Here is a 57,671-nt window from a genome sequence, read left to right as displayed (position 1 = left end):
CTTAAAAAACGTATAAATGGGATATACCAAAAATCCAAGAACCACCGCAATAGCTAAAGGTTTAAATACTGTTTGTGCTATTTTTAAAATAGCAATTAACATTATAATCAAAGCTATAATATAAAAAACAGATTGAAGTTTAACAAACTTTAACCTATCAGTTGGTTTTAGCTCTAAAGACATCTCAATCCCCCTTAATATATTTGAATTTTAATTATTACTAAATTTACTTAAAAGCAGCGCCAACACGTAAACTCAAAAATATTTATCAAAATTTGAAAGCAATTCATATACTTAAATGAATTTTTTCCATTATCCAATTATATAACTTAGTTCCCTTATGATAATTGGCTTCAGCCAAATCCCCTACCCTTCTCTCTTTAACCAACCTCTTAGCATTCTCATCATTCCCATAATAAACCGTTAATGTATTTTTATAATGATTTAAATTGTTATTCAAAATTTCAAAGGCTGGAATATCATTAAAACCATCTGCAATATAAAACATATTCTTGAAAGGAATCTCTCTTCTACTTTTTGGAATCCTCTCATTAATTTTATCATAAGATCCCTTATTTAGCTCAAAAATTACCCGGGTTTTTATTGTATGATCCACGAAATAACATACGCTACTTAAAATACTATTTTCTGAAAATTTATTATCTAAATTCTGATAATAAGGCATAAGGTATGTATCTATAAATTCACATGCCCACACTTTAGTAACATAAGGGGCTATGCTACTCCCCAAAATCATCTGCCTAAAACCACTCGACACAATATAAATATTTATTACTGTATCTGATTCCTTTAAACTCCTATTCATTTCATTTATTTCTTTAAACAAATCAATCACACCTTCAAAAAATTTTAATTTCGACCCCAATTCAAACAATACCTTATTATTTAATCCTTTGAAAATACCTTCTCTCACATATGTTAAAAAATGTGACAAATATATCATCTCATTAGCAATGAGATTACAATAATTCTTGTTATACGTAATAAATAAATTCTCAACTTCATCCCAAAATAATCTAGCATCAACATTATACTCATCAAAAAGCACCTGTTGCATATTACCATAAATTAAAGTGTCATCAAAATCAAATATTAAAGCTATAATCTTTTCTTTTTTTACCCATAAACAAAAAATAAATTTAAATTAACATTAACTTGTATTAAAATATATATATAACTATGAATATATTCAATATACTGTGTATAGTAAAACAATATTATAAAAATTAAATAAAAATGCTTATGATAGATATGGGTAGTATAAATCAAATAAAAGATATTTTCTCTAGAGTATTAGATGTAAGTCTAATCAGCATCTTAGTTTATTATATCTATAAAAACGTGATTAATTCTTATTCTGTAAACTTACTCAAAGGAATGATCATCATTACATCCATCGGTATCGTATCTTACTATTTTAACTTATACACAATAAATTGGCTATTAAATTACATCGCAAACATACTGCCTATTGCAATGCTTATACTATTTAATCAAGAAATAAAAAAAATAATTATGGATCACTCTAGCTCTCATTGAGGGTTTTTTGTTATTTAATTCTTCTAAGCTTATAGAAAACAAATCTTTCTGTAGAATTGGGTTGCCATCCGGTCCATTTATCATTTCTAAACAGATAATTTCCTGCATATCTATATATTGGAGCAATAGGGAAGTCTTTCTCTATTATTATTGCTTCGGCTTTTCTTAAAATATCTTGCCTTCTAATTGGATCTTGTTCAAGATCAGATTGAGCAATAAGATCATCATATCCCTCATTAAAGTATTTATACGAACTAAAATGTGAAAATTCTTTTTGCAAAAAACTCAAGAAAGCTAATGGATCTGCATAATGTCCTCCCCAACTGGCTCTTGCGATCTCATACTTTCCTATTCCTTTACTTGCTAAATAGGTTGTCCATTCTTCATTTTCAAGTTCCACATTAATATTTAAAATCTTTGACCACTGATGTTGAATAAATTCACAGATCTTTTTATGACTTTCGCTTGTATTGTATTTTAACTTAAGAATAGGAAAACCCACACCACCAGGATAACCAGCTTCAGCTAGTAATTTTTTTGCCCTATGGGGATCAAAGAATGTTAATTCTTTACCATAAGAATAATTGTTAAAAGTAGGACTGACTTTTCTTGTAGCAATGCTCCCATTGTCTACAACCTTACTTGTTAATGTTTTTCTGTCAATAGCAAGCGTTAAGGATTCTCTGACTTTAACATTATCTAACGGTTTAAGAGTAGTGTTAAATGTCAAGTAATAAAGAGCCATAAGAGGAAATGTATAATAATCGCTTCTAAATTTAATTTCCTTTATTGCTTCAGGTGGAATCGCTCCAGCTGTAAGCATATCAATTTCATCATTTTCATACATGCGATAAGAAGATGAACTATTATTTACTGTATAAAATACTAGTTCATCTAGTTCAACCTGAACAGCATCATAGTACTTATCGTTCTTTACAAGTACTAGTTTATCATTTGGCACTCTTTTATATAATTTAAACGCACCACTGACAACCATGTTTTCAGGACTTGTCCACTTTTGTCCATACTTTTCAATAGTATGCACTGGGACTGGTCTAAATGATTGGTGTACCAACATATCAAGGAAATAAGGTTTTGGATTATTCAAAGTTATCTCTAGCGTCTTATCATCTATAGCTCTAATACCAAGTTCAGTTTCAGATACCTTACCCTCAAAGTAAGCATCCGCATTCTTTATTGTGGACTTAAGCATGCTAACAAAAGGAGCAACCGTTTCTTTATCTAAGATTCTAAGGTAAGATTTTCTAATGCCCTCAGCTGTAATACTAACACCATCGCTCCAAACCAACCCTTCTCTTAAGTGAAATGTGTATACAAGTCCATCTGCAGATATATCCCAAGATTTAGCTAACCCTGCCTTATATCCCCCAGTTTGTGCATCAACATCCATTATGCCACTAAACATCTGAATAACAATGTTAAATCCGAGCACATCTTCAGCAAGTTGAGGATCTATTGATTTAGGTTCTGCACCCCAACAGATTTTAAATGACATAAGTTCTTTGCGACTCTCCTTACTGCATGATAAAGCCATAATAAAAAATATAATAAATATGTGTTTCCCATATACCAACATAAAGAAAACTTTAATCATATAACTTGAAATACTATCTTTCTTCATTTGAAACCCCATTAATACTTAACAAAACATGATGGCACTATTAACAAATAAGCACAATCATAAAGAAATAACATAAATATACTTTTACATCTACTATTAGTAGGTATTTTACTTTGACTCTATTAAATTCAATATCCCAATTACTAATCTATTCTATCTTCTCTATGTCTCTATATAAGTACAAGCACTTCTGATCTAGCTATTATATTCCCTATCCAGTTATCATTGTTCCTTCCATCCCATTAATTCCTTTAATAACTTTACCCAATGATGTAATAATTGCTCCCCTACCTTCTCTGGACTTTACAAATTCAATACTTGCCTCTATTTTAGGCAACATAGATCCTGCTGCAAAATGTCCTTCTCCTATATATCTCGCTAAATCAACAATACTTACCTTCTCAAGTAAAATTTCATCTCTCTTTCCAAAATTTAACGCTACCCGATCAACAGCAGTAATTATCAATAACTTATCTGCCCCTATATCTTGCCCTAATCTAGATGATGCAAAATCCTTATCAATGACTCCACTTACTCCTTTAATAATTCCTTTCTCATCTCTTATAACAGGTATACCCCCTCCTCCACACGCAATAACTATACATCCTCTGTTCATTAACTCACTTATCTCTTCAATTTCTATAATCTCGATTGGCCTTGGTGATGCTACCACCCGCCTATAACCCCTCCCACTATCTTCTCTTAAAGTATATCCCTTATTCTCAAGCTCCTCTGCCCTTACCTTATCATAAAATGGTCCAATAGGTTTGCTAGGTTTTCTAAAACACTCATCTTCCTTATCTACCAAAACTTGCGTCAGCACTACTGCTACTCCCCGTCTAATTCCTCGCTTATACATCTCATTTCTAAGTGCTTGCTCAATATAATACCCTATCATCCCTTGACTCATACCAACACATACATCAAGCGGTGCTAATGGTGTCTCTTGACACATCTCATTCTCTAGCAAAATCCTACCTACTTGCGGGCCATTACCATGAGTGATAATTATTTCATAACCATACTCTATCAGATCTACTATCTCACACACACTACTCTCTATCTTTGTTAACTGATCACAAAATGTACTTTCCCCACCTTCTAACGCATTTCCCCCAAGACTTACTACAATTCTTTTACTCATACATATCTCCTAAATTATAAATACACATTTGCCATTATCACTAAAATACATATTACACATTCAATCACAAATATTGGCATTACAAATTTAAACCAACTACCATAACTGATCCTTGCTATACCCAATACAGCCATTATAACTCCACTTGTTGGGGTCAATAAATTAACTAAACCTGATGCTGTTTGCATACCCAATACAACTGACGACCTTGGCATATCTAGAAAATCAGCCAATGGTGCCATCATTGACATAGTTAAACTTGCATGTCCTGATGATGAGGGCACAACAACCCCTATACACATCTGTACAAGCTCGTTTAATACTACGAACATACCTTTAGGTACGCCATACAAAAATTCTGATGCTGCATTTAACATCGTCCCTGTAATCATTCCCTCATCAGCTACTATCATCACACCCCGAGCCATACCTATAATAAGCGCTGCTGTCATCATATCTTTAGCTCCCTCTACAAATGTTTCCCACATCTGTAACTCGCTCATCTTACATATAAACGCTGATAACATTGCTGTACCAAGATATAACATAGTCATCTCTTGCATCCACCAACCAAGCTCCAAAATACTATATATTAAAAATACAAGCATTACTCCATATAACAGCAACACCATCTTTCGTCTATTCGTAAATTCCGGCATACTATCGCCCTTACCTCCCATCCTACCTTTAACAAATACATTATAATGTTCTTCCCTTTGCCCATACACTATAGATCTCTTAGGATCATCCTTCACCCTAATCGCATATATCAATACATACACTATAGCTACAAATACAGACACTATATATAAAATAAGACGAAAATAAAAACCTTCCTTTATTTCAATACCAGCTATCGCTGCTGCTATCCCCGTAGAAAATGGATTAATAGTAGATGCCATAGTTCCCACACCAGCCCCCAATCCAATAATTGCAACAGCCACAATACTATCATAGCCTAAAGCTATTACTAGTGGGATCATAATAAGATAAAATGGAAGTGTCTCTTCATACATACCTGTTGTAGTTCCTCCTATAGAGAAAATAAACATCATTAATGGTATCAAAAGTTTATCCTTATTTCCCATTTTCTTAATTGCTGCAGCTATCCCTGCATCAACCGCACCGGTTCCTAAAATTACACCATAAGCTCCACCAACAATTAAAACAAATACAATAACCTCAACAGCATGCTCCATCCCTTTAGCCATTGCTGTTAAAACAGTAAAAATACCATCTAAAAATCCCCGAGAAGGTCTTTCTACTGCATGATAAGTTCCAGCCACAACAACTTCTCGTAAATTCCCATTAACTTCTTTCATCTCTTTAGAAAATTCACCTGCAGGAATTACATAAGTCAATATAGTCATAAACACTACTAAAGAAAATATTATTGTAAAACTACTTGGCATTTTATTCTTTTTAACCATCATATCTCTCCTAATACATCCTTCATTTTCTCAATCTAAATTTATAACTAATTATCCCAAAGTCCCAACCATTACAGCCTTAATAGTGTGCAATCTATTCTCAGCCTCATCAAATACAACAGATCGATCACTTTCAAAAACATCATGCGTAACCTCAACACCTTCAAGCCCATACTTATCAAATATTTCCTTACCAAGGACCGTATTTAAATCATGAAAAGCCGGTAAACAATGCATAAATATTGCATCTTCCTTTGCCAATTTCATAAGTTTACTATTAACTTGATATGGTCTTAACAGTTTGATTCTTTCATCCCAATTAGTCTCACCCATGGATACCCAAACATCAGTATAAATCACATCAACATCCCTAACTGCCTCCTCAATAGAACTAGAAATAGTAATACTGCCTCCACTCTTATCAGCTATCGCTTTTACCTTGGTTACCAATTCTGGGTCTGGGAAAAGTTCTCTTGGAGCAAATATTCTAAAATCCATGCCCATAATAGCGCATCCTTCCATTAAAGAATTAGCAACATTATTTCTACCATCTCCACAAAATACCATCTTTATATTTGCCAAACATCCCTTATGCTCTTCAATAGTCATAAAATCGGCAAGTACTTGTGTTGGATGAGCAACATCTGTTAATCCATTATAAACAGGAACATTAGAATACTTAGCCAAATCCTCAACTGCTTCTTGAGAAAATCCTCTAAATTCAATAGCATCATACATTCTTCCTAATACCCTTGCAGTATCAGCTATTGATTCTTTCTTACCTATTTGACTACCCGTTGGTCCCAAATAAGTAACATGAGCTCCTTGATCATAAGCAGCAACCTCAAACGCACATCTTGTTCTTGTTGAGTCCTTCTCAAAAATTATAACTATATTTTTTCTCTTAAGTTTTTGTTCTTCAATTCCTGAATACTTAGCTTTTTTTAAGCTATGAGACAAATCAAGCAAATATCTAATATCCTTTTGGGTAAAATCTAAAAGCCTTAAAAAACTTTTATTTCGTAAATCGTCTTGTAAATTATACATAAATATATCCTCCGTTAAACTAAATATCTTCCCTTATTAAAGGCATGGACATACATCTTGGGCCTCCCCTTCCTCGTGAAAGCTCACTAGAAGGCATTCTATAAACTTTAATTCCAAATTCTTCAAGTAATTTATTAGTTACATGATTTCTAGAATAAACTATGACTTCTCCAGGCGCTATTGCTAAAGTATTAGCACCATCATTCCACTGTTCTCTCGCACCATGAATCAAATCTCCTCCAGCGCACCTTATTATACTAATCTTACATCCAAGGTAGAAACCTAAAATATCCTCCAGTTTAGCTTTTTCACTTTTAACTTTAATACTCCCAGAAGCCAAATCATAAGTTAAAGCATAAATTGTAAATTTCATATCGTCACTGGTAAAACTTGTAAAAGTAGTATGATCTATTTGAGTAAAAACCGTATCTAGATGCATATAAGCCCTACTTTGTGGAATTTGAAAAGCTAAAATAGTACCAAAAGATGTTTTTTGTTCAAAAAGTTTGCGAGCTATTTTTTCAACAGATTCAGCCTCAGTTCTCTCAGAAACACCAATGGCTAAAACATCCCGACTTAAAACTAATTCATCTCCACCTTCCAGCGTAGTATCTTCATCTCTAGTATACCATATGGAAACATTGTCTTTGTAAATAGGATGATATTTAAAAATATATTCTGCAAATATTGTTTCCCTACGTCTAGTCTTAGTTTGCATCCTATTTATTGTTACACCATTACCCACACTCGCAAAAGGATCCCTTGTAAAGAGTATATTGGGCATAGGATCAACAATTAAAGGATATTCACTATTTACTAAATAGTTTAGAGAATCAGATTTATAATTTTTAAGATCATCCCTTGTAACCCCAGCTATCATCTTTAAAATCATGTCCTTAACAGACATATTATAAAAATAATCTTTCAAAGCTTTAGTCTTATTTTCAGTCCTAATCCCTGCTTCAAGAATAAATTGAGATATAAATTTTTCTTTAACACTATCACATTTAGAAATAGTTTCACTAATTAAATCCTCAATATAAACAACCTCAACCCCATTACTTCTTAAAATATCCGCAAAAGCATCATGTTCTTGTATTGCCACCTCAAGATAAGGAATATCATCAAACAATAATCTTTTCATTATTGACGGAGTCAGATTTTCCAATTCTTCCCCTGGCCTATGTAGCAACACTTTTTTTAAACGACCTATTTCTGAAAATACATTTATTGGTTTTAAACACTGCATAACAAACACCCCCTTTTTTTTATAAAAAAGTTTAAAAAATTTCAAATTTAGTTTCAAATTTAGTTAATTCTAATTTAATTCATATTCAATTAATATACTAAAACTTAAATGGCAAAAAATCAACATAATTAAAACCTATTAAAAACAAACGAACATAACACTCATTATAAGTATGATAAAATATTGACATGCAACATCTTACACATATATGCAATCTAATAGGCCTCTACCTAATATGTTCCTGCTCTTTATTTGGTAAGAGCGATCACAAAAGTAATGGTTCCAATACTATTTTTTTAACCCATCATTATCCACCCAATCATGCCCTCGTAACCAATATGACATATATCAAATATCACATACCCTCACATCTAATAAACACAATATTAGAACACACAGGATCTCCCCATTTACTAAAAACACTAGCAATAGATTTAAAAATAAGCCCTCAAAAAATAGAAGAAATAAAAAACTATCTATTAGCTTATCAAAATCATCTAAACGATTTACAAGAATGGCACAAATTTCTTGAACAAAGCAATGTAAATGGATATTTAATCATTAAAGTTGATACAAGTTTTAGAAAAAAATCTGATAAAATTCAACCAAATTCGGTTAATAAAAGTTTTACAGAGTTATCAGAATCACAAATGCATTTAGAAAAAGAAATCTTAGTATCATTAGAACAAATATTTTATGAAAAAAATATGGGATATATACCTTTTGAAAACACTAATTCTTTTTTCCCCCAAGAAAGCATAACCAATCATGCTATCAATAAAGATATAATAAACGGAATAGAATACATATCTCCTCACATAATAGCAAATCAATTATTAAAAATTAAAAATAAACAATACTTCAAAAAATTCATGCTTCATCTACAAATTGAAAATAACAAAATAACAGAAATACTACAAAAACAAACAATTGCTGATGAATACAATGATTTATATTATTCAAGAAATAACTACAGCTTAATTCCCAATATCATAGATCCAGAAACAGGAATAGAAATAACACCGCAAAAACTAAGATCCATCTTATCACATGGAGACATACTATTAATAAAACCAAAAATAGATTGGATTGACTTTTTCTATTTTTGGCAACACACAGGAATATTTGATGCTGAAAAATATGACAATACAAAAAAAATTGTATTTAAAGGAGAAGACAGTTTCGATATAAAATCAGTCATCACAAGTAATCAAATCAAATTTGACACAGCATCTGTTCAAGGCTCAGGCTATGAAAAACTCACAACTTATGTACAATCAAGAATACTAAAAATATTCTCACCCATAACAGATAAAAGAACTATTCAAAAAGCAATAAATTTTGCCAGAAACAGATATGTTGACAATAATTTCGGGTATATAGTGCCTCTGTTATCCTCTAACATGTGGAGTGATTCAATTAATCTTGAAGAGATTCACCATAAAACTTACTGTTCATTAGTAGTTGATCGGGCATACAGAATAGCTGGTCTTGATGTCTCAAGAAACTATGAAGTATCTGGTGTAGTGACTCCTGGAGAGATAAACGCAGCTGCTTACGATTTTTATATGTCATATACAATATCAGGAATATTTCCCAGCATGTTACCAAAAAGAGTTATTAAACCAACTCTTAGAGAAAAATTTATCGGGTATAATAGAGAAATAAAAGATTCAATAGAAATAAAAAGCTCAAACGAAAAAAGATTTGGCAGACCTTGCAATATAATTAATGCGTGGTGCTTAGGGAGTTAATTCAACATGAAAAAATACTATGCATGCATACTAAACAATAAAAATGAAAAATTTATCTTTACATCTTGGGAAGAATGCAAAAATAAAATCATAGGACAAAACAATAAAATAAAAAGCTTTAAAACAAGAGAAGAAGCAAAAAATTGGCTCTCAAGAGATGGAAAGGCGGATATCTATCCAACAGGAATATACTTCGACTCCGGGACTGGAAGGGGCAAAGGAGTAGAAATTAGAGTTGTTAATGAAAAGGGAATATCTATACTAAACAAGATAATAGACCAAAGTCTAATTAATGATTACAGTAATTATTATGTCAAAGACTTTGACGGAATTAGCAACAATTATGGCGAACTTTTGGGATTATATATTGCACTCAAAATAGCATTACAAGAAGACACAAAAAGCATATTTGGAGATAGCAAACTCGTAATTGATTATTGGTCTAAAGGATTTTACAATAAAAAATTAAACAAAAATACTATCAAATTAATTCAAAATGTGACCAAATTAAGACATGTTTTTGAAAAAAAAGGAGGACAAATATCATTAATATCAGGAGACAATAATATTGCGGATCTTGGCTTCCATAAAAGGTAAAATAATACTTATGCAAACAAAACATATGCAGGCCACAAAATATAAATATTCATAATACTGACCATAGTCTTTCATACTACAAAATCTTACACAAGAATACAAAACAAGCTTTAAGATAATAAAATTCCATGCTTAATACATTGTAGACAATATTAAGGCAACAAACGAATACATTTGCATTAAATATACAAATATCAGTAACGAAATCATCAAAATAAACTGGCAACACATTGACATCTTTGATATCAAGAATCCCAAAAACGTAACAAAGTTTAAATCTACCAAGCCATCTTCTTCTAATAGACATTAGCCAGTACCATTAAATCTAGAAAATTTTTTATTATTTCTCAGATTTACGGTTAACTAAAAGTTCATACTTAGTACTTGCATTACTTTCAAATGATGACTTAATAGGTTCGAAGAAATTCCAAGAAATAAAAATTGAAAAATTATTTCTCCAAATAGAAGAATACCTACCACTATTATCCTTTAAAATATCTGGACTTAAACTATACTCTCCGACAAATTTCCAATCATAAAAATTAAATTTAAAGCTCGTACTAATTTTCTTAATTTTAAATAATGAATCCTTTCTATCCTGAATATTAAAGAAATTAAATGATTTAAACAGATCCGCAAAAAAATTAACCGCTTCAAGATCAAGCTGCTCCATGTATCCTCCAAAGTATCTAAAAGTTTTTGTATTAATAGAACGAGTTGAAAAGTTCAATTCAAAAAATTCAGTATATTTAACTTTAAAAATAAATTCAACCCAAAGTTCATTATCGACAAATTTTTGTAAATTCATTCTCCACCCAGAATCTATTCCTAGTCCAATTGAAAATTTTTCATCAGAAAATTTAAATTCATATAAATCTTTTTTATACTGAGCACTTAAAGAATACGGAATAAGCTTGGTTGTAGATCCTACCTTCGCAAAATCGCCAATCAGCTTATCATAGTTATACTCAAAATCGTTTTTCATCGCAAATTCACATTTAAAGTCATAAGCATTAACCTTAAATGAAAGTTCAGACACCCTATTAATTAAAGGATCATAAGCTGCTAGAAATACAAATTTTAAATAATCTAAATATCTAGGCTCTAGCTTATAATACAAAGCAGGATTCATCTCCAGATTTTTATAAGTAGACATGGGTTTTAAAGGTTCTAAATTAATAGCTGTCTTTTCAAAAAAAGACTTCTGCTCTTCTTCCTTAAATTTTTTATCATATTTAATTCCAACACCTACTTCTTGTAATAAATAAGGAAATTCCACTGCAAACTTAAGCTCAGAAGAAGCATATATACTCTCAAAAGTACTCTTCAATATACTTGAAAGACTAGTAGTAAAAAATCTATAGTCATAAGTCAAGCCTAAATTAACTTCTTGATAAAAAGTTTCAGGGCTTTTCCAAAAAACGGTATTACTCTTGCCATTTAACATTTTAGAATCTCTATCATACTTTTTGTCAAATGAATAAAGAGTAATTTTATTTTCAAACTTAATACTACTCCGAGAAAAAGCAGGATACATCATGAAAGGCAACAAATCTAAATTAATTTTATTAATAACTGAATACTCGCTCTTCTTGTCTTTATCGACTAGATTATAATCTTTATCTAAAGGATTATATTCAACAGTATTAAGAGACAAAACATCTTCAAAAGTAATAAGTCGATTATAAAAATCAGCATGCAAGTTTAAATTCATTTTATTTTTAATATCAAACAAATAAGTCTTGACATCATATTTAAACTCTTGAGGAGACTTAAATTTAGAATCATCAAAAAATATACTATTTTTAAAATAAGGATTAATGCCAAATCTTATATAAAAAGAATCTGGCCTATTAAGATCATTAAAGACAATTGGCTTAGGAGATAAATATAAATCTTTAGTCAAATCTTTTTGTTCTTCAAGTTTTTTGGCATTACTTTTATCTTTGCCATCCTCAACATCATCCCCAACATTTTTGATCTTAGGCACCATAATTATTTCTTTATCCTTAGAATCAGAAAATGAAGTCCAACTGTTATTATAAAGATCTCTTTTAAAATTTAAATCAATATAAGGCAGGTAAATTCTCTCCAAATAAAACCATTTCCTAGTTGGATCCTGAATACTTTTAGGAGTTTTGCCAAAAATATTATCATAATTTGCCAATTTAAAAGTAAATCCAAGATTATTTAATCTATAATCAACAAGAAAATTATTATGAAAAGTCCGATTATAAAAAGAAGATAAATTCCAATCAAATGTCTTTATCATCTTTTCTGTTTCTGATAACTCCTTTTGAGGACTCAAAACGGAAAAAAATGTAGCACTCTCTAATCTATCTTTAAAGTCAATAATCACATAAGGATCTGAATAATGCTCAAAAACCACTGAAAAAAGTGCATCACTGATTGAAAATTCAGACTTGTATGTAAACAAATATCTAAAGGGAACCTCAAATCCAAATATGTCACCCTTATTTATATTATCAAAACTAAAAAGAGAGTAATTAATACTATTACTCTTAAAAGGACGGTAGACACCGGAGAGATGTTTATATAAAGTCCTTGTCAAACCTATGCCAAAACTACCTTTAAAAGTTTTAAAAACATCTAAAGTGCTACCTACATCAAAATCAATGCCTGAATAAAATCCCAAATTAGAATAAATATCAAAGATCAATTTAACATAGTCTTTATTAACCCTAGAGACAACATCTTCTGCAAAGAAATAAGTTAAATAGCCATTTCTAATATAAGATTTCTTATCTGCATTGTATATTGAATGAAAGTCAAAATCTAAAAAAGAAACCTTATCAATATCAACAGATTTTTTCCCAAGTAAATAAACAGTATTAAAAAGAGTAAGACCTTTCCTTGAAGAATATCCTAAAGACGGATTAAAAAACAAACTATCACCTGGTTTAAAAAAGAATGGAATATAGAATATAGGAACTCTTCCTATATAAAACACAGCATTTAGAATACCAAAATCCCCAGATGGCAAAATCCATATCTTAGAAGCTCTAATAGAATAATAAGGTTCTGGGATTTTACTACTTGTAATAAAAGCTTTTTCTAATATATTTGCATCATTATCTAATCTTCTTAAAACTTTTCCCCCAAATGAAACAATATGATCAACTAAATTTCTATGCATTTTCTTTTGAACAATTCCATTTTTGAGAAGAAAATTCTGAGAATCGAAATCAATAAATAATTCACTGCCATAAAAATATAATTTTTCACTAGCATTTAAATCAAACTTATAATCGACATTTCCACTAGAAAAAAGTTTCTTAGTCTTTTTATTAAAAATAATTTTATCACCCTTAATGTTATGCTTTTTATTATCTTTAATATCTTCAATAACAAGACTAACCCTACCTTTAAATATGATAGTTTCATCACCAGTAATCTCATAAGTAAAATTCTCAAGATTATCCGTACTCTCAATAATTATTTTATATCTGCCTACATCTTTGCCATCTTTTGAAAAAAGATCAGGAGATATACCAAATTTTTCCAAGAGTAATGCCTTTATCCTAGAGGCATCTTTCTCTTGAATACCTTCTTTTAACGCCCATTTTTGCAAATCTTCATCACTTGAAAGTTCAAGTTCTTTTAAATTAGCTTTTTGCATTAAAGTTAAAGCTTTCTTAACATCAAGATTTTTCTTATCATTAATATCTTGAGCAAATAAAATCAAGTAATTAAAAATACTTACTAAAAATAATATTACAAAAGAGTTTTTAAAAACATTCCCGTATAGGAACTTTTGCATTTTGAAACCTCTTCAGGAGTTCCAGATACAACAATATTTCCTCCAGATACCCCACCCTCAGGACCTAAGTCTATTATATAATCCGCCTGTTTAATCACATCTAAATTATGTTCTATAAGAACTACAGTATTTCCATTTTGAACAAGCAATTGCAATACCTCTAACAATTTTCTTATATCATCGAAATGCAAACCTGTTGTTGGTTCATCAATAATATAAAAAGTCTTTCCTGTACTCCTCTTGCCAAGCTCAAAAGCCAATTTGATCCGCTGAGCCTCTCCTCCTGAAAGGGTTGTCGATGCTTGACCTAATTTAATATATTCAAGTCCCACTTCTTTTAAAATGTTTAAATAATGATTAACCTTTGGAATATTTTCAAAAAAATCTTTAGCTTCAATAACACTCATTTCTAAAACATCATAAATATTTTTCCCCTTATATCTAATCTCCAAGGTTTCTTCATTAAATTTTTTACCCTTACACAAATCACAAGGAACAAAAACATCAGGTAAAAAATGCATCTGAATATTTAAATACCCATCACCCTGACATTTTTCACAACGTCCGCCCTTAACATTAAAAGAAAATCTACCTGCCTTAAATCCCCTTGCTTTAGACTCTGGGAGCTTTGCAAATAGTTCTCTAATCTCTGTAAAAAATCCAACATAAGTTGCAGGATTTGATCTTGGGGTCTTGCCTATCGGTTTTTGGTTTATCTGAATAACCTTATCAATTTGATCATACCCAATGATATCCTCAAAACCATCAAAATAACTTGTATTGGATTTTAACCTACTATCAAGAGCAGGATATAATACCTCATTAAGAAGGGTGCTCTTTCCACTACCAGAAACTCCCGTTATTACAGTAAAAACTCCCAAAGGAATGCGCACATTAATATTCTTTAAATTATTTTTATTAGCATTCAAAAGTACAATTTCAGCTTTTCCTGCCTTACGTCTTGTTTTTGGAACTTCTATTTTAAGTTGGCCGCTTAAATACTTACCAGTCAAACTATTCTCATTACTTAAAATATCAGATAAGGTTCCCTTAGCAACTATCTCTCCACCATAAATCCCAGCTCCAGGCCCAACATCGATAATATAGTCAGCAGTACGTAAAGTTTGCTCATCATGCTCTACAACAATTACCGTATTGCCAAGTTCTTTCAAATTAACAAGTGTACTTATTAATTTCTCATTATCTCTTTGGTGCAATCCAATACTAGGCTCATCAAGTACATAAAGAACCCCAGCAAGAGCTGAACCTATTTGAGTAGCAAGTCTAATTCGTTGAGCCTCTCCTCCTGAAAGGGTTCCAGACATTCTATCTAAATATAAATAAGAAAGTCCAACATCAATTAAAAATTTCAGCCTGCTCTTAATTTCTTTTAAAATTTCTTTAGAAATTTTTGTCCTAAGCTCATCAAGTTCAATCTTCTCAAAAAACGAATAAGAATCTATAACAGAAAGATTACTAAGTTCTTGAATATCTTTGCCGCCCAATTTAACAGATAAAGCTCCAAGGCTTAACCGCTTACCTTTGCAAGAATTACAAATTCTGCGAGACATTAAACCCTCATAAAAGAATCTAGCACTCTCAGATTCAGTTGCAAGATAACGCCTCTTTAAAAGAGGAATAAGACCCTCAAATTCTTTAGAATAATAAAAACCACCATCTATGTCTTTACTCCCCATTTCCTTAGACTTATAGATAAAATCTATCTTTTCATTAGCGCCATATAAAATCTTTCTAAGAATATCTTCAGGAATATCTGCTATAGGAGTATCTAAACTGAAACCATAATGCTTAGCAAGTCCCTTAAAAATAGCTAAAGCCCAAGATGAACTGGGTTTAAAAGTAATAAATGCATCATCATTAAAAGAAAGCTTCAAATTAGGACAAATTTTTTCAAAATCAAAGTCAAGTGTAACACCAAGACCAGAACATTCATTACAAGCTCCAAATGGACTATTAAATGAAAAAAGCCTCGGTTCTATTGCAGGAAGAGAAAACCCACACAAAGGACAACTATTATGCTCTGTAAAGATTTTATCTATTTTTTCTAAATCATTTTCAATCTCAACACGTAAATACCCATTAGAAACCGATAAAGCAGTCTCAATAGATTCTGAAAGCCTAATCCTTACATCACTACTCAATTTTATTCGGTCTACTATAATTTCAATATTATGTTTCTTATTTTTATCTAAACTCAAATTAACAGCATCTTCTATCAAATAATCTTGAAAGTCCACTCTTACTCTATTAAACCCTTGATTCAATATCCTCTCAAGCTCTTTTTTATGAGTACCCTTGGCACCCATAACAATAGGAGCAAATAATATAACCTTAGATCCCTCAGCATAGCTTAAAACAGTATTAATCATATTATCTAAAGATTGCTCCTCAATCAAACTTCCATCTTTTGGACAATATGGCTTACCAATTTTTGCAAATAACAATCTATAATAATCATAAATTTCAGTAATTGTACCAACAGTTGACCTTGGATTACTGCTTATTGTCCTCTGTTCAATTGAAATAGCAGGAGAGAGTCCTCCTATATATTCAACGTTGGGTTTCTTCATTATTCCCAAAAATTGTCTTGCATAAGACGACACAGATTCCATATACCTTCTCTGACCTTCTGCAAAAATTGTATCAAAAGCCAAAGACGACTTACCAGAACCACTCTTCCCAGATATCACTACCAAACTATTTCTTGGAATATCAACATTAACATTTTTTAAATTATGCTCTTTGGCACCCCTAACAGTAATTTTTTCCTTCAAAAATATAAACTCCTTTCAAAAAAATATCATCCCTTTACAAGTTCTTTGATTTTATCTCGTAAAAAGATAGCATCCTCAAATCTCTCATCACTAACTGCTTCTTCAAGTTTAAACTTAAGTTTAATGATAAGATCCTTTTTAGATAATTTGTCATCAGAAATGATTTTTTTAATGTTATAATCAACGGTTTCATTTTTTAATTCTTTTTCTAAAATATTTTGTACTTTTTTAATAATAGTTCTTGGAACAATATTATTTTTTTTATTGTATTCAATCTGAATATTCCGTCTTCTATTAGTTTCCTCAATAGCTTCTTGCATTGCACAACTTACTTGATCATAGTACATTATAACACACCCATTTGAGTTTCTAGCAGCTCTTCCAATCATTTGAATCAGCGAAGCAGTCGATCTTAAAAATCCTACCTTGTCAGCATCTAGTATAATAACAAGAGAAACCTCAGGAATATCTAAACCTTCCCTTAACAAATTAATTCCCACAATAACATCGATTTCTGATCTTCTAAGAGATGTAATAATATCTACTCTCTCAATAGCATTAAACTCTGCATGCAGATATCTAGCCTTTATATCAAGAGTAAGTAAATAATCTGTTAAATCCTCAGCCATTTTTTTAGTCAGGGTCGTAATTAAAACTTTTTCATTTAAAGTTATCCTTTTTTGAACTTCATTATAAAGATCTTCCATCTGCCCGTCTGAAACTCTAATAATAATTTCTGGATCAACAAGACCTGTTGGACGTATTATCTGCTCAACAACAACACTACTCTTTTCACGCTCTTCAAGACCAGGGGTTGCTGAAACAAAAACAGCCTGATTAATTAAAGCTTCAAACTCATGATATTTAAGGGGCCTATTCTCAAGTGCTGATGGAAGTCTAAATCCAAAATTTACAAGATTTAATTTTCTTGAATAATCGCCATTATACATTCCTCTAAACTGAGGCAAAGTAACATGAGATTCATCGATAAAGAGCAAATAATCCTTAGGAAAAAAATCAAAAAGACAATAAGGTCTATTCATTTCATTCTCACCAAAGTATTTAGAATAATTTTCTATACCCTGACAAGACCCAGTTTCTCTTAACATTTCAATATCATATTCCACTCTTTGCCTAAGTCTCTCAGCCTCAACAAGCTTGCCACTCTCTTTAAAATAAAGATATTGCATTTCTAAATCCGCCTGTATTTTAGGAAGAGCATTCAATATGTTTTCATAAGGAATAACAAAATAAGACTTAGCAAAAAGAGTAAATTCATCAGCAATTCCTAAAATCTTTTTTGTAAGTGGACTAATTCTGTTTATCCTAATAATATTATCAAAATCCAAATAAATTCTATATGCAAAATCACCATGCTCATTACTAGGCCATATCTCAATGACATCACCTTTAATAGAAAACTTATCATGTTCAAGATTCATAAGAGTTCTCTCATACTGAAGCTTAACAAAAATATCTGCTATCTCCTTAATAGAAATCTTTTGTCCTACAAAAAAAGCATAAGCAGCACTCTTAAAAAATTCTGGGGAACCTAGTGCATAAATTGAAGAAACCGTAGCAACAACAATAACATCTCGTCTTCTAGAAAGAGATGTAACTGTCCTTATCCTCTTTATTTCAATATCCTCATTAATAGTGGCTTCCTTTTCTATATATAAATCTTTTGATGGGACATAAGATTCAGGCTGATAATAATCATAATAAGAAACGAAATACTCAACTGCATTATCTGGAAAAAAGTCCTTAAATTCCCTATAAAGTTGTGCGGCCAAAGTTTTATTATGACTAATTATCAAAGAAGGTCGCTCTAAATCTCTAATAATATTAGCTATTGTAAAAGTTTTACCACTACCTGTAACGCCCTTTAAAGTCTGATATTTATTATCAAGTAGAATAGATTCCTTAATTTCTCTTATTGCTTTTGGCTGATCACCAGCAGGAGAATAATCAGACTTTAAACAAAATTGCATGAAAACCTCAAATAAAAAGATTATAAATCAAAATATAACAACTAATTCCATATATTCTATACTTATATAGTATACTCATATATCATTATTTTATAATTTAATTATAAATTCTTGAATAATAAAATAAAGGAAAATAGCATGAAAAATAACAAACTTAAAAAAAAATTAGAAAAATATATTCAACTTGAAAAAAACAAATACTTTAAAGATGAAGCAATAAGATTACTCAATGAAAATAATGAGGGAGAAATATACAATAGATTTTATAAAGAGCTAGAATTTGGAACTGCTGGAATGAGGGGCATTATTGGAGCTGGAACACATTATATCAACACCTATAATATTGCAAAAGCAAGTCAAGGAATTGCTAATTATATCCTTGAAATAACACAAAATCCTAAAGTTGCAATAAGTTATGATTCAAGATACTTCTCAAAAGAATTTGCATATGACGCTGCTGGAATTTTTGCATCAAATGGCCTTAAAGTTTATATATACAAACATCTAAGATCAACACCCCAATTATCATATACAATGAGAAAATTAGATTGTGATCTTGGAATAATGATAACAGCAAGTCATAATTCAAAAGAATACAATGGATATAAAGTATATTGGAAAGGAGGTGCGCAGATAATACCCCCTCATGACACACGAATAATATCGGAAATTCAAAAAGTATCTAAAATTAAAAATACACTTACAAAGGAAGAAGGTATAAATACGCAAGTAATAACTGAACTTAATGATGAGCTTGATATGACGTACATAGAAAAAATAAATGAAGCATTTCCTGATTTTAATAAAAAAAGCAAAAACATAAACTTAAGAGTAGCATATACTCCTTTGCATGGGACAGGCGGAACAATAATAAAGAATTTATTTAAAGGCAGTCAAGTAGAACTTCTAACTGAACCAAGTCAAATAAACCCTGACCCAGAATTTCCTACAGTTAACTATCCTAATCCGGAAGAGCATGTAGCCATGTCCAGAGTAATAAAACTTGCAAAGAGAGAAAACTGTGATATTGCATTTGCAACCGACCCAGATGCTGATAGAATGGGCATAGCTTTCAATGAAGGTAAAGAATGGAAAATTTTAAATGGTAACCAAATCGCATGTATTTTAATGCATTACTTATTATCTAGAGAAGAAAATCCCAACAATGTATTTACAATAGCTTCTTTCGTTACAACGCCAATGTTAGATAAGATAGCACAAAAATATAACTCAACATTATTTAGAACATATACTGGATTTAAATGGATAGGACACTTAATAGATGAGATAAAAATAAAAGAACCAAACAAAAAGTTTATTTTTGGATGTGAAGAAAGTCATGGATATCTAATCGGAACTGGAACTAGAGATAAAGATGCATTTTCAGCTATTAAAGGATTTTGCGACTTAATGTTTACACTAAAAAAAACCCAAATAACAATAGGAACATATCTTCAAGAAATGTACAAAGAACTTGGATATTACGAAGACTTTATAATTAATAAAAGTTTTCAAGGAAATAATGGTGACTTTTTAAGAAAAGAATTAATATCAAAATTTAGAAATGAAGTTAAGAAAGAATTTGCAGGGATTAATATAATCAAAAAGTTAGACTACAAAACATTAAAAGAAACCGATATAAATGGAAACGTACATAAAATAAAGGGATACAAACATACTACAAATGCAATAAAATTTTTATTAGAAAACGAAATAGAAATAACCATTAGACCATCTGGAACAGAGTCAAAAATTAAATTTTATGTATCCATATATTCAAGTTACGAAAAAAAAAATAATATTTTTGATATAATAAATAATATAAAGATGGAGATAGAAAAGTATTAATATAGCAGAAAATCTAATAAACCTAGTCGAAGTATCCGCAAGAGAAGTTGCTAGAAAAAATAAAAATAGAGAAGTCTCAATGTGGCATCTATTAATGTCTATACTAGTTTGCCCTAAGAAGTCTGAGATAAAAAACATAGATACAAAAACTTTAAAAAATATCAAACAAGATACATCATATGAAATAGAAAAGTTAGAGAAAGTTTTAATCAGTGCTGAGGAAATTATAATTCCAAAGATAAACAGGGAAATTTTCATTCTTATTGAACAAACCAAAAAAGAATTTAAATCTAAATTCTCAATAGGCATAAAAGAAATCTTTTATCAAATCTTAAAAACTAAAAAACTTTTAAAGAAATATAAACTCAATAAATTAAGCTTTAACTTTAATGAAGAGAATATGATAACAAGCATAGACAAGATAAGGTTAATTGAAACATATAAAGAATTCGAAGATGAAATAAGACTTACAAATGACTACTTTGAAATTGACAGATATGTTAAAAACTTAACAACACTTGCAAAGGAAAAAAAACTCGATCCTCTAGTCGGTCGTGAGAAAGAAATACAAGCATTAATAAATATACTTGAACGACGAAATAAAAACAGCACAATTCTAATAGGAGAACCTGGGGTTGGAAAAACAGCAATTGTTGAAGGCCTTGCCATAAAAATTGCAAATAAAGAAATAAAAAGCCAATTACAAAACAAAATAATACTACAAATTGACACTTCTGACCTAGTTTCAGGAACAAAATATAGAGGCGAATTCGAAGAAAGACTAAACAACATAATTAAATCCATCAAAAACAATAAAGACATAATAATATTTATTGATGAAATACACACTCTAATAGGAGCTGGAAACTCTGAAGGGTCTATTGATGCAGCAAATATTTTAAAACCTGTTTTATCTCGCTCTGCAATACAAATCATAGGAGCAACAACTTACGATGAATATAGAAAACATATTTCTAAAGACAAAGCTTTTACTAGAAGATTTCAAACAATATCAATCAAAGAACCTGATGAACAAGAAACTCTCAACATAATCAACAATATAATAAAAAACTTTGAAGATTATCACGGTGTAACTTATGAAAAGGAAGCCATAGAAAATGTCATCAAGCTATCATCACAATATCTAATTAATAAAAGATTTCCCGATAAAGCAATTGATCTAATTGACATTGCCGGAGCACAGAAAAAACAAAAGGAAATAGATAAAAAGATAATCAATGTAGAGGATATTAAAAGTGCAACAGATGAACTATTAAATATTAAGATAAAATCTAACATCAAAGAAGAAATTGACACTCTTAAAGCAGAAGCAATAAACATAAAAGAAAAAATAATTGGGCAAGAATGTGCTATAAATGAAATAATTATAGAAATGGTCAAAACAAAACTCGGCATCAATAACAATGCACAACCTTTAACATCAATATTACTCATAGGTTCAAGCGGATGTGGGAAAACAATGATAGCAAAAACAATATCTAACATTATTATTGAAGATCAAAACTCAATATTAAAGCTAGACATGTCAGATTATAGAGAAGAAACTTCCATATCAAAGCTAATAGGAACAAATCCAGGATATGCAGGCTATGCTGATGGTGGCATTTTAACAAACAGATTAAAACATAATCCTAGAGCCTTCATTATATTTGAGAATATTGAACATGCTCATAATTCCGTACTGACCATAATAGAACAAATACTTGAAAATGGGGAATTAATTAGTAGTAAAGAAGATAAAATATCCTTTAAAAATGCCATTATTGTTCTAAGTACATCTATTGGCACTAAAACACTACTTGGAAAAGGAAGTATTGGATTTAATAAGACAAACAATAATATAAATATTAAAAGCGAAATCAACAATGAACTTAAAACAAGATTTAAATTATCATTACTAGATAAAATACAAAAAAAAATAATCCTTAATGTCTTAAAAAAAGAAGATCTTAGCCTAATTTATAATAACTATTGCAAAGAACTCACTAAAAAATTTAGTCTAAAGAATATCAAAATAGAAATTGATGAAACTATTCAGAACCATATAATTGAAAAATATTATGATAAAAATTCTGGTGCAAGAAGTGTCTTAAATGCAATAAAAGAACAAATAGAAGAAAAAATTATTAATCAAATATTTAAAAATCCCAATATTAATCTAATAAAAATATTTTTAGAACAAAACATTATAAAAATCAAACAAAAGGAAATCTCATGTTCAAGAAAGTAGAAAACAAAGTAAACTTTCCTAAAATAGAAGAAAAAATATTAAAATTTTGGAATGATAATAAAATTTTCGAAAAATCAATACAACAAAGAGAAGGTTGTGAAGAATTTACATTTTATGATGGTCCACCATTTGCAACAGGACTTCCACATTTTGGGCATTTTGTTCCAAATACAATTAAAGATATAATCCCAAGATATCAAACAATGAAAGGAAAACATGTTAAGAGATATTTTGGATGGGATACTCATGGTTTACCCGTAGAATATGAAGTAGAGAAATCTTTACAAATCTCTGGAAGATATGAGATAGAAAAATATGGAGTTGATAAATTTAATGAGGAATGCAAAAATATCGTTCTTAGATACACAAAAGAATGGCAAAAAACAATTTCAAGATTAGGTAGATGGGTCGACTTTGAACATAATTACAAAACAATGGATACAACCTTCATGGAATCTGTATGGTGGGTATTTCAAACACTTTATAATAAAGGTTTAATTTATGAAAGTTACTATGTATTACCATATTCTCCGAAACTTGCAACTCCTCTTTCAAATTTTGAGGTTAATCTTGGCGAGTATAAAGAAGTTAATGACCCATCACTAACTATAAAATTTAAAATCAAAAATAAAAATGAATACTTACTCGCATGGACAACAACTCCCTGGACATTACCTACAAATCTTGGGATTGCTGTTGGTAAAGACATAGATTACTCTAAAATACTCGATAAAGAAAAAAATGAAATATTCATAATAGGCACAAAAAGATTAAATCACTATTATAAAGATGACAAAACATATACAGTAATAGAACAATTTAAAGGTGAGCATATTCAAGGAATAGAATATGAACCCATATTTGACTATTTTTTAAGTCAACGGAATAAAGGGGCTTTCAGGATTCATACAGCAGAATATGTCACAACTGATGATGGAACAGGAATAGTGCATATAGCACCCTTTGGAGAAGAAGACTATAATATACTTAAAAAAAATACAAAAACTGACATGATAACACCTATAGATGCCGAGTGCAAATTTACAAACGAAGTAAAAGATTTTGAGGGACTATTTGTTAAAGATGCAGATAATAAAATAATAGAAAAATTAAAATCAATGAATCTTTTATTCAAACGAGAAAACTTTTTACACAGATATCCATTTTGCTACAGAACAAATTCACCTCTAATTTACAGACCCATAAGCTCATGGTTTGTAAATATTGAAGCAATAAAAGAAAAACTCATAAAATCAAATGAGCAAATAAACTGGATACCTTCACACCTAAAAAAAGGACGATTTGGCAAATGGTTAGAGAATGCACGAGACTGGGCAATAAGTAGAAACAGATTTTGGGGAAATCCAATACCAGTTTGGATATGTTCAAAGACAGGAAATAAAATATGTATAGGCTCTAAAGAAGAACTTGAAAGACTCTCAGGGAAAAAAGTGAATGACTTACATAAAGATAAAATTGATAAAATCACTTGGCCCAGTCAATACGGTGGTGTATATGTTCGAACAAGTGAAGTTCTAGACTGCTGGTTTGAATCTGGTTCTATGCCTTATGCAAGTAAGCATTATCCATTTAAAGATAAAGATAAATTCCATGATATTTTCCCTGCTGATTTTATTGCAGAAGGTTTAGACCAAACAAGAGGATGGTTTTATACATTAACAATCCTAGGCACCGCTCTTTTCGAACAGACAGCATTTAAAAATGTAATAGTTAATGGACTAGTACTCTCTAGTGATGGAAGAAAAATGTCAAAATCACTTAGAAATTACACAGATCCAATGGAAGTAATAAACACATTTGGAGCTGACGCTTTAAGACTTTATCTAGTAATGAGTCCCGTAGTAAGAGCTGATGACTTAAAATACAGCGATGATGGGGTTAGGGACGTTTTAAAGAATATTATAATCCCTATCTGGAATGCTTATTCATTTTTCATAACCTACGCAATAATTGACAAATTTGAACCTAACAATAACATAGATCTATACAAAACTAATATCCTTGATAAATGGATAATCAGCGAAATTGAAAGTCTAAAAAAAACATTAAATGAAGAAATAGATAAATATAATTTAACAAAATCAATAGAAGAACTTCTTGCATTTATAGATAAGCTAAATAATTGGTATATCAGAAGATCAAGAAGAAGGTTCTGGAAATCTGAGAATGATAATGATAAGATTGATGCCTATGAAACGCTATACTATGCACTAAAGAACTTAATGTTGATGCTTGCACCATTTATCCCATTCTTAACAGAAGAAATTTATCAAAATCTAAAGACAAATGATGAAAAAGAATCAATCCATCTAAACAAATATCCACAAGAGATCAAAGAACTTATTAACATAAATCTTGAAGAGAAAATGAATTTTATAAGAAAAGTGGTTTCAATTGCAAGAGCACTCAGAGCATCACATAACATCAAAATACGAAAACCCATCAGCACAATCTATATTGTAACCAAAGATCAAAAAGAACAACAAATACTAAGTGAAATGAAAGAAATAATACTTGAAGAAATTAATGCAGAAGAAATAAAAATAAAATCTAATGAAGAAGAACTTGTAACTTACAAAGCAAAAGCAAACTTTAGAGAACTTGGAAGCAAACTTGGCACAAATATGAAAGCAGTAGCACTAGAAATAATGAAACTAAACAACGAAGATATATTAAAAATCATAAATGGTAATAAACATACAATCACAATCAAAGACAATACATATGATATCACACTCAAAGATATAATCTTAGAAAGACACGAAAAAGCAAATTTAAAAATAATAAATCAAGATTCTGTTACAATTGGACTAGATGCACTAATAACAGAAAAATTATACTTAAAAGGACTCTCAAGAGAACTTATAAGAAAAGTACAAAATTTAAGAAAAGAAAATAACTTCAATGTTAGTGACAGAATAATACTATATATAGACAACAATGAGATACTTAAAAAAATAATAAGTCAATTTGAAAGTTACATTAAAACCGAAACCTTAACACTAAAAATAGAAATTAATAACGAAAAGGCACTAACAAAGGTAGAACTTGACGATGAAATATTAATAAAAATAGGTATCGAAAAATGGCCAAATTAATTATCAATATTTTTATGGCTATTTTTTTCTTAGGATGTGCAACTTTAACTTACTCTCCACCTAAAGATAAAATATCTTCAATTATGTTGTTAGACCCATCATCAGACGTATACGCTTACATAGATCTATCTAAAAACAGATTCATCTACAATGAACTCAAATTGAAATACAAGCTCGGACTTAACACTATTGGCAACCTATATTTAAGTTACACAAAAAATCCAGAAACTTTCTCATCAATAATAACAGGAAATTTTCCCAAAAACATCTTTTGGGGAATACACAACAACTCAAATTTTGAATCTCTTGGAAACATATTTACAAATCCAAAATGGAAGATAAAAAATTCAAATATATATGTAACTCCCACTAAAGATAAAAAAGGATTTTTAATAAATCAAAAAGAGATAACTCATAAAAGCGAAAACATACTAACAACAAAATATATTGATATCCTTAATCAAAATGAAATATTTATTTGGATCAAGGATATCACTAAATTAACACCAGATAACATAAAAACAAATCTGATTCCTTTTAATAAAGGAATACTTATTGCAAATAGTGAAAGTGACAATGATTATAATTTCAAAGCCTACTTACACACTAATAACCCAACAATACTATCTATTTTATCAAGGAAATTAATACCAATCCTGTTAAAAAGCACAACAAAAATAATAATTTCAAGTCCTATAAAATCTAGAATACAAGATCAAAATACCGTAGAACTTGCATTTAATGTTAACAAAATGAGCATTAAAAAATTTATAACAAGTTTAATATTAACCAAAGATGAAGAATCTCAAGCATCTGCATCAAATATTGACTTGAATTTAAATTAACATAACAATACACCTAAGATAAATTTAAATTACCAACAATAAGTCTTCCATGATAAGCTTTAGCACCCAAAATAGTATCAATACCCTCAATATTATCCTTACTAACTTTCCCTGCAACAATAATTTCCAACTTGTCTCCAGCCATTAATATCAAGTCTTGAAGCATCATAAGTGAATCTTCTGCTTTAAGTCCTCCTCCTGAAGTTAATATTCTATGAACACCAATATCTAAAAGACTAGCTACAGAAGCTCTAATATCACAAGTCTCATCAACTGCTTTATGAAAAGTAACTTTTAAAGGAAAAGATAAACTTAACAACTCTTTAGTTCTATCTATGTCAATTTCATGATCATCCCTTAAAATTCCAAAAACTACACCCTCCACTCCAAGACTCTTGCAAAGATTAATATCTTCCTTCATAGCTTGAAATTCTAAATTAGAATACACAAAACACCCACATCTTGGTCTAATCATTACAACAATAGGAATACCCAAAGTCTCTTTCAAAACTTTTATGGTGCCATAAGAAGGCGTAGTTCCTCCACAAGTCGTATTTTCACAAAGCTCAATTCTATTAGCACCAAGCTTAAAAGCATTTAAAGCCTCTAATATATTAAAAACACATGCCTCTCTTATCACCTAAACACCTAAATTACATAACATCTTATTTGCAACAAAATAATGATATAATGCTCCAATTTTGCCAGAATCATTATTAAATTTAGTTGTCTCAAGTTTAACAAGTTCCTTGATATCATCATCATAAATATGAGCCAATTCTAAAGACCATAAATTTTCCAATTTATCATATAATTTATTTATTAAATCCGGTCTTGAACTTATTCCGCCTCCAATTAAGATTTTTTCAGGATTTAAAATAAAAATTAAATTAAAAATTCCAAATGATAAAGTCTCAAAAAAATGCTCAATTTCATTCTTAGCATGCACATTGCCACCATCGGCAAGATCAAAAACATATTCCCCAGAAACCTCATCAAACTCCATTCCTAAACGCTGAGAAACTCTCTTCCTTAAAGCCGCAACAGAAGCTATAGATTCCCATCTACAATTAAAAGGAATATTATTTCCAAGTCCCCTAGTAATCATAAATCCAACCTCACCAGACATAAAAGAATATCCCCTTAAAAGTTTGCCATTCATAAATATCCCAGCACCAATACCTGTTCCAAGAGTCAAAGCAATAAAGTTATTAGAATGAATAGCATTACCTTTAAATTTTTCTGCTAAAGCCACACAGTTAGCATCATTTTCAATCTCAACATTAATCCCTGTTAAGGTCTCAAGTTTTTCCTTTAAAGGATAATTAGTAAATCCTTTAATAGCATTTACTCTAATCACAATTCCCTTAGGATCAACAAATCCAGGCATGCAAATTGCAACACCTTTAACATCTTCTTCCCTTTTGTAAGAATTAATTATATCGACTAAAATACCAACTTGCTCATCAGGAGTAGTCCCTGATTTAACTTCATGTTTATCAAGGAAATTACCACCGCTATCTGCAAGAGAATATTTAGTATTCGTACCTCCAACATCAATTGAAACATAACGTTCCATACAAATCTCCATATTCTAAAATATCCAAATAATTATACAATAAAAAATTAAAAACTCTCTATAGTAATATTAGAAACTGTTGAAATTTTACTTACAACTATCTGCGTCTTAATCTCTTCCTTTAAATAAGAAACATGAGAGATTATACCGATTTGACGCCCATCAACACGTTGCAACTCAGAAATCTTTGGAATAACCATTTTTAAAGTATCCTCATCAAGACTTCCAAATCCCTCATCAAGAAAAAATGCTTCTATCTTAAGCTCACTATCTCTTATCATGTCTGAGAGAGCAAGGGAAAGGGATAAAGATACAAGAAATCTCTCACCACCAGATAGAGTCTTAACACTACGAGTCATGTTCCCATCTCTTTTGCTTTTAACTAAAAAATTAAAATCTTTACTATCTGTATTAATTTCAAGCTCAAAATCAGGAAGAATAATACTTAAATATTTTTTATTCGATATACTTAAAATTTCATCAATTAAAAAACTCTGAACATAATACTTTAAACTAGGAGAAGTAGTAACAACTTTCTTTAAAATTTCCAATTTATCATTACGCTCATTTATACTGATTAACTCATTCTTAATATTTTCTAAATTAATCTTTTGCGCACTAAGTTCTGCCTTAAGAGTCTGTAAGCTTGAAAAATTTGCCTCATATTTACTAATATCCTTGGAGAAAATCTCAATCTGAGACATAAAATTAGATTTTAACTTCAAAAAATGCTTTAAACTATTCTCACTAGGCTTTAAAGAATCAAATGAAAAAACAGAATCCTTAACATAAAACCCATTTTTTCTTGCTCTTTTGAAATCTACAAAACTAGAAGTAAACTTAGCCAGTTCATCTTTAAGCTCCCTTTTTAAACCTAATATGGTTTGTTTCATAAACTCAATTTGACTTGCAAGCTTAAGTTTTGAGTTATTTATATTATCAAGAGACAAGCTCAATTTAGCATGATCATTCTCTATATCCCTTTTAGACCTTAAAATTTTTTTAAACTCCCGCTCAAGTAAAGCAGAATCATTTAAACTTACCTTTAAATTAATATTAAACAATAAACTTCTTATCTTATCTAAATTTTCTTTAATTTCCACTTCCTTTAAAGAAATTTTGGAATTTAAATCATTAAGCATTCTTTTTAAATCCGCAACTTCCTTAAACTTACCTTCAAGAACCAAAATCTTATCTCTATTAGAATAATCTATATATTTATGAAATAAATTCTGACCGATTCTTTTTAAAATTTCTGCATTATTTTTCTTAAAATTTAATACACAACTTTCCCATTTAATTTTACTTTCTTTATTATGCAAGATATCCAACTTAAGATTATCCAACTCAGATTGCAAAATTTGAAGCTTTGAGTTTAACGCTAAAAGCTCATTTAAACTACTAATTTTTAATTTTTCTTTTCCTTGATATACCTTATATGCATCTTCAAGATGTTTAAGATTCTCTATATCTTTTGCAACAGACTGCTTATTATTATCAAGATGTTCTAAAAATCTTTTATACAAACCAATTCTAATATTCATGACAATAGTTTGAGATGAACCGCTATTATTTGACTTTAACAACAACTCTAATCCATTTTTATATTTTAATATTAATTCTTCATAAAATCCCTTTAATAACTTTAATGCCTCATAATAAACATACTTATCAAAATTAAATGATACTTCTTGTGAAGTAATACTTTTAATTTCGACATTTTTTCTTTTCTGTTCTAGTAATAATTTTTTTCTTTGCGCTTCCAATTGCCTCTCTTTTACAAGCAATCTATCATAAGTCTTCTCATCAAAATCTATCCCACAGAAAAGAACATTCTCATAATACAATTCTTTTACATAATCAAAATTAAAATTATCTAAATCCAGATATTTTAATTCTTCTAAATCCTTTTGAATACTTGAAAATTCCAACGAAAACCGATTCTTATCATTTAGCAGCTCGCTCTGCCTTTTAACAAAATTTTTTAAATCCAAAAATTCATTAGAATTATAAAATTTAAGCTTTTCATCTAATTCTGATTTAATCTTTTCTTGCGAAAGATATTCATGACTTAACTTTTCTTTACTCTTAACCTTAGAAGATAATTCTAACTCTAAATTCTCTATCCTATGTTGAATACCTAAATAATTTTGATTGAATTTTATTATTTTTTCACAAATACCTATTAACTTATAAACACTGTCAAGATTTTTTTTTAAAGCTTCTATATCAACTAAACCCAAAAAATCAGTCAATTCATTTATTTTTTTTTTATTGCTGCTAACTCTATTTTTTTCTTCCGTATCTAAGAACTCTAATTTTTCTTTATTGAATTTTGTAAATTCTAATTCTCTTTTTAAAAAAATTTCTATATCATCATATTTTTTTAAATTAAAAATATTGTCAATTATTGCTGTCTTACTTTTTGGCTTTGAAGTTAAAAATTCCTGAAAATTACCTTGGGGCAAAATAACGGTTTGACAAAACTGTTCAAAATCCAACCTACAAAGACTTTTTATATAAGCTAAAACATCATCTTTATTCTCAATCAAACTTCCATCACTAAGACAACTGAGTAGCATATTTTTTGGTGTTTCCTTTTGTCTTATGTTAAGCTCAATAAATGACTCATAAACTTTTTCAGAAACAGTAAAAGTAAGTTTAACATAAGCACTATTAAAACCCTTAGAAATTGAATCTGCAACATTTTTATCAAGCCTATAAATTCGTGCATAAAGAGCAAGAGTAATACAATCCAAAATTGTACTCTTGCCAGCTCCAGTATTTCCAGAAATTAAAAAAATACCAGATCTTTTTAAAACAGAAACATCAAAATTTATCTCATATTCGCCCTTATAAGAAGCAATATTTTTAAATACTAGCTTATTTATTCTCATATTCGCCTGCTCTTCCCTTAAGTAATACTTCTTCAAAAAGAGCAATAAGTTCTTCTTCCTTAAATTTATTTCCTCTCCTAAAACCATTCATAATATCTCTTTTTAATTTTTCTTGAAAAAAATACTTTTCATCTCTATTTAGTACTTCATCCCTACTAAGCAACCTTCTCCCTTCTCTTAAAGACTCCTCTCCTGAATCTACTAAATGATAATAAATATCAAATATATTGATTAAACTTGATTTTGCCAAATCATAAATCTGCTCCTCAAATTCCGCATCCACTCTCTCATTAAGTTCAATTTTTAAGTAACAAAGATAAGAAATTTCATTCTTAATCTTCTGCAAATCACTCATAATCTCATTAAAAGAACCCTGTAAAAAATGCAATTTACCAAACACAGGAAGTAAAACCTTATTTTGCTCAACTAATTTACCATTACTGAAAAACAATACATTCACATATTTCTTAATATCCTCATCAAATGAATATTGAATTGGTGAACCTGAATACACTATATTATCTTTTAATCTTTTAAAATTATGAATATGTCCAAGCGCAACATAAGAAAAATTATTACCAAAAACACTAACAGGCAAAATAGGACTATTTCCAATACTTCCAACTACACTACTACTAGAGAAAAAAGAATGCGCAAGCAATATTCTAGGAATCTTAAGATATTGTTCATCAAGAGCGTCAATAATCTTTGATATTTGATCTTTATAAGCATTTTCAAGGTTTTTAAGAAAAACATCATTATGTAGTTCTATATTCTTACAATCTTGCTCCACAATAAGTCTCTCATTAATGTAAGGCACACAGACAATAATAAATTTAATATCACCACGATCTTCTAAAAACACCACTTGATTGGCAAGTTCATCTTCAGCAATTAAAAAAAAATTAAACTTTGAAAGTATTTTTTTATTAATCTTAAAATAATCTTTCTTATCATGGTTTCCAGTAATAACCACACACCATTTACAAGACGTAAAAGACAATTCGTAAAAAAAATCATTTATTAATTTTTGTTCCTCAAGTCCAGGTCTCTTTGAATCATAAACATCACCAGCAATAAGCAAAAGATCAATCTTTTCATTTTTAATAAATTCCAATAAGAAATTTAAAAAGCTTTGTTGCTCGCTAATTCTAGAAAAATTCCCAATTTTTTTACCAATATGCCAATCAGATGTATGTAAAACCCTATAAGTACTCATAAATACCGCACTATTTTTATTGAAAAATTATAACAATTTACACATTATGTTATATTATATATGATAAGGGTTTTATGCAACAAAGAAAATTAATAATAGTAGAATCACCAACAAAAGCAACAACAATAAAGAAATATCTTGATAACTCATTTTCAGTAGAAGCTTGCATAGGACATATAAGAGATTTACCAAACAGTGCTAAAGAAATACCTGATGAATATAAAAAATTTGAATGGGCAAACCTCTCTATAGATTGTCAAAATGACTTTAAACCACTCTACATTATTCCAAGCAACAAAAAAACAGTAATTGAAAAACTAAAAAATCTTGTAAAAGAGCAAGATGAAATTTATCTTGCAACTGACCAAGATAGAGAAGGCGAAACAATAGCTTTCCATCTAAAAGAAGTATTACAAATTAAAAATTATAAAAGAATGGTATTCCATGAAATTACAAAAAGTGCAATAATCGATTCACTCAATAATACAAGAGAGATTAACATGAATCTCGTTAATGCTGGCGAGACAAGAAGAATAATAGATAGACTTTATGGATATACTATCTCTCCTCTACTTTGGAAAAAAATTGCTTACGGACTTTCTGCTGGCAGAGTACAATCCGTTGGCCTTCAATTAATTATAGAAAAAGAAATGACAAGAATAAATTTCAAGAAAGCTAATTATTACTCCATTACACTTGAATGCAAACATAATAAAAATGATATACAGATTAAAACAACATTAGAAAAGATTGAAAATAAAAATATAGCTGAGAGCAAAGACTTTGTAAACGATACAGGGGTTTTACACAATCCTGATAAGACAATTGTAATAGACAAAATATTAATGAATGTGCTTACAAAAGAATTAAACAAGACAAAGGAGATCGAGGTAATTTCAATTGAAACAAAAGAAATAAAACAAGCTCCTCCTAAACCATTCATTACATCTTCCCTTCAACAAGAAGTAAACAGACGATTAAAAATAGGAACCAAACAAATTATGAATTATGCACAAAAATTGTATGAACGTGGTTACATAACTTATATGAGAACAGATTCTTATAACATTGCAAAAACCGCAAGAGAGAAAATAAAAACTATTATAAAACAAAAATACGGTGAAGAATATATAGAAACAAATGACAGAATATATGCTAAAGTAAAAATGGCTCAAGATGCACATGAATCCATAAGACCTTCTGAAATGTTCACCCCTCCTGAACAAATACAAATAGAAAGCGAGACTGCCAAAGAAATATATAAAATAATATGGGATAGAACTATTGAATCCGTCATGAAAGATGCAATAAAAAAAGTTATTAAAATAACATTGAAATATGAAAATTTAACTTTTAAGTCAAGTTTCACAAACCTTATTTTTGATGGGTTTCTTAAAAATAGTAAAGAATCTTATGAAAACAAGATCATAGATTTTTCCCTCATAAAAAAGGGTGATAAATTTGTCATACTAGATATCAAACCAGAAGAGCACGAAACCAAACCTCCACTTAGATATACAGAAGCATCACTAGTACAAAAACTTGAAAAAGAAGGTATAGGACGTCCTTCAACTTATTCAAGTATTATCTCAACACTCTTTGAAAGAGAATATATATTTAAACAAAATAATACGTTAATACCAACAATAAAAGGAGCTGCTGTAACAAATCTTTTAAAAAAATATTTCCCAGTACTAATTGAACTAAAATTTACATCCCACATGGAAGAAAACTTAGACAAGATCGCAATAGGAACACTGGACAAAATAAAATATCTAAATAAATTTTATAATGGAGAAGAAGGTCTTAAGAATACAGTAAATAAAATAGAACCCATTATTAGCCCTGGAGAATTTAGAATAGTCCATGAATACAATAATGACGAAAAATTTAATTATAAAATCAACATTGGCAAGTTCGGTCCTTATTTAATTTTTAATGGAAATAATTACTCAATTAATGTAACAACACCATTAGAAAACTTATATAAAGAAGATGAAATAAAAAAAATAATAGCAGAAAAAGAAACACAACCCAATATATTAGGAGTTGATCCTGCAACAGGGCTTAATGTAATATACAAAAATTCAAAATATGGAGGAATTGTCCAACTTGGGGAGGATGTTTATGCTCCACAAGAATTTACAAAAACAGGTAAGCCCAAAAAACCTAAAATAATAAAAGCTAAAAAAGTTTCAACAAAAAACATAGAATATGAAAATCTAACCTTAGAACTTGCTCTTAAGTTACTCTCACTTCCAAAAATAATTGGAGAATATCCAAAAACTCATGAAAAAATAATTGCTACAACAGGAATTTTTGGAGATTATATTAAAACTGAAAACAATAGCATAATATGCCCACTAAAAAAAGATATGAAAGCATACGAAATAACACTAGAAGAATCAATTAAACTGCTAGACGCGAAATTAGAAAAAAATGGCATTATCGTAAAAACGATACCACTATCAAAAAATAAAGTTGGAAATAAAATTTATGTTTACAAACAAAATGATAAATTATATGCTAAAATTAAGAGGAAAAAGGTTGATTTACCTACTAACATTGACCTTGATCAAATAGATGCAGCTTACGTGTGCGGACTAATGTAAGATATGAATGATTTTTGTCTTCCCATTTATAAATATAAAGATGAATTAATTAAAAAGTTAAAAACAAATAATGTTTTAATCGTAGAGAGTCCAACAGGAAGTGGAAAAACCACACAAATACCAAGAATAATATATGAAGCAGGACTAGCAAAACTTGGAAAAATTGGTGTAACACAACCAAGAAGAATAGCTACGATATCAATAGCAGAATACATTGCAAAACACATTGGGGTAAACCTTGGAGAAGAGGTAGGTTACAAAATAAGATTTCAAGAGATTACAAGTCCCAAAACCAAGATTAAATTAATGACCGATGGGGTTTTATTACAAGAACTCAAAAAAGACACTCTACTTTATGAATATGACGTAATAATAATAGATGAAGCTCATGAGAGAAGTTTGAACATAGATTTCATACTAGGACTTATTAAAGATATATTAAAAAAAAGAAACGATTTTAAAGTCATAATCTCATCCGCCACAATAAATACAAAAGTATTTTCAAAATACTTTAATAATGCTCCAATACTTAATATAGAAACAATTACTTATCCTGTACAAATAATCTATAATCCACCACTACTTAACACATCAAAGTCAATGATATTAAAAATAAAAGAAATAATTAGCGGTATAATTAAAGAAAAAAAAGAAGGTGATATCCTTATATTCCTATCTGGAGAGAAGGAAATAAAAGAAACAATAAAAGCAATTTATGAACTAAATTCCAAACAAGATTTAGTAATATTGCCTCTATATGGTCGAATGGCAAAAGAAGCACAAGAACAAATATTTATGCCTACCCCAAAGAATAAAAGAAAAATTATAGTATCAACAAATATTGCAGAAACTTCAATTACAATTGAAAATATTAAGATAGTAATTGATAGCGGAAAAGTCAAAACAAATAAATTCCAAATGAAAACACACACTTACTCACTTCAAGAAGTACCAATTTCAAAATCATCTGCAACACAAAGAGCAGGAAGAGCAGGAAGACTTTCAAAGGGAACATGTTACAGACTATATAAAAGGGATGAATATCAATTAAGAGACGAATATCAAAAGGAAGAAATATACAGAACAGATCTCTCGGAAGTAATATTAAGAATGGCAGATATCGGAATTAGAAATTTTACAAAATTTGACTTCATTTCCAAACCATCAATTAAATCTATTCAAACAGCAAGTGACATATTAAAATCCCTAGATGCAATAAATGAAAAAAATGAGCTTACGGAAATTGGCAAATATATGATAATATTTCCTCTAATACCAATACATTCAAGGGCTTTAGTTGAAGCAATGATGAAATATCAAAAAGCAATATACCCAACCACAATTGGGCTATCATTTCTATCCACAAGTGGAATTTTTTTACTACCTCAAAACGAAGAAATAGAGGCTAGACAAGCTCATCTGAAATACAAAAATCCACTAGGTGATTTAATAGGATTTATTAATATATTTGAAGATTACAAAAAAGCAATTAACAAAGAAGCCTTTGCTCAAGAGAACTACCTAGACTTACAAGGTCTTGAAGAGATTACTAATGTACAAAGACAACTTGAAAATATTGTAAGTAGCTTCAACATACCAATAGTACACACACATGAAATTGATCAAGAAGGCTACTTAAAATCGATAATGAGAGGTATGAAAGATTATATTTGCTTTAAAACCTTAAAAACTAAATATAAAACAATAAAAGCACAAAATGTAGTAATTCATCCTGGCTCACTTATTAACACAGATTCTGTAAAGTATTTCGTTGCAGGAGAAATAATTGAGACAAGTAAAAGATATGCCAGATCAATTGGAGTACTTAAAAAAGAATGGATCAATGATATTCAATTTGAAGAAAATGAACATAAAAATACCCAAAAAGAGAATAAAAAATTAAATAACATCCACAAAAATATAACAAAAAAAGATAAAAAACCTGTATTAGAAAATGAAATAACTATTGGGGGAAAAAAATTTAAAACTCAAAATGAATATAAAAATCAATTAACACTTAGCTTAAAGGAAGTTAAGGAATTAATTTTAAGAGGACTAAAAAACGAAGAAGAGAAAGCAATAAGAAATATCCTTGCAACATTAACACATGAAAATTTAATAATATTTAAAAATAAGAAATTAATAGAAATAATGCGTATAGTAAATGGTATGGAATCAGACTGGACGTTTATTAAAACATATGAAAACGCAAATATCAATATTAATGAAATTGATAAGATGAAAAACATTTTAGAATGCACTATGAGTTTCACTAAACATCCCAATAAAAAGTCAGTACTTTTCCTATCACTTAGAAGTGACTACTCTTGCAATTTTTGGCTAAAACCTCAAAAAAGTTTTATCATAGCAATCGAAGAATCAATGGACAGCATCAAAAGCCTGATTGACAATCAAGACAATATTAAAAAACTTGCCCCTATTAAAAAAACAGTAAATAAAGTTTATAAAAAATTAAACTTCTTTTTTTAATTTTTTTTAATCAAAAATCCATAAATCACACTTAAGGTTGCCAAAACAAATATTAATAAAATATAATGAACATTACTTAAACTAGAATCTTATTTAAAAGTTAATAAACAATATAAATCAATGGGGGCAAATATGAATAATTTGATGAAAAATATGCAAAATCTTGGAAAAGCCTTACAAACTCCTGCAGCTATTTTGCCAATTGCTGGACTTTTACTTGGATTTGGATATCTTATAATAGAAATTACAGAACCTTCTGACATGCTTAGACAAATTGGTAAATTAATGGAACAATCAGGCAGTGCCATTCTTGGAAACTTACCAATACTATTTGCAATCGGAACTGGAATGGGCCTATCTAAAAATAATAAGGCATCTGCAGCACTAGGAGGGGCTGTGGGATACTTAATTTTAAATGCAGGATTATCTACATTTACAATAATAATCAACGGGAAATCAGAACCCGTTAATATGTCAGTCTTGGGAGGTATTATTACAGGCGCAAGTTCAGCCATGCTTAGCGACAAAGTAATAAACTATAAAATACCACAATTCTTAGGTTTCTTTTCAGGACAAAGACTAGTGCCAATAGCTAATGGAATGCTGTCTGCAATACTTGCCATAATATTTGGTTTCCTATGGGCACCACTACAAATAACTATCAATCAAATTGGAATCTGGATGATAGAAGCTGGTAATCTGGGAGTATTTGTATTTGGCTTCTTAAATAGATTACTCATAATAACAGGTCTACATCAGCTTTTAAACACTTTGGTATATTTTGTATTCGGAGAATACACCACAAAGGACGGCAACATAATCCAAGGAGAAATTACAAGATATTTAAATGGGGATCCAACCGCTGGTGCATTCACATCAGGGATGTATCCAATTATGCTATTTGGACTACCAGGTGCTGCTCTTGCAATGTACTTAACATCCAAAAAGGAAAGAAGAAAAGAAGTAGGTGGTATTTTATTCTCAGCAGCACTCACCTCATTTCTAACAGGAATTACAGAACCAATAGAATATACATTCATGTTAGTAGCACCTCTGCTTTATCTAATACATGCTATTCTAACTGGAATAGCACTAATCATTACTAATATATTTGAAATACGCATAGCATTCGCACTCTCAGCAGGAATAATAGATTACTTTTTAATGTTTCCAAAATCAACAAACGCTCTTCTAATACTTCCGATAGGACTTGTAATTGGAACTGTCTACTTTGCCATTTTCATAGCACTAATTAAAACATTTAAAATCAAAACACCTGGTCGTGAAGATGATACTAAACAGCAAACAATATCTAATAATACTTCTAAGCTATCTCAAGATGAAGATTTTGAGGCAGTCATTCAAGCTCTTGGGGGACTTGATAATATAACAAATGTTGATTCATGCTTCACACGACTCAGAGTAGATGTGAAGTCTTCTTCATTAGTAAATAAAGATTTAATGAACAAGCTTGGGGCTGCTGGAACAATCATTACATCAGGAAATCAAACTCAAGTAATATTCGGTGCAAGATCCGAACAAATTTCAAATTACATAAAATCCAAAATTTAAATCATAACGAATAAGAAGAAAAAATTTATTCATTTCTTCTTATTCTCATTAAAAAAGTATATAATACTTAAAATAAAATCATATGGATCTAATACCACCTAAAATATTACTGCTCTTGTTATTAATAATCCCTTTTACTCTAACATACGGTACAGACAAAGAAAAGTTTGAAAAATTAAATAAACTATACATGCTATATGACTTAAACAACAATCTACCGAAAGAACTTGAGACAATAAATGCAATCAAAAATCTAAACTTGGAATATTATCATTTACTCATGATCAAATATTTACTTAAAATAAAAAAATATGAAGAAGCTAATAATTTTCTAACAAAAATGAAAGCACCTAAAGATGAAAACATAAAAAATGAAATTTTGTTACTAAAACTCAGAATCAATGAAGAGAACATAAGCGAAGATGAAATCAATGACATTTTACAAAAAAATAAAAAGTTAGATATAAAAATAATATACCAGTTATATAATATTGCAATAATAAAAGATTACAAAATGGCTTTAAAGATAAAAAATATAATCTTAAAAAACTATCCTAAAAGTATTTATTCTTATAAAATAAAAAGAAATGAATAAAAAAATCTTAGGCATAATAATATTAAGTGTGTCATTAAACGTCTTATCAGCGCAAAAACCACTCAATTCAGAAGACGTGGACATGAAATATGAAATAATTAAAAGTTCTTTTAAAGAAAGCAATTACGTCATTGTCAAGATTAAAAACAAAAATTTAAAGTTCATAATACCAAAGCCTATTTATGATCAAAAAATGAATAATTATTACTTTAAAGGCCAAACAACAAGCCAATTTTTACTTTCTAACAAAGTGGATATTGCCATTAACACTAGCCCATATGAGATTAAAGAAAATATGTTTTATCCTAATGGTTTATATATATATGATAAAAAAATCATATCCAATGCAAAAAAAACTCAAGGAATAATTATAATTAAGAACAATCAAATAATATTAAATCCTAAGCAAGACGAGATCAAAAATTCTGATTATGGTTTTAGCGGATTCTTTCCTTTAATTACAAATGGAACTTACACTAAAAATTTTAAAGAAAATAAACATCCAAGAACAATAATAGGTACTGATAAAGAAAACAAACACCTATATCTAATAACAGTGGAAGGAAGAGGTACTAATAATAGCAAAGGAATCTCATTAAATGAAGCCATAGATCTATCATTAAATTATGCTATTACCAACTCTATTAATCTAGATGGAGGTGGTTCAAGCACACTTGTAACAAAATTTAACAACCTTCCTCATAAACTCAATGTTACATCTAATCTTTTTGGGCAAGAGAGAATGGTTCCTTTTCACTTAGGAATAAAACTGCCTAACTAAGAAACTTCCAACCAATATTAATTCCAAGAGTAATCTCAGTTGTTAAAGAAGAACAATTCTTTACAGAAAGAGAAGTAGGTGAAATTGAAAGCATAAATAAAGGTCTAATATAGAGTCCTTTAACTTCAGGAATGAACAAATCTGTAGCAAATCCTAAAGACAAAAACACCAGGTCTTGCCTCTTGGCGCTTAAATCAATTGTATATTTAATCCCAAGAAGGGGAAATAATGTTCTAACATACTCCTTAAAAACAATCGGATAAATCCCATAAAGCCCAAAAGCAAAATATCTACTATGATGACTAGATAAAAAAGCATCCTTATAAGAGATATCCAAAATAACATAATTAGCATCAAAAAACAAATTTAAATTTATTCCATTGTCTACTCTACTATAATTTTTTACAGACTTATTTATATCACTTTTGCTAGTATAATTAGTGAACTGATAAGAAAATCCCCCTCCAAAAGATAATGGATATGCAAATATTAAAGCACTAGAAGGAAAAAATAGAAATAATAAAAAAACATATTTTTTCATTGATAATCCTTAAACTTTCTAAAAAAATATTATATTATTATATATAATTGGATATCAAGTAACATATATAATAAAACTATGAAAATAAAATTGCTATGCTTAATCCCTATAATATTTTTAACATGCAGCAAGAAATTAGAAATTCCCTTAACAAAAAAATTCAAATTACCCAAAAGTAGTGTCTTGGGATTTTCAAGAAAAGTAGGAATCATAACAAAAAATTATGCTATTTTAAATAATGTAACTAAAACGGACAATACTAATTATGATTATCTAACAATAATTAGAAAAGACGAAATAGTAAAAATCGAAAAAATAATGCAAAACGCCGAAAAACATGGAATTAAAGGCAAATGGATATTAGCAACCTACAAAGGAAAAAAAGGGTATATCTTTAGTAAAGATATAAATATAATAGATAATATAATTATCGAATAAACTAATAACATAAAAATGTTAGCTAGCAAAAAACCAACTAACATTTCGATTATTTATTCTTCTTTTTATGTCTATTCTTTCTTCTCTTTTTCTTTCGCTTATGAGTAGATATTTTTTGTAATTTTCTTTTTCTTCCACAAGGCACGCCTTATATCTCCTTATTAAACAAAAATTAAATCCAAAATGTTCTTTAAATCATCATCTGGATGAAACCACAAAACATTAGGAATTTTATCAAAAAAAGTCATCTGCCTTTTTACATACAAAAATGAATTCTTAACTATTAAGTTTATTATATCATTTAACATAGAATAAGGTCTACTCTTCCACAACAAAAATTCACGGTACCCTATTCCTTTAAAAGCCGGGGTTGTCTCATTGTATCCTTTCCCTAATAAGCTTTTAATCTCTTCAAGCAATCCGCAATCAAGCATATTCTTTACCCTAGATATTATCCTAGACTTCATTTCTTCCATAGGCCTTCTCAAACCAATAGCTAAAACATTTTCAATCATCTGCCCTCTTTTTAAAAATTGACTAATTGGAATACCTGTTTGATAATAAACTTCAAGCGATCTTTTAATCCTATAAATATCATTTTTACTAATTGACTTATATCTTTCAAAGTCTACTCTCTTAAGCTCCTCTAAGAGATAATTCTTCCCCCTTGTAGTAAAAAGACTATTTACATAAAGTCTTATTTCAGAAGAAACAGGCGGTGTACTGGGCAATCCATATTTTAAATGCTTAAAATAAAAAGCCGACCCACCTACAAATACAGGTAGCTTCTTTTGCACTCTTAAATTCTCTATTATTTTACATGCTTCCTTATAAAATATTCCAAGATTATACTCTTCAATCGGTTCTAAAAAATCCACTAAATGATGCTTTATATGAGACCTCAACTCAACGCTAGGCTTACAAGACGCAATATCAAACTCCTTATAAACTTGAACAGAATCGACATTAATTACTTCAGCGACACCTTTTGGAAAATTGAATAAAAGCTCACTCTTACCTACAGCCGTAGGACCAAATATAAAAACTATTTTATTTCTCTTCAATTGAATACGTAAATCGACCTATCAAAATATCATTAAAAGCTTGGCTTACTACTCTCTCATCAGAAATAGTATGCTCTGCTAAAGAAATTTGATCAATAATTTGATCTGTACGAATTATCACTGCCATAACAAGTTCATAATAATTGCCATCAAAATCCTGTATCTCTTTTAAAGGTATTCTCATTCCTTTTAAACCTCCTTAATTTATTTACTTAATATATAATTTCCTCTTTTCTATTTCATCCTTTATCAATTCAAAAACTTTATTTGCAGATCTATCGGTTGTATCAACTATAAAATCAGCTACATCTAAATAATTATCAATATCTATATTATAGACAGACAAATACCTCTTTGAATCATTAAAATCTCTATTAAAAGTACTCCTTAAAATATCGGAATACATACCACCTTCTCTGTTTATTATTCTCTCTGCCCGAATTTCTATCTTCGCATAAAGATATATCTTTAAATCAGCATTTTTTGAAAGCCAAATTGCAAGCCGGGACGCAAGAACTGTATTATCCTCTTTTGAAAGCTCCAATAATTTACCATCAAGATATTCATCCCAATAATGATCATCTCTACCAATGATTTCTTTCTCATAAAACATATCAAAGGGCATATTTTTCTCTCTAGCAATATCATGAAAAGTATAATTAACAAGTTTTAGGCCATAATACTTTGCAAGCATTCCACTAATAGTTGTATTACCACAACCACTCTTACCAGAAACAGCTATCCTCATTCAATATTCCTTAGATGTTCTTTTATTTTCTCTAAATTTAATTTCATGTTTAAAACTAAATTTCTAATATCAAGATCAATTGCTTTATTGCTCATTGTTGTAACCTCTCTATGCATTTCCTGAGCAATAAACTCTAAAATCTTGCCACACGCCTCATTTTCAAGATTTTTATAAAAATTATCTATATGTGAATATAATCTTACTATTTCCTCATTAATATCTAACCTAATTGACATCTTAGCAGCCTCTTCTGCAATATTAACATCACTAAAATCATCCATTAACTTTAATAAATTTTCCTTAAGACTTAAGAAAAGCTTATTATTTATACTACTCTGAGAGTTCTTTAACAGTCCTAAATTCTCCCGTATTAACATAAGAATTGAAATTATATCTTGTTTAGTATTCTCACCCTCAAAGGTCCTACTCTTATCATAATTTAATAAAGTTTCTTCCAAAACTTCCTTAAAAGCATTAAAAATTATTTCCTGATTAACATCACTCTCATCAACAATAATTAAAGCTCCTCTTAAAGACAAGAAATCACCAATACTTAATTCATCCTTAATATTTAAACTACTATGCAATAAACTATCTCTAAGACGAGTAATAGCCTCAACATAATGGGGATTCACACTAAAATTAATATTTGGAACTATTTCCTTATATCCTACATTTAAGAAAACATTTCCCCTTTTAACATAATTTGAAATAAAATTTCTTATCTCAAGCTCATAAGCATATAAAATTTCAGGTAATTTAAATTTAAATTCTAAAAATCTACCATTATAAGACTTTAAATTAACACTAAACATATAATTTGAAATAACTTTTTCCAAGTGAAAAAATCCAGTCATACTTTTCATTCAAAATACCTTTATAAAAAATCATGTAAAATAAAATTATTACCAGCTCCCATTGTAACAAATAAATCATTTCTCTTTAATAAACCCTTTATAAAATCAACAGAATCAACTACTTCTTTAAAAAAATAAACATTCTGATTTAAATCTTTAAGAGCTGAAAACAATTCTCTAGAGAGTTTATTAGGATCAAAATTTTCTCTAACCGAAAGATATATATTATGCAAAATCAATACATCAACATTACTTAAAGCTTCAACAAACTCATCAAAAAGAACTTGTGTTCTTGTAAAAGTATGTGGCATAAAATCTAAAATAATACGCCTATCCTTATAAAAATTCTTAAGTCCCAAAAGAGTACTTTCAATTTCCTTTGGATGATGAGCATAATCATCAAGATATATAACCCCATCTTTTTCCATGATAAATTCCAACCTTCTTTTAATGCCCATGTACTCTTTAGCTACTATCTTTATTCTCTCATCAAAACTCCAAACTAATTTTTTATGTTCCTCTAAAAATAGCTTTAAAGCTAGAAGTGCTGATGCAAAATTTGAAACATTATGCATCAAAGGGGTTCTTAGCCTAATATCAATACCCCCTAAAAAATCAAACTTTAAAAACTCGTCTATCACCTCAAAATGCTTAATTTCAAAATCAGCCAAAGAATTAAATCCAAAACTAAAGACTTTAATATCTTTTCTTAAGATTTTATTTTTAATTTTAAGCAAATTAACTTCATCAGCATTTATTATTAATATCCCATTTTGCTTTAAATTATTAATATATTTTAAGAAAACATTTAAAACTGCTTCATAATTTTCAAAAAAATCAACATGTTCATAATCAATATTATTTAAAACAATCATATCCGGAGAAAAGTGTAAAAAATGAGTCCTATACTCACAAGTCTCTGCAATAAATATATTGCCCTGACCGACAAGACTAGATTTATTTTTAAAATCTTTAACACCTGCACCTAATATTACATTAGGCTGCAATCCTAGACTATTAAATAGCATACCTAAGAATGCCGCTGTGGTAGTTTTGCCATGAGAGCCTGCAACTCCGATACTATAATATTTTTTAGAAATCTTACCAAGAACCTCAGGATAAGATAAAATAGGAATACCAAGTTCACGTGCTTCTAGCAAAACAGATAAATTATCCTTATCATAAGCTGGTGAATATACTAAAACATCATAAGATTTATTATGAATTTTGAGAGAAAACTCATCAATATTCTCATAATAAGTTATATTATTGCTCTTTAATATATCTTCCGTATGAAATTTTAAAGGAACATCGACCCCTTCTACAAAATACCCCTTATCATTTAAAAAACACGCAAGTGAACAAAGTCCAGAGCCCTTAATGCCTACCAAAAAGACATTACTTATATTATCCAAGTCAACATTCATCTTTTTTTTCCAAATTACCTTTTTGATCATAAAATCTATGTATGATGACATCAATACCAGATATATTAATTACCGTATATTTTAGTACGTTTTCAATAATATAATTCCTAAGCATTTCCGCACCATCAAGTAAATCATTCTTAAGTGGAATATCTAAAAAAAGCTTAAAACAATAACTGCCCTGACTCTTTTTAATTTTCAAATCATAGACAATATAATCTTTATTATATTCAGAAACACAATGTTCAATAATTTGTCTTACAGCATTTTTAGAAACAGATAAAGTTCCCCCCTCTTCATGAAAATGAGGCTTTACAATAGAACGAATATAATTCCGTTTTTTTGATAAAAATCCTTTACTTTTAAAAAAAACTCGAATCGAATCTAATAATAAACTTGGCTTAATAGATGTTATCTCAAAGGCAGCTGCTGGAACAACATGTTCGCCCATCTCTCTTGAAATTCTTGCCTTCTCTATTTCCTTTTTAGTAGAAATATCTGTTATATAAATAATTTTGGAAGAACTAGGCAATAAAAGTCGAGATGTTATTTTATCTATCATGCGAATACTTGTTCCCAATATCAATATTTTATTAAAATCTTCTTTGCGAAGAGCTTCAACAATTTCATTTCTATGCGCATCATCTTCAAAAATAGAACGCCTTATTGCATCAAACACATTATTCTCAAACTTAGCAGAACTCCCAGCAATAATCTTCATATTTTTTATTAGAACACCATCATCAATGATCAAAGGAATAGAATATTTATCTGCTATTAAATGAGATCTAAAACTTTTCCCAGTCCCAGCAACACCCACTAAAGAATAAACCTTAATCTTTACAAACTTATGTTTAATAGCAATTGAAATATCTTTTACTGCACCTAAGGCATTCTTAAATGTGAGCTTATTAAATAAATCCTTTAAAATCATATACACCAAAAATATTACTTATCTGTTTTAAAAAATCTGAACTAGGTTCAACAAAAAATTCATTTCTCAAAAATAAAGACTGGTTAAATTTTATCAAAAAAGAATGTAAAAAGTAATTGGTTTTTTTAAATTTAGAATCATATTTCTTATCATTAATCAAGGCATGTTTATTAAAAGCACATTGTGCTCTTATTTGATGCGTAAACCCCGTCCTAATTGACACCTCAGCAAGCGTTGAGGATTTAGAGACTAAAATTGGTTTAACATCGGTTATAGCATTACATTTGCCCCCATCATTAACAACGAAGGTTTTTCTTGCAATCCTATCACGATATAAAAAGTTCCTATAAGTCAAAGGTTTTTTAATCTCACCATCAAGTAAAGCCAAATACTTTTTAGTAACAATACCACTACTAAATGCCTTACTTAAAAGTCTTGCAGAATCTATATTTTTTGCAAAAATAATAAGTCCTGAGGTATTTCTATCTAATCTATGCACAGATGAAGGTTTAAAACTAAGAGACCCAAGATTTTCATCTAAAAGATAAGAATTAATCAGAGTACCAAGTGAACATTCATCTCCATGAACCAAAGTTCCTCTTCTCTTGTTAATTACAAGCAAATCCTCATCCTCATATACTATTCTTCTCTTTACATCTTTTAATATAGCATCCTCATCTTTAACTGTTATCTGACTTAAACTTAAACCTTGAAGTAAAGGTTTATATAAATAAATTTGATCATCCTTAAAAACTCTATGAGAGAAAGCAACCTTTAAATTATTTAAAAGAATATCTCCATTTCTAATATGTCTCATTATTTTCGATTTAGGAAATTTTAAAAACTTTATTAACACTGCATCAAGTCTTTTTCCATTATCATTTTTTAGAACATCAATAACGCTATATTTACCAACACTCTTAACATTCAAAGACAACATACAACTAAATTTTACTACATCTTTGACAAAAAAGATTAACTATCAAAAATGAAGATATAGATATAAAAAGTGCAGGAACAATAGGATGAAAATAATAACTACTTACTTCACCATAAAAAATCATGATTAAATAACTTAAAAGTCCCAAAAACTGAGAAATAAAAGCTGATATTTTACTTACAAAATTAAAATAAAGCCCAAAAACAATAATGGAAAAGAATGAAACTTCTAAAGCCCCAATTGCAAAAATATTTAAAAAAAACAAAAAATCAGGTGGATTTAAAGATAAAAAAACAATTATTGACATAAAACAAACATTAGAAATAATAGTAATTCTATTAATTCCAATCTTACCAACAAGATTCTTATTTAAAGACATTATTGCTTTTACCCAAATAGAAGACAGCAATAGAAGACCTGAATCTATTGTAGACATTATCGCTGATAAGAGTCCTACAAAAAATAATATAAATATTTTAGGATTTAACACCTCTAATGCTACATTTAAAATAAATTTATCATTTGGTTCAAATTTGGAAAAAATAACAAGGGAAAAAAAACCTATGAAATGCATAATAACAACTAAAAATCCTATTACAAAAGTAACAATGGGAAGAGAAAATCTCATAGATTTCACATCTTTAAATGCTATAAAATTATTAACAAATTGTGGCAGCCCCAATACTCCAATTCCTATTAATATCCAAAAAGAAATTATATATCCAATTTTCAAATCTAAATTTGATGGCAAAAATAAATCATCTTTAAGATTCAACCGAGCCATCTTAAAGAGATTACTAATTCCACCTCCCAAGTCAACTAATCTTGAAAATAATAGTACAGACGCTACGATCATCAAAATGCCTTGCATAAAATCCATATATGCTATCATCTTAAACCCTCCCAAGCAAACATATAAAAAAACAAATAGAGAGAAAAAAATAAGAGCATCAGTATAACCAATTTGAAAAAAAACTTCTAAAAGTTTAGCACCTCCCATAAGCTGAGCTGAGATTAAAAACAAAGAAAAAAAAATGATTATAAAACTACTAACCAGAACTAAAGAGCGACTAAAATATCTATATCCAATATAATCAATAATATTGATTGCATTAATTTTTTTTGCTTCCAAATTTAATTTCTCACCAACAATGACAAATGAAATTAAACTTGTCGGAATTTGAATAACTGCTAAGAATATGAAAGACAATCCATATCTATAAACAGCTGAGGGTCCTGAAATAAAACTACTAGCACTAATATAACTAGAAGCAACTACTACTGCCATTACGACAAAATTTATACCCTGATTTGCAAGAAAATAATTATGTAAAAATAACGATCCCGCCCTTTTTTTTCTAGCAAAAATACCAAAAGCACAATATAAAATCAAAAAGATAAAAAATACAAAAAATCCTCTAGTCATTTTTAAAAAAAATTACAAAAATACATACTAATAACAAACTGAAAATAGGAAAAAAGATACATGATAAAAAAAACCAAAGAGGAATATTAAAGATAGTAATAGGAAAGTAAGATAAACAAGCTGACAAAAGCCACCAAATAAATAAAAATAAATATATTATACTTGCAAAAAATACTTTATTTATCAATTAAAATCCTTTTAAAAATATTAAATACAATTATATAATATTGTATAAAATCAACATGAAAAAATACAAAAATATATTGATCGGAATATGCGGAGGAATTGCGGCTTACAAGTCAGCCTGTATTGTCTCAAGTCTAGTCAAAATGGGATATAATGTCAAAGTTATAATGACAGAAAATGCCACCAAATTCATTACTCCCCTAACACTAGAGACTGTCTCTAAAAACAGAGTAATTAAAAGCCTGTGGAACACAACACATGAGGAAGTAGAACACATAAACCTAGCAAGATGGGCAAATTTAATATTAATTATTCCAGCAACATACAATATCATTTCTAAGATTGCATCAGGGATTGCTGATGATGCTTTAAGTACAATAATATCTGCAAGTACAGCTCCAACTTACTTTGCAATAGCAATGAACAACATAATGTATCAAAACCCCATTTTAAAAGAAAACATTAAAAAATTAAAAAAATATAATTATAAATTTATTGAACCTGATGAAGGATTTCTGGCATGTTCTTTAAATGCCATTGGACGCCTTCGGAATGAAAATGATATTTTAAAAATAATATTAAACACATTAGAACCAAAATTACCTTTAAAAAACAAAAAGATACTAATAACCGCTTCTAGAACTGAAGAAGCATTAGATCCAATTCGTTACTTATCAAATAAATCAACAGGGCAAATGGGTTTCAATTTAGGTATTGAGGCGCAAAACCTTGGAGCTGATGTTACAATAATCACAGGCCCCAGCAATGAAAAAACACCTTATGGAATAAACGTTATTAGAATAAAAACAGCAACAGAAATGTACAAAGAAGCACTAAACATATACCAAGAATTCGATGTAATAATTGGTGCTGCTGCTGTTGCAGACTTTAGACCCGACAAGACTTATAAAACTAAAATCAAAAAAAACACAATGGAAGAGCTTCATATTAAGTTCATCAAAAATCCAGACATAATAAAACATATAGGTAAAAATAAAACTAAAAACCAAGTTGTTATTGGATTTTGTGCTCAAAAAGATGAAATCTTAATAGAAAAAGCCAAAGAAAAACTAAAGACAAAAAATTTAGACTATATTATTGCAAATGACTTAAAATATTTGGGATCAAGCTTAAACAAAATTTACATAATAAATAAAGACAGTGTCAAAGAACTCTCTGAAATGTCAAAAAAAGAAACGGCAACAGAGATTTTAAAAATCTTATATCAATAATTTGTTAAAAGTTTCCTTAAATACTCTGAACTAGTTGTTCTTTTAATCTCTTTAAGTTTGCCTGAGAGTAATGAGGATTTATTATAAACAGCTCCCCTAATTGCAAGATTCATTAAATCAACATTTTTACTCTCAATAATCCTAGAATAAAAATCATCAAAATTACCCTTCCTAGCTGAAAGAAACATAGCAATATTTGTAAGCAACTTTGAAGGTTTATTAATATTTTCCTTTTGCAAGAGATTTAAAGCAATCAAGCGTGCAGAATTTACATCTTTATCTAAAAGATAACTAAATATAGTAAGTTTAAAATTATTTTCAATACTAGAATCAAGCATTATATTTTGTATCTCTTCATATCCAGACCCCATATCTACTAAAGCTTTACCAGATGCTTCCCTGACTTTTAATGAAGGATCGCTTTTTAGCTTATAAATTAATACCTCTTTTGAAGCAATATCATTATGCTCTTTAATAGCCTCAACAGCGCCAATCCTAATGCTAGCATCAGCATCTCTTAAAAAATCATGCAAAATCTCTTTTGATTTTAAAGATACATCCTTTGAGAGTGCCCTTACAATGGCAATCTTAATATTATAATTGTTATTATTATTCTGAAGATATAAATCAGCATTCTCTGTTATTTTCTCAGGCATAAGATATGATAATGCTCTAATAGCTGAAGCCTTAATTGATGGATTTTCATAACTATCAACAGAAATTTCATAAAATCTATCTACATAATCAAAAGCATTAGATTTGCCAAGAGCAATAAGTATAGCCGACTTAGCTCCATCATTAGCAGAATATTTATCATAAATATCCATCATATCTTTTGAATATTCAGGAGAAGAAAGCTCACCAAGATAATAAGCAGCAGTAGCTACGATATTCCCTTCCTTATTCTCAAGAATATCAATAAGAGTTTTTTTTAAGGCATCCTTATCGCCAAATTCCTTAAGATATGAGATTGCTAAATTAATCAAATTGATAGGATATCTATTGCTCTCATAACTACCTAGAATATAATTAGCAGCATCAACACCACCTTCATATTTAAGTGATAAAAACAACTCAAAAATTGCTCGTTTAAGATCAATATTAAAAGTTTTCTGCAATCTCTTTTTAAGCAAAGCATTGTATCCACCATCACCTGATTTTTTAAGACTACTAATAATTTCAATCACTTGAGTATCAAGCCCATAAGAAATAGCATCATTTACATGCTTCACATCTAAGTTAACACTTTTAAGTTCAGGATCACTAGTAGCATCCCTCTCAACATTATTTTCCTTCATATCCTTATCAGTACTAGTCTCAGACTCCTGGATCATAACTAAAGATTTAGTTGATAATGTTAGCTCCTTAATAGCAAAAAGATCAAGCACAATACAAAACAAAAGAATAAACTCTCTCATGCAATCTCCCTACTAATAAACTTAAAAATCTTACTAACACCAAGCAAATAATAGCATAATATCAAAATAATAATATTAATTATACCTGCAACACTTAACAAGTAAAAATTATTTAAACTAAACCCTACATCCCATTTGAAATTATTAAAGAAAGTATAAAATAAATATAAAGGGATAAGGGAAATAAATGCCTTAATAAGAGCTATTGAGGACCTAAGAAGTTCAAGCTTAATTCCACACTTAAATCCAACAAAATAAAAGATAACCACACATAAAGCAAAAGAAATTGATTGTGCAATAGGCAAAATATCTACCACCTTATAAGACTTAATACCAAAAACTGAAATCGCAATATCAATGACAGCAAAAAGAAGATTAAAATAAAGCGGGATTTTTGAATTACGTATTGAAAAATAATATTTTTGAAACAGTCCAAAAATCGAAGAAAATAGTAATCCAATCAAAAAATATTGCAGTACACTAACGGTTTTTTGAGTATCATATACGGAAAATTTACCGCCTGTAAGCAATAAATTTAGAATAGGAGCAGCCCAAATATACATTAAAAATGACATTGGAACTAAAAGAAAAATTAAAATATCAATTCCCTGATTCAAAATTAAATCTAATCCTTTCTTATTGCCCGAAGAAGCATATTCAGCCATCTTAGGAAAAATAACTGTTGCAATTGAAACATAAAAGATTCCAACAGGAAGCTGATAATAAACAATTGCATTACTTAAAACAGAAACACTGCCAATATCCAGGGTTGATGCTAAAGCAAACGAAATTTGCTGAGTAGCAATTGCCGCTAAAGCTGATAAAATCATATTCGCCCATCTCTTTAAAAATCTTAAAAATGAAGAATCATTGAAGTTAAACATTGGTCTATATATAAAACCAATATAAATACAATTTATCATCTGAATTAAAAACTGCAAAATTCCACCAACAATTACTCCAATAACAGCACTATATATTCCATATTGCCTATAGAATAAACATATGCTTAATATAATACTAGAAGAGAGCATAACAGGGGAAAAAGATGGAATAAAAAAAACCTTATAAGAATTTAGCACTGATGCAAATATCGACGCTAAGCTTATAAGTAACACGTAAAGTATTAAGTAGTTAAATATATAACTAGCTAACTCCAAATTATTGCCCCTATAAGAAGATACAAAATACATAATCTGCTTAGAAAAAAGAATCATAATACAAATAACAAGACTAATACTTATAACATTAAAAGTGATGACTCGTCTTAAAAAATTAAGAGCATGCTTATTAGATTTCTTCATCTCATGCGTAAATTCAGGCATAAAAGCTGAAGTCATTGCACCTTCTGAAATAATCTTTCTTAAATTATTCGGAATATTAAAAACATAATTAAAAATATCTGCTTCAAGATTTGCACCAAAATAGTAAGAAAATACCTTTATCTTAATAAAACCCATAATACGTGAAAAAAAAATCGAAACCATAACAATAATTGTTGAAATAATATCTCTATTCATGAAAATTACCTTCATCATACTTGCTTAAATAAAGCTTTCTAAATTGTGTAAAATCATCATTCATAATTGCATCTCGAGCTTTTTGAATAAGTCTAAACATATAATGAATGTTATGCTCACTAGCTAACATAACTCCAAGGGTTTCTCCTGATTTGATTAAATGTCTTAAATATGCTCTTGAATATCTTGTACATAAAGTGCAAAAACAATCTCGCTCAACAGGAGAAGTATCAATATTAAACTCAGCTCTCTTAATACGCAATATTCCATTATCAGTTAAGAGTGAACCATGCCTAGCAATTCTTGTAGGATTAACACAATCAAAAATATCAATACCATAATATATTGCATCCAATATATAGTGAGGCGTACCAATTCCCATTACGTACTTTGGCTTATCTTTAGGTATTAATGAAGAATTATATTCAAGAATTTCTAAATATTTATCTCTTGGCTCTCCAACAGAAATTCCACCAATTGCAATACCAGGACTATTTAATTCTAAAATTGCTTCAGTACTTCTTCTCCTCAAATCTTTAAAAAAATTACCTTGCGTTATTAAGAATAAAAGACCATCATATCCTTCTTTTCTATTCTCATAAGCACGCAACGTACGACGAGCCCAAGAAGTTGTAATATTTGTATATAAACTCGCTTCACTGTAATCAATCCCATAAGAACTACAAATATCAAGTGCCATAATAATATCACTTTCAAAAATCTCTTGCATCTTAAATACACTCTCAGGTGTAAAATAGTGCCTAGAGCCATCAATATGAGATTTAAAATCTACTCCCTCAGTTTCAATTTTCCTAAAATTAGATAAAGAGAATACTTGAAATCCCCCAGAATCTGTTAAAAAATTTTTATTCCAAGTTGTAAAATTATGCAAACTTCCATATTCTTTTATTACATCAATGCCAGGTCTTAAATAGAGATGATAAGTATTTGCAAGCATTAAATTACACCCCAATTGATCAAGCACATCATGCTTTAAAGCTTTCATTGCGCCCAAAGTACCAACCGGCATGAAACACGGAGTTGTCACCTTTCCATGAGGAAGTTCAAGCACACCAATTCGTGCATTAGAATTCTTATCATTTTTAATAATATTAAACATAAAATTCCCAAAACCTACTACTTACATACAAGATTATAAACTACAAAATTAATAATAATAAATAAAATAGTGGGTAATGAACTTGCAACAAATATGGGCAAATATCCAAGATCTGCTAAAAAACTAAAAACCATAATTGAAATAACATACACAACTGCAAATGCAATACTATTTAACAAACTCCATATAAAAATATTTTTTTTCAAAGCAAAACTTACAAAACCCACAGTAAAACTAAGAAGTATTAATCTAAATGAAAAAAATATTCTGCTGAAAAAATCAAATAAAGCTTCAGAATAATCCAAATTTTCTCTTCTAAGAGCCCCAATCCAGCTAATAAGCTTTGAAAAATTCAACGTTTTTGAAGAAAGCATAATGATTTTAATATACTCAGGCTCTAAATTAACAATCCCCCCATCATCAAGAACCTCATGAAATTTCTCTATCACATCTCGTTCTACCTTAGAAAATTCTCTTACACCATAAAGCCGCCACCCGGAATTGGTCCATTCAGCCTTACTTATATCATACCTTTTTTTAAAATTACCATTTTGATCTTTTAAAATTATTATCAAATTAGCAATAGTATCATTCTCGATATCATAATGCCTAATATTGTAAATTTCTCTTGCAAAATCTTTAATGATTATATTCCTATCATTTGCACCTTTACTGCCAATACTATTTTTAAGAAAAGCATCCCTTTTAGTAACAGTATCTATAACCAAATAATTATCAAAAAAAAAGAGTAATACTGAGATAAAAACACTAAGCATAATTATCGATCTTAATATTCTAGAAATAGAAATACCACAACTAAAGAGTCCTATTATTTCGTTTCTCATAGCAAGATTGCCAATAAGATTAGAAACAGCAAAAAGAAAAGATAAAGCTAAACCATCTGAGAAACATTTCGGTAAATAAAGATAATAAATATAAATAATATCACTAATACTAAGATTATGATCAAGATAATTAAAAAGATTTGTAAATAAATCAAAAAGCACAATTAAGATCACAAAAAGAAAATTCATAAACAAAAAAGTTAATGATATATTATTTACAAAAAGCTTATCTACTTTCATTTTTTTAAAAGTCTCAAAAAAAGTATTAAACCCGCAAAAATTAAAGCCACATTTGGTAAAACAGTAACAAGAAAAGGGTTTGGGGCATACTGAACAGTATAAACTTTTCCACCAATAAACATTACCCAATAGAAAACACAAATAAGAATTGAAATCACAAGCTCAAGAATAATAGAATATTTTTTATTTGAGTACATACCCATACCAAAAGCTAAAAAGATGAAAAATAAAACAGACAATGGCAAACTTATTTTTTGATAAAATTCCAAATAAAAAAGAGCATAACTTCTCTTAACAATTAGATCCTCATAAGGACTATAATTTAAACTTAAATTATACATATAATTTAAGTTTTCAAGAAAATAATTCTCATCTAAAATGCCATTTTTAGCATACAAATAATTTAAATAAGTATTTGAAAAATTTAAATGTAAAAGATCTTCTTCTAAATCATTTCTCATATCTAACTCTTTAACCAACTTATCTTGCTTAACAATAAGTTTAAGAACATCTCTCATACTCATCTGAGATGGTGTTACATTACTTAACAACCAACTATCACTAAACGTGACCTGATCAATTGAATATTTCATTCTATCAGCATAAAAATAGTCATAAAATCCACTCTCATCTTCTGTTAAAGCAATTGATAAAACATCATTCAAAATAAAATATACCTGATGATTTTCTTTCTGAATATTAAGTTCCCTTGCCATAAATATTCTATCATAGCCTTTAAGTCTAGTATTATCAAAAAAAGTAACATTTCTATATCCTGTATCAGATTTCTCTCCTGATACAAATATTAAATCCCCATACTGTTTACTTGAATAAGGTTTTAATATCAAATGAGGTATTTCTTCTTTGATTTCATTAAAAATTTTTAACCTACCAATAGAACCAAGTGGCAGCAAAAAATCATTTAAAATAAACGCAATCAATGCAATAACTACCCCTAATTTAAAAAATGGAACTAACAAATCAAAAATAGATATTCCAATTGATCTAAAAGCCAATATTTCATTATTAAGTTTAAATCTATAAATGGTAAGTATTACTGAGAGTAAAGCTGCAAAGGGAGGTGAAAGGGCAATTACCATAGGAAGCGAATATATAACAAAAATAAAAGCCTTGAAAAAGGGAACATAGTTTTGAAGAAGTATTCTCATAAAAAAAAGTATTTGGTTTATGAAAAATACAAAGAAAAAAAATAAAAAAGTAATTAAGAAATACTTACAAAATTCAGTAATTATGTAAGATTCATAATTGTTTCTTAATACTCTCATTTACAAAAACCAAACCATTATTTAAAGTTCCAAGTATAACATAATCATCGAAATTTAAAATTTTAACTAAATTTAAACTAATAAGCCCATCACCAGGACCTAGATAATCCCAACTATCATTTACTGTATCGTAAATTAATAAACCATGCTCAAAAGTTGCAAATAATAACTTATTATCCCTAATCTCCATATCAAGAAAATACCCAATGCTAGGATCATTGTTAACATTATATTTTACATATGTATGATTATCTAAACTTAACTTAAAAAGACCACCTCCATAAGTTCCAACGTAATAACCACCATCATGCTTCTTTATAAAATTAATATTGCTCTCACTCTCTACCTTGCTAAAAAAATTTAAATGTTTAACATTATTAAAATCAGATAGATCAATGCTATAAATAGCTTTATCCATTGTTCCTACCAATAATAAATTTTTTTGTTCATCTAAATATAATGATGAAATCCTATTAGAACCAAGTTTGATATAAGTCCACTCACCTATATCCGAATAAAACCATAGCCCAGAATCTAGAGTACCAACAAAAATACCATCTTTAGCACTAAGCAAAACCTGTATACTATTTAAGTTAACCTTTAAAGGTATTTTAACTTGCTTAATGGAATCTGCCAAATCATCAATATAAT

General features: G+C 29.1%; 43 protein-coding genes and 1 pseudogene (2 of these 44 running past the window's edge). 14 read left to right on the top strand and 30 right to left on the bottom strand.

Going from position 1 to position 57,671, the window contains the following annotated elements; translation table 11 throughout:
* On the bottom strand, positions 1 to 183 hold the beginning of the coding sequence (locus bhYOR_RS04340) for an AI-2E family transporter (protein ID WP_025399366.1). It extends 897 nt beyond the left edge of the window; the window shows 183 of its 1,080 coding nt (coding positions 1-183); it begins with the start codon at positions 181 to 183; its stop codon lies beyond the left edge, outside the window.
* Positions 184 to 286: 103 nt separating this feature from the next.
* Entirely contained in the window at positions 287 to 1,156 is an 870-nt protein-coding gene (locus bhYOR_RS04335; RefSeq protein ID WP_247088259.1) for an HAD family hydrolase, read from the bottom strand.
* 107 nt (positions 1,157 to 1,263) lie between these two features.
* Here bhYOR_RS04335 and bhYOR_RS04330 point away from each other — a divergent pair.
* Positions 1,264 to 1,539 (top strand): annotated as a pseudogene (locus bhYOR_RS04330) (diadenylate cyclase CdaA); the annotation flags it as partial.
* A 31-nt stretch (positions 1,540 to 1,570) separates the two neighbouring features.
* On the opposite strand, the gene bhYOR_RS04325 reads toward bhYOR_RS04330, so the two are convergent.
* The 5 genes from bhYOR_RS04325 to arcA all read right to left on the bottom strand — a co-directional run bounded on the left by bhYOR_RS04325 (position 1,571) and on the right by arcA (position 8,072).
* Positions 1,571 to 3,157, bottom strand: a complete 1,587-nt coding sequence (locus bhYOR_RS04325; protein WP_025400147.1) for a peptide ABC transporter substrate-binding protein — start codon at positions 3,155 to 3,157, stop codon at positions 1,571 to 1,573.
* Positions 3,158 to 3,413: 256 nt separating this feature from the next.
* Entirely contained in the window at positions 3,414 to 4,346 is a 933-nt protein-coding gene (arcC, locus tag bhYOR_RS04320; protein WP_025400146.1) for a carbamate kinase, read from the bottom strand.
* 14 nt (positions 4,347 to 4,360) lie between these two features.
* A complete protein-coding gene (locus tag bhYOR_RS04315; RefSeq protein WP_025400145.1) occupies positions 4,361 to 5,776 on the bottom strand; it encodes a YfcC family protein in 1,416 nt (471 codons plus the stop codon).
* Between the two features lie 51 nt (positions 5,777 to 5,827).
* Positions 5,828 to 6,823, bottom strand: coding sequence for an ornithine carbamoyltransferase (argF, locus tag bhYOR_RS04310; protein WP_025400144.1), 996 nt, complete (start codon positions 6,821 to 6,823; stop codon positions 5,828 to 5,830).
* Positions 6,824 to 6,842: 19 nt separating this feature from the next.
* Entirely contained in the window at positions 6,843 to 8,072 is a 1,230-nt protein-coding gene (gene arcA / locus bhYOR_RS04305) for an arginine deiminase (RefSeq protein WP_025400143.1), read from the bottom strand.
* 188 nt (positions 8,073 to 8,260) lie between these two features.
* On the opposite strand from arcA, the gene bhYOR_RS04300 reads away from it, so the two are divergent.
* Both bhYOR_RS04300 and bhYOR_RS04295 read left to right on the top strand, forming a co-directional pair.
* Positions 8,261 to 9,826, top strand: a complete 1,566-nt coding sequence (locus bhYOR_RS04300; RefSeq protein ID WP_025400142.1) for a hypothetical protein — start codon at positions 8,261 to 8,263, stop codon at positions 9,824 to 9,826.
* Between the two features lie 6 nt (positions 9,827 to 9,832).
* The gene (locus bhYOR_RS04295) at positions 9,833 to 10,423 is read left to right on the top strand and encodes a ribonuclease H family protein (protein WP_025400141.1); all 591 of its coding nucleotides are present in this window, start codon (positions 9,833 to 9,835) and stop codon (positions 10,421 to 10,423) included.
* 340 nt (positions 10,424 to 10,763) lie between these two features.
* Here bhYOR_RS04295 and bhYOR_RS04290 read toward each other — a convergent pair whose 3' ends face one another.
* Genes bhYOR_RS04290 through uvrB form a run of 3 tightly spaced genes read right to left on the bottom strand, consistent with a single transcriptional unit; the run spans position 10,764 to position 18,990 of the window.
* Positions 10,764 to 14,204 (bottom strand): LPS-assembly protein LptD, encoded by a 3,441-nt coding sequence (locus tag bhYOR_RS04290; RefSeq protein ID WP_038452355.1) that lies wholly within the window; start codon positions 14,202 to 14,204, stop codon positions 10,764 to 10,766.
* Positions 14,159 to 16,999 (bottom strand): excinuclease ABC subunit UvrA, encoded by a 2,841-nt coding sequence (gene uvrA, locus bhYOR_RS04285; RefSeq protein ID WP_025434152.1) that lies wholly within the window; start codon positions 16,997 to 16,999, stop codon positions 14,159 to 14,161. Before uvrA ends, bhYOR_RS04290 begins: the two co-directional genes overlap by 46 nt.
* Positions 17,000 to 17,025: 26 nt before the next feature.
* The gene (gene uvrB / locus bhYOR_RS04280) at positions 17,026 to 18,990 is read right to left on the bottom strand and encodes an excinuclease ABC subunit UvrB (protein ID WP_025400139.1); all 1,965 of its coding nucleotides are present in this window, start codon (positions 18,988 to 18,990) and stop codon (positions 17,026 to 17,028) included.
* Positions 18,991 to 19,128: 138 nt separating this feature from the next.
* Here uvrB and bhYOR_RS04275 point away from each other — a divergent pair, with 138 nt between their 5' ends.
* The 4 genes from bhYOR_RS04275 to bhYOR_RS04260 all read left to right on the top strand — a co-directional run bounded on the left by bhYOR_RS04275 (position 19,129) and on the right by bhYOR_RS04260 (position 27,053).
* Entirely contained in the window at positions 19,129 to 20,838 is a 1,710-nt protein-coding gene (locus bhYOR_RS04275; RefSeq protein ID WP_247088243.1) for a phospho-sugar mutase, read from the top strand.
* A 79-nt stretch (positions 20,839 to 20,917) separates the two neighbouring features.
* Positions 20,918 to 23,089: an AAA family ATPase gene (locus bhYOR_RS04270; protein ID WP_051473511.1), complete on the top strand. Its 2,172-nt coding sequence runs from the start codon at positions 20,918 to 20,920 to the stop codon at positions 23,087 to 23,089.
* Complete coding sequence (ileS, locus tag bhYOR_RS04265) at positions 23,074 to 26,208, top strand: isoleucine--tRNA ligase (protein ID WP_247088241.1); 3,135 nt, start codon at positions 23,074 to 23,076, stop codon at positions 26,206 to 26,208. Before bhYOR_RS04270 ends, ileS begins: the two co-directional genes overlap by 16 nt.
* The gene (locus bhYOR_RS04260; RefSeq protein ID WP_025434150.1) at positions 26,196 to 27,053 is read left to right on the top strand and encodes a hypothetical protein; all 858 of its coding nucleotides are present in this window, start codon (positions 26,196 to 26,198) and stop codon (positions 27,051 to 27,053) included. The genes ileS and bhYOR_RS04260 overlap by 13 nt, the downstream gene beginning before the upstream one ends.
* Positions 27,054 to 27,066: 13 nt before the next feature.
* Here the strand turns inward: bhYOR_RS04260 and bhYOR_RS04255 are convergent, their stop codons facing one another.
* The 4 genes from bhYOR_RS04255 to sbcD are packed head-to-tail and all read right to left on the bottom strand — an operon-like array spanning position 27,067 to position 32,748.
* Entirely contained in the window at positions 27,067 to 27,693 is a 627-nt protein-coding gene (locus tag bhYOR_RS04255; protein ID WP_025400135.1) for a copper homeostasis protein CutC, read from the bottom strand.
* The gene (locus bhYOR_RS04250) at positions 27,694 to 28,632 is read right to left on the bottom strand and encodes an ROK family protein (RefSeq protein WP_025400134.1); all 939 of its coding nucleotides are present in this window, start codon (positions 28,630 to 28,632) and stop codon (positions 27,694 to 27,696) included.
* 47 nt (positions 28,633 to 28,679) lie between these two features.
* Positions 28,680 to 31,529, bottom strand: coding sequence for an AAA family ATPase (locus bhYOR_RS04245; RefSeq protein ID WP_247088238.1), 2,850 nt, complete (start codon positions 31,527 to 31,529; stop codon positions 28,680 to 28,682).
* On the bottom strand, positions 31,516 to 32,748 hold the full coding sequence (sbcD, locus tag bhYOR_RS04240; RefSeq protein ID WP_025400132.1) for an exonuclease subunit SbcD: 1,233 nt from the start codon (positions 32,746 to 32,748) through the stop codon (positions 31,516 to 31,518). The genes bhYOR_RS04245 and sbcD overlap by 14 nt, the downstream gene beginning before the upstream one ends.
* Before the next feature lie 74 nt (positions 32,749 to 32,822).
* On the opposite strand from sbcD, the gene topA reads away from it, so the two are divergent.
* The 5 genes from topA (at position 32,823) to bhYOR_RS04215 (ending at position 40,798) form a co-directional block, all read left to right on the top strand.
* Complete coding sequence (gene topA / locus bhYOR_RS04235; RefSeq protein WP_025400131.1) at positions 32,823 to 35,360, top strand: type I DNA topoisomerase; 2,538 nt, start codon at positions 32,823 to 32,825, stop codon at positions 35,358 to 35,360.
* A gap of 3 nt (positions 35,361 to 35,363) precedes the next feature.
* Positions 35,364 to 37,850 carry an ATP-dependent RNA helicase gene (locus bhYOR_RS04230; RefSeq protein ID WP_025400130.1) on the top strand — a complete coding sequence of 829 codons (2,487 nt, stop codon included), beginning with the start codon at positions 35,364 to 35,366 and terminating at the stop codon, positions 37,848 to 37,850.
* Positions 37,851 to 37,970: 120 nt separating this feature from the next.
* A complete protein-coding gene (locus bhYOR_RS04225) occupies positions 37,971 to 39,422 on the top strand; it encodes a PTS transporter subunit EIIC (RefSeq protein ID WP_247088236.1) in 1,452 nt (483 codons plus the stop codon).
* Between the two features lie 82 nt (positions 39,423 to 39,504).
* Positions 39,505 to 40,017, top strand: coding sequence for a hypothetical protein (locus bhYOR_RS04220; protein WP_025400128.1), 513 nt, complete (start codon positions 39,505 to 39,507; stop codon positions 40,015 to 40,017).
* The gene (locus bhYOR_RS04215; protein ID WP_025400127.1) at positions 40,010 to 40,798 is read left to right on the top strand and encodes a phosphodiester glycosidase family protein; all 789 of its coding nucleotides are present in this window, start codon (positions 40,010 to 40,012) and stop codon (positions 40,796 to 40,798) included. Before bhYOR_RS04220 ends, bhYOR_RS04215 begins: the two co-directional genes overlap by 8 nt.
* On the opposite strand, the gene bhYOR_RS04210 is transcribed toward bhYOR_RS04215, so the two are convergent.
* On the bottom strand, positions 40,791 to 41,339 hold the full coding sequence (locus bhYOR_RS04210) for a TDE1717 family outer membrane beta-barrel protein (protein ID WP_025400126.1): 549 nt from the start codon (positions 41,337 to 41,339) through the stop codon (positions 40,791 to 40,793). The genes bhYOR_RS04215 and bhYOR_RS04210 overlap by 8 nt on opposite strands.
* A gap of 78 nt (positions 41,340 to 41,417) precedes the next feature.
* Between bhYOR_RS04210 and bhYOR_RS04205 the strand changes: the two genes are divergently transcribed.
* On the top strand, positions 41,418 to 41,777 hold the full coding sequence (locus tag bhYOR_RS04205) for a hypothetical protein (RefSeq protein WP_025400125.1): 360 nt from the start codon (positions 41,418 to 41,420) through the stop codon (positions 41,775 to 41,777).
* A 161-nt stretch (positions 41,778 to 41,938) separates the two neighbouring features.
* Here the strand turns inward: bhYOR_RS04205 and miaA are convergent, their stop codons facing one another.
* From miaA to bhYOR_RS04160, 9 genes are read right to left on the bottom strand one after another with little or no spacing between them, the layout of a single operon-like run.
* Positions 41,939 to 42,841, bottom strand: coding sequence for a tRNA (adenosine(37)-N6)-dimethylallyltransferase MiaA (miaA, locus tag bhYOR_RS04200; RefSeq protein WP_025400124.1), 903 nt, complete (start codon positions 42,839 to 42,841; stop codon positions 41,939 to 41,941).
* On the bottom strand, positions 42,828 to 43,025 hold the full coding sequence (locus tag bhYOR_RS04195; RefSeq protein ID WP_025400123.1) for a DNA-directed RNA polymerase subunit omega: 198 nt from the start codon (positions 43,023 to 43,025) through the stop codon (positions 42,828 to 42,830). Before bhYOR_RS04195 ends, miaA begins: the two co-directional genes overlap by 14 nt.
* A gap of 24 nt (positions 43,026 to 43,049) precedes the next feature.
* Complete coding sequence (gene cmk / locus bhYOR_RS04190; protein WP_025400122.1) at positions 43,050 to 43,589, bottom strand: (d)CMP kinase; 540 nt, start codon at positions 43,587 to 43,589, stop codon at positions 43,050 to 43,052.
* Positions 43,586 to 44,455 carry a YicC/YloC family endoribonuclease gene (locus bhYOR_RS04185; protein WP_025400121.1) on the bottom strand — a complete coding sequence of 290 codons (870 nt, stop codon included), beginning with the start codon at positions 44,453 to 44,455 and terminating at the stop codon, positions 43,586 to 43,588. The genes cmk and bhYOR_RS04185 overlap by 4 nt, the downstream gene beginning before the upstream one ends.
* An 11-nt stretch (positions 44,456 to 44,466) precedes the next feature.
* A complete protein-coding gene (murC, locus tag bhYOR_RS04180; protein ID WP_025434149.1) occupies positions 44,467 to 45,873 on the bottom strand; it encodes a UDP-N-acetylmuramate--L-alanine ligase in 1,407 nt (468 codons plus the stop codon).
* A complete protein-coding gene (locus tag bhYOR_RS04175) occupies positions 45,863 to 46,807 on the bottom strand; it encodes a hypothetical protein (protein WP_038446260.1) in 945 nt (314 codons plus the stop codon). Before bhYOR_RS04175 ends, murC begins: the two co-directional genes overlap by 11 nt.
* On the bottom strand, positions 46,785 to 47,747 hold the full coding sequence (locus tag bhYOR_RS04170; protein ID WP_025434148.1) for an RluA family pseudouridine synthase: 963 nt from the start codon (positions 47,745 to 47,747) through the stop codon (positions 46,785 to 46,787). Before bhYOR_RS04170 ends, bhYOR_RS04175 begins: the two co-directional genes overlap by 23 nt.
* A gap of 4 nt (positions 47,748 to 47,751) precedes the next feature.
* On the bottom strand, positions 47,752 to 49,173 hold the full coding sequence (locus bhYOR_RS04165) for a sodium:solute symporter family transporter (protein ID WP_025400117.1): 1,422 nt from the start codon (positions 49,171 to 49,173) through the stop codon (positions 47,752 to 47,754).
* Positions 49,166 to 49,300 carry a hypothetical protein gene (locus bhYOR_RS04160; protein WP_241763738.1) on the bottom strand — a complete coding sequence of 45 codons (135 nt, stop codon included), beginning with the start codon at positions 49,298 to 49,300 and terminating at the stop codon, positions 49,166 to 49,168. Before bhYOR_RS04160 ends, bhYOR_RS04165 begins: the two co-directional genes overlap by 8 nt.
* A 115-nt stretch (positions 49,301 to 49,415) precedes the next feature.
* Between bhYOR_RS04160 and coaBC the strand changes: the two genes are divergently transcribed.
* Positions 49,416 to 50,591: a bifunctional phosphopantothenoylcysteine decarboxylase/phosphopantothenate--cysteine ligase CoaBC gene (gene coaBC / locus bhYOR_RS04155; RefSeq protein WP_025400116.1), complete on the top strand. Its 1,176-nt coding sequence runs from the start codon at positions 49,416 to 49,418 to the stop codon at positions 50,589 to 50,591.
* Here coaBC and bhYOR_RS04150 read toward each other — a convergent pair.
* The 6 genes in view from bhYOR_RS04150 to bhYOR_RS04125 are tightly spaced (at most 17 nt apart) and all read right to left on the bottom strand, a layout consistent with a single transcriptional unit that may run on beyond the window.
* On the bottom strand, positions 50,585 to 52,009 hold the full coding sequence (locus tag bhYOR_RS04150; protein WP_025400115.1) for a HEAT repeat domain-containing protein: 1,425 nt from the start codon (positions 52,007 to 52,009) through the stop codon (positions 50,585 to 50,587). The two genes, coaBC and bhYOR_RS04150, sit on opposite strands and share 7 nt — an antisense overlap.
* Entirely contained in the window at positions 52,006 to 53,529 is a 1,524-nt protein-coding gene (gene murJ, locus bhYOR_RS04145) for a murein biosynthesis integral membrane protein MurJ (protein ID WP_025400114.1), read from the bottom strand. Before murJ ends, bhYOR_RS04150 begins: the two co-directional genes overlap by 4 nt.
* Positions 53,522 to 54,649, bottom strand: a complete 1,128-nt coding sequence (gene tgt, locus bhYOR_RS04140; protein ID WP_025434147.1) for a tRNA guanosine(34) transglycosylase Tgt — start codon at positions 54,647 to 54,649, stop codon at positions 53,522 to 53,524. The genes murJ and tgt overlap by 8 nt, the downstream gene beginning before the upstream one ends.
* Before the next feature lie 17 nt (positions 54,650 to 54,666).
* The gene (locus bhYOR_RS04135; protein ID WP_025434146.1) at positions 54,667 to 55,734 is read right to left on the bottom strand and encodes an LptF/LptG family permease; all 1,068 of its coding nucleotides are present in this window, start codon (positions 55,732 to 55,734) and stop codon (positions 54,667 to 54,669) included.
* Entirely contained in the window at positions 55,731 to 57,020 is a 1,290-nt protein-coding gene (locus bhYOR_RS04130) for an LptF/LptG family permease (RefSeq protein WP_025400111.1), read from the bottom strand. The genes bhYOR_RS04135 and bhYOR_RS04130 overlap by 4 nt, the downstream gene beginning before the upstream one ends.
* Positions 56,995 to 57,671, bottom strand: partial view of a hypothetical protein gene (locus bhYOR_RS04125; protein ID WP_025400110.1) — the final stretch only. 811 nt of this gene lie beyond the right edge of the window; only the last 677 of its 1,488 coding nucleotides appear in the window; its start codon lies beyond the right edge, outside the window; its stop codon occupies positions 56,995 to 56,997. Before bhYOR_RS04125 ends, bhYOR_RS04130 begins: the two co-directional genes overlap by 26 nt.

This window comes from Borrelia nietonii YOR (assembly GCF_023035795.1).
In the GTDB taxonomy this organism is placed as follows: domain Bacteria; phylum Spirochaetota; class Spirochaetia; order Borreliales; family Borreliaceae; genus Borrelia; species Borrelia hermsii.
This window is presented reverse-complemented; position numbering and strand designations above follow the sequence as displayed.

Coding starts and splice junctions, on each gene's coding strand:
- bhYOR_RS04325 (WP_025400147.1), bottom strand. CDS start 3,157: ATGTTGGTATATGGGAAACACATATTTATTATATTTTTTATTATGGCT.
- arcC (WP_025400146.1), bottom strand. CDS start 4,346: ATGAGTAAAAGAATTGTAGTAAGTCTTGGGGGAAATGCGTTAGAAGGT.
- bhYOR_RS04315 (WP_025400145.1), bottom strand. CDS start 5,776: ATGGTTAAAAAGAATAAAATGCCAAGTAGTTTTACAATAATATTTTCT.
- argF (WP_025400144.1), bottom strand. CDS start 6,823: ATGTATAATTTACAAGACGATTTACGAAATAAAAGTTTTTTAAGGCTT.
- arcA (WP_025400143.1), bottom strand. CDS start 8,072: ATGCAGTGTTTAAAACCAATAAATGTATTTTCAGAAATAGGTCGTTTA.
- bhYOR_RS04300 (WP_025400142.1), top strand. CDS start 8,261: ATGCAACATCTTACACATATATGCAATCTAATAGGCCTCTACCTAATA.
- bhYOR_RS04295 (WP_025400141.1), top strand. CDS start 9,833: ATGAAAAAATACTATGCATGCATACTAAACAATAAAAATGAAAAATTT.
- bhYOR_RS04290 (WP_038452355.1), bottom strand. CDS start 14,204: ATGCAAAAGTTCCTATACGGGAATGTTTTTAAAAACTCTTTTGTAATA.
- uvrB (WP_025400139.1), bottom strand. CDS start 18,990: ATGCAATTTTGTTTAAAGTCTGATTATTCTCCTGCTGGTGATCAGCCA.
- bhYOR_RS04275 (WP_247088243.1), top strand. CDS start 19,129: ATGAAAAATAACAAACTTAAAAAAAAATTAGAAAAATATATTCAACTT.
- bhYOR_RS04270 (WP_051473511.1), top strand. CDS start 20,918: ATGTGGCATCTATTAATGTCTATACTAGTTTGCCCTAAGAAGTCTGAG.
- ileS (WP_247088241.1), top strand. CDS start 23,074: ATGTTCAAGAAAGTAGAAAACAAAGTAAACTTTCCTAAAATAGAAGAA.
- bhYOR_RS04260 (WP_025434150.1), top strand. CDS start 26,196: ATGGCCAAATTAATTATCAATATTTTTATGGCTATTTTTTTCTTAGGA.
- bhYOR_RS04250 (WP_025400134.1), bottom strand. CDS start 28,632: ATGGAACGTTATGTTTCAATTGATGTTGGAGGTACGAATACTAAATAT.
- bhYOR_RS04245 (WP_247088238.1), bottom strand. CDS start 31,529: ATGAGAATAAATAAGCTAGTATTTAAAAATATTGCTTCTTATAAGGGC.
- sbcD (WP_025400132.1), bottom strand. CDS start 32,748: ATGAGTACTTATAGGGTTTTACATACATCTGATTGGCATATTGGTAAA.
- topA (WP_025400131.1), top strand. CDS start 32,823: ATGCAACAAAGAAAATTAATAATAGTAGAATCACCAACAAAAGCAACA.
- bhYOR_RS04230 (WP_025400130.1), top strand. CDS start 35,364: ATGAATGATTTTTGTCTTCCCATTTATAAATATAAAGATGAATTAATT.
- bhYOR_RS04225 (WP_247088236.1), top strand. CDS start 37,971: ATGGGGGCAAATATGAATAATTTGATGAAAAATATGCAAAATCTTGGA.
- bhYOR_RS04220 (WP_025400128.1), top strand. CDS start 39,505: ATGGATCTAATACCACCTAAAATATTACTGCTCTTGTTATTAATAATC.
- bhYOR_RS04215 (WP_025400127.1), top strand. CDS start 40,010: ATGAATAAAAAAATCTTAGGCATAATAATATTAAGTGTGTCATTAAAC.
- bhYOR_RS04210 (WP_025400126.1), bottom strand. CDS start 41,339: ATGAAAAAATATGTTTTTTTATTATTTCTATTTTTTCCTTCTAGTGCT.
- bhYOR_RS04205 (WP_025400125.1), top strand. CDS start 41,418: ATGAAAATAAAATTGCTATGCTTAATCCCTATAATATTTTTAACATGC.
- bhYOR_RS04195 (WP_025400123.1), bottom strand. CDS start 43,025: ATGAGAATACCTTTAAAAGAGATACAGGATTTTGATGGCAATTATTAT.
- cmk (WP_025400122.1), bottom strand. CDS start 43,589: ATGAGGATAGCTGTTTCTGGTAAGAGTGGTTGTGGTAATACAACTATT.
- bhYOR_RS04185 (WP_025400121.1), bottom strand. CDS start 44,455: ATGAAAAGTATGACTGGATTTTTTCACTTGGAAAAAGTTATTTCAAAT.
- murC (WP_025434149.1), bottom strand. CDS start 45,873: ATGAATGTTGACTTGGATAATATAAGTAATGTCTTTTTGGTAGGCATT.
- bhYOR_RS04175 (WP_038446260.1), bottom strand. CDS start 46,807: ATGATTTTAAAGGATTTATTTAATAAGCTCACATTTAAGAATGCCTTA.
- bhYOR_RS04170 (WP_025434148.1), bottom strand. CDS start 47,747: ATGTTGTCTTTGAATGTTAAGAGTGTTGGTAAATATAGCGTTATTGAT.
- bhYOR_RS04165 (WP_025400117.1), bottom strand. CDS start 49,173: ATGACTAGAGGATTTTTTGTATTTTTTATCTTTTTGATTTTATATTGT.
- coaBC (WP_025400116.1), top strand. CDS start 49,416: ATGAAAAAATACAAAAATATATTGATCGGAATATGCGGAGGAATTGCG.
- bhYOR_RS04150 (WP_025400115.1), bottom strand. CDS start 52,009: ATGAGAGAGTTTATTCTTTTGTTTTGTATTGTGCTTGATCTTTTTGCT.
- murJ (WP_025400114.1), bottom strand. CDS start 53,529: ATGAATAGAGATATTATTTCAACAATTATTGTTATGGTTTCGATTTTT.
- tgt (WP_025434147.1), bottom strand. CDS start 54,649: ATGTTTAATATTATTAAAAATGATAAGAATTCTAATGCACGAATTGGT.
- bhYOR_RS04135 (WP_025434146.1), bottom strand. CDS start 55,734: ATGAAAGTAGATAAGCTTTTTGTAAATAATATATCATTAACTTTTTTG.
- bhYOR_RS04130 (WP_025400111.1), bottom strand. CDS start 57,020: ATGAGAGTATTAAGAAACAATTATGAATCTTACATAATTACTGAATTT.